Annotated in this window: 40 protein-coding genes, 4 tRNA genes, 1 pseudogene and 2 riboswitches; of the genes and pseudogenes, 21 read left to right on the forward strand and 24 right to left on the reverse strand. The window is 28.5% G+C overall.

Annotation, left to right across the window (positions count from 1 at the left end):
• Positions 1-39: 39 nt before the first annotated feature.
• Positions 40-351 carry an AAA family ATPase gene (locus X275_RS04115; protein ID WP_047267673.1) on the reverse strand — a complete coding sequence of 104 codons (312 nt, stop codon included), beginning with the start codon at positions 349-351 and terminating at the stop codon, positions 40-42.
• A 277-nt stretch (positions 352-628) separates the two neighbouring features.
• A complete protein-coding gene (locus tag X275_RS04120) occupies positions 629-3,097 on the reverse strand; it encodes an ATP-dependent Clp protease ATP-binding subunit (RefSeq protein WP_047267674.1) in 2,469 nt (822 codons plus the stop codon).
• Positions 3,098-3,443: 346 nt separating this feature from the next.
• Here X275_RS04120 and X275_RS04125 point away from each other — a divergent pair, with 346 nt between their 5' ends.
• The gene (locus X275_RS04125; RefSeq protein ID WP_047267675.1) at positions 3,444-4,829 is read left to right on the forward strand and encodes a pyruvate carboxylase subunit B; all 1,386 of its coding nucleotides are present in this window, start codon (positions 3,444-3,446) and stop codon (positions 4,827-4,829) included.
• 47 nt (positions 4,830-4,876) lie between these two features.
• Here the strand turns inward: X275_RS04125 and X275_RS04130 are convergent, their stop codons facing one another.
• A complete protein-coding gene (locus X275_RS04130) occupies positions 4,877-7,261 on the reverse strand; it encodes a hypothetical protein (RefSeq protein WP_047267676.1) in 2,385 nt (794 codons plus the stop codon).
• 69 nt (positions 7,262-7,330) lie between these two features.
• Between X275_RS04130 and X275_RS04135 the strand changes: the two genes are divergently transcribed.
• Together X275_RS04135 and X275_RS04140 are read left to right on the forward strand one after the other, a co-directional pair.
• Complete coding sequence (locus X275_RS04135; protein ID WP_047267677.1) at positions 7,331-8,986, forward strand: radical SAM protein; 1,656 nt, start codon at positions 7,331-7,333, stop codon at positions 8,984-8,986.
• Positions 8,979-9,236 (forward strand): hypothetical protein, encoded by a 258-nt coding sequence (locus X275_RS04140; RefSeq protein WP_047267678.1) that lies wholly within the window; start codon positions 8,979-8,981, stop codon positions 9,234-9,236. The genes X275_RS04135 and X275_RS04140 overlap by 8 nt, the downstream gene beginning before the upstream one ends.
• A 35-nt stretch (positions 9,237-9,271) precedes the next feature.
• Here the strand turns inward: X275_RS04140 and lepA are convergent, their stop codons facing one another.
• The 5 genes from lepA to cobU all read right to left on the reverse strand — a co-directional run bounded on the left by lepA (position 9,272) and on the right by cobU (position 13,826).
• Positions 9,272-11,092: a translation elongation factor 4 gene (gene lepA / locus X275_RS04145; protein WP_047267679.1), complete on the reverse strand. Its 1,821-nt coding sequence runs from the start codon at positions 11,090-11,092 to the stop codon at positions 9,272-9,274.
• A gap of 95 nt (positions 11,093-11,187) precedes the next feature.
• Positions 11,188-11,922 carry an AIR synthase related protein gene (locus tag X275_RS04150; protein ID WP_047267680.1) on the reverse strand — a complete coding sequence of 245 codons (735 nt, stop codon included), beginning with the start codon at positions 11,920-11,922 and terminating at the stop codon, positions 11,188-11,190.
• 22 nt (positions 11,923-11,944) lie between these two features.
• Positions 11,945-12,523, reverse strand: coding sequence for an alpha-ribazole phosphatase (cobC, locus tag X275_RS04155; RefSeq protein ID WP_047266315.1), 579 nt, complete (start codon positions 12,521-12,523; stop codon positions 11,945-11,947).
• Positions 12,520-13,254, reverse strand: coding sequence for an adenosylcobinamide-GDP ribazoletransferase (gene cobS / locus X275_RS04160; protein ID WP_047266314.1), 735 nt, complete (start codon positions 13,252-13,254; stop codon positions 12,520-12,522). Before cobS ends, cobC begins: the two co-directional genes overlap by 4 nt.
• An 11-nt stretch (positions 13,255-13,265) precedes the next feature.
• Complete coding sequence (gene cobU, locus X275_RS04165) at positions 13,266-13,826, reverse strand: bifunctional adenosylcobinamide kinase/adenosylcobinamide-phosphate guanylyltransferase (RefSeq protein ID WP_047267681.1); 561 nt, start codon at positions 13,824-13,826, stop codon at positions 13,266-13,268.
• Between the two features lie 256 nt (positions 13,827-14,082).
• A riboswitch (cobalamin riboswitch) is annotated at positions 14,083-14,257 on the forward strand.
• A 54-nt stretch (positions 14,258-14,311) separates the two neighbouring features.
• On the opposite strand from cobU, the gene X275_RS04170 reads away from it, so the two are divergent.
• Genes X275_RS04170 through X275_RS04180 form a run of 3 tightly spaced genes read left to right on the forward strand, consistent with a single transcriptional unit; the run spans position 14,312 to position 17,306 of the window.
• Positions 14,312-15,337 carry an ATP-grasp domain-containing protein gene (locus X275_RS04170; RefSeq protein ID WP_047267682.1) on the forward strand — a complete coding sequence of 342 codons (1,026 nt, stop codon included), beginning with the start codon at positions 14,312-14,314 and terminating at the stop codon, positions 15,335-15,337.
• Positions 15,330-16,166 carry a succinate--CoA ligase subunit alpha gene (locus tag X275_RS04175; RefSeq protein ID WP_047267683.1) on the forward strand — a complete coding sequence of 279 codons (837 nt, stop codon included), beginning with the start codon at positions 15,330-15,332 and terminating at the stop codon, positions 16,164-16,166. The genes X275_RS04170 and X275_RS04175 overlap by 8 nt, the downstream gene beginning before the upstream one ends.
• A 9-nt stretch (positions 16,167-16,175) precedes the next feature.
• Entirely contained in the window at positions 16,176-17,306 is a 1,131-nt protein-coding gene (locus X275_RS04180) for a membrane protein (protein ID WP_047267684.1), read from the forward strand.
• Positions 17,307-17,371: 65 nt separating this feature from the next.
• Here the strand turns inward: X275_RS04180 and X275_RS04185 are convergent, their stop codons facing one another.
• The 4 genes from X275_RS04185 to X275_RS04200 form a co-directional block, all read right to left on the reverse strand.
• Positions 17,372-19,135, reverse strand: coding sequence for an AAA family ATPase (locus tag X275_RS04185; protein WP_047267685.1), 1,764 nt, complete (start codon positions 19,133-19,135; stop codon positions 17,372-17,374).
• 418 nt (positions 19,136-19,553) lie between these two features.
• The gene (locus X275_RS04190) at positions 19,554-21,506 is read right to left on the reverse strand and encodes a S8 family serine peptidase (protein WP_052913609.1); all 1,953 of its coding nucleotides are present in this window, start codon (positions 21,504-21,506) and stop codon (positions 19,554-19,556) included.
• A 15-nt stretch (positions 21,507-21,521) separates the two neighbouring features.
• Entirely contained in the window at positions 21,522-24,998 is a 3,477-nt protein-coding gene (locus tag X275_RS04195) for a carboxypeptidase regulatory-like domain-containing protein (protein ID WP_047267686.1), read from the reverse strand.
• Between the two features lie 186 nt (positions 24,999-25,184).
• Positions 25,185-28,205 carry a DEAD/DEAH box helicase gene (locus X275_RS04200; RefSeq protein ID WP_047267687.1) on the reverse strand — a complete coding sequence of 1,007 codons (3,021 nt, stop codon included), beginning with the start codon at positions 28,203-28,205 and terminating at the stop codon, positions 25,185-25,187.
• Positions 28,206-28,315: 110 nt separating this feature from the next.
• Between X275_RS04200 and X275_RS04205 the strand changes: the two genes are divergently transcribed.
• The 6 genes from X275_RS04205 (at position 28,316) to X275_RS11040 (ending at position 34,919) form a co-directional block, all read left to right on the forward strand.
• The gene (locus X275_RS04205; RefSeq protein ID WP_255350035.1) at positions 28,316-28,969 is read left to right on the forward strand and encodes a cytochrome c biogenesis CcdA family protein; all 654 of its coding nucleotides are present in this window, start codon (positions 28,316-28,318) and stop codon (positions 28,967-28,969) included.
• A 4-nt stretch (positions 28,970-28,973) separates the two neighbouring features.
• Positions 28,974-29,633, forward strand: a complete 660-nt coding sequence (locus tag X275_RS04210; protein WP_052913611.1) for a thioredoxin family protein — start codon at positions 28,974-28,976, stop codon at positions 29,631-29,633.
• Between the two features lie 383 nt (positions 29,634-30,016).
• On the forward strand, positions 30,017-31,270 hold the full coding sequence (locus X275_RS04215; RefSeq protein WP_047267689.1) for an adenylosuccinate synthase: 1,254 nt from the start codon (positions 30,017-30,019) through the stop codon (positions 31,268-31,270).
• Positions 31,271-31,349: 79 nt separating this feature from the next.
• A complete protein-coding gene (locus tag X275_RS04220) occupies positions 31,350-32,444 on the forward strand; it encodes an iron-containing alcohol dehydrogenase family protein (RefSeq protein ID WP_047267690.1) in 1,095 nt (364 codons plus the stop codon).
• Positions 32,445-32,520: 76 nt separating this feature from the next.
• Positions 32,521-33,231 (forward strand): 2-phosphosulfolactate phosphatase, encoded by a 711-nt coding sequence (locus X275_RS04225; RefSeq protein ID WP_052913614.1) that lies wholly within the window; start codon positions 32,521-32,523, stop codon positions 33,229-33,231.
• 17 nt (positions 33,232-33,248) lie between these two features.
• Positions 33,249-34,919: a peptidylprolyl isomerase gene (locus tag X275_RS11040; protein WP_052913617.1), complete on the forward strand. Its 1,671-nt coding sequence runs from the start codon at positions 33,249-33,251 to the stop codon at positions 34,917-34,919.
• 108 nt (positions 34,920-35,027) lie between these two features.
• On the opposite strand, the gene X275_RS04235 is transcribed toward X275_RS11040, so the two are convergent.
• The 5 genes from X275_RS04235 to X275_RS04255 all read right to left on the reverse strand — a co-directional run bounded on the left by X275_RS04235 (position 35,028) and on the right by X275_RS04255 (position 39,419).
• Positions 35,028-36,134 (reverse strand): DUF362 domain-containing protein, encoded by a 1,107-nt coding sequence (locus X275_RS04235; protein ID WP_047266576.1) that lies wholly within the window; start codon positions 36,132-36,134, stop codon positions 35,028-35,030.
• 13 nt (positions 36,135-36,147) lie between these two features.
• Positions 36,148-37,149, reverse strand: a complete 1,002-nt coding sequence (locus X275_RS04240) for an elongator complex protein 3 (protein WP_052913619.1) — start codon at positions 37,147-37,149, stop codon at positions 36,148-36,150.
• 425 nt (positions 37,150-37,574) lie between these two features.
• Complete coding sequence (speE, locus tag X275_RS04245) at positions 37,575-38,453, reverse strand: polyamine aminopropyltransferase (RefSeq protein ID WP_047267691.1); 879 nt, start codon at positions 38,451-38,453, stop codon at positions 37,575-37,577.
• A 12-nt stretch (positions 38,454-38,465) separates the two neighbouring features.
• A complete protein-coding gene (gene speD / locus X275_RS04250; RefSeq protein ID WP_047266578.1) occupies positions 38,466-38,861 on the reverse strand; it encodes an adenosylmethionine decarboxylase in 396 nt (131 codons plus the stop codon).
• A gap of 24 nt (positions 38,862-38,885) precedes the next feature.
• Entirely contained in the window at positions 38,886-39,419 is a 534-nt protein-coding gene (locus X275_RS04255) for a cupin domain-containing protein (protein ID WP_047267692.1), read from the reverse strand.
• Between the two features lie 312 nt (positions 39,420-39,731).
• Here X275_RS04255 and X275_RS04260 point away from each other — a divergent pair, with 312 nt between their 5' ends.
• The 3 genes from X275_RS04260 to X275_RS04270 all read left to right on the forward strand — a co-directional run bounded on the left by X275_RS04260 (position 39,732) and on the right by X275_RS04270 (position 41,806).
• Complete coding sequence (locus X275_RS04260; protein ID WP_047267693.1) at positions 39,732-40,337, forward strand: hypothetical protein; 606 nt, start codon at positions 39,732-39,734, stop codon at positions 40,335-40,337.
• A 30-nt stretch (positions 40,338-40,367) separates the two neighbouring features.
• Entirely contained in the window at positions 40,368-40,829 is a 462-nt protein-coding gene (gene fliS, locus X275_RS04265; protein WP_047267694.1) for a flagellar export chaperone FliS, read from the forward strand.
• A gap of 131 nt (positions 40,830-40,960) precedes the next feature.
• Positions 40,961-41,806, forward strand: coding sequence for a GNAT family N-acetyltransferase (locus X275_RS04270; RefSeq protein ID WP_047267695.1), 846 nt, complete (start codon positions 40,961-40,963; stop codon positions 41,804-41,806).
• 54 nt (positions 41,807-41,860) lie between these two features.
• Here the strand turns inward: X275_RS04270 and X275_RS04275 are convergent, their stop codons facing one another.
• A complete protein-coding gene (locus tag X275_RS04275) occupies positions 41,861-42,394 on the reverse strand; it encodes a GNAT family N-acetyltransferase (RefSeq protein ID WP_047266583.1) in 534 nt (177 codons plus the stop codon).
• A gap of 527 nt (positions 42,395-42,921) precedes the next feature.
• Between X275_RS04275 and mnmE the strand changes: the two genes are divergently transcribed.
• The 6 genes from mnmE (at position 42,922) to X275_RS04305 (ending at position 45,413) form a co-directional block, all read left to right on the forward strand.
• Positions 42,922-44,262 (forward strand): tRNA uridine-5-carboxymethylaminomethyl(34) synthesis GTPase MnmE, encoded by a 1,341-nt coding sequence (mnmE, locus tag X275_RS04280; RefSeq protein WP_047267696.1) that lies wholly within the window; start codon positions 42,922-42,924, stop codon positions 44,260-44,262.
• An 8-nt stretch (positions 44,263-44,270) separates the two neighbouring features.
• The gene (locus X275_RS04285) at positions 44,271-44,978 is read left to right on the forward strand and encodes a hypothetical protein (RefSeq protein ID WP_047267697.1); all 708 of its coding nucleotides are present in this window, start codon (positions 44,271-44,273) and stop codon (positions 44,976-44,978) included.
• An 89-nt stretch (positions 44,979-45,067) separates the two neighbouring features.
• Positions 45,068-45,143: transfer RNA gene (locus X275_RS04290), tRNA-Pro, on the forward strand.
• A gap of 22 nt (positions 45,144-45,165) precedes the next feature.
• Positions 45,166-45,241, forward strand: a tRNA-Gly gene (locus tag X275_RS04295).
• Positions 45,242-45,318, forward strand: a tRNA-Arg gene (locus tag X275_RS04300).
• Positions 45,319-45,338: 20 nt separating this feature from the next.
• A tRNA-His gene (locus tag X275_RS04305) sits at positions 45,339-45,413 on the forward strand.
• A 59-nt stretch (positions 45,414-45,472) separates the two neighbouring features.
• On the opposite strand, the gene X275_RS04310 is transcribed toward X275_RS04305, so the two are convergent.
• The 6 genes and pseudogenes from X275_RS04310 to X275_RS04335 form a co-directional block, all read right to left on the reverse strand.
• Positions 45,473-46,696: an adenosylhomocysteinase gene (locus tag X275_RS04310; protein ID WP_084825105.1), complete on the reverse strand. Its 1,224-nt coding sequence runs from the start codon at positions 46,694-46,696 to the stop codon at positions 45,473-45,475.
• A gap of 109 nt (positions 46,697-46,805) precedes the next feature.
• On the reverse strand, positions 46,806-47,918 hold the full coding sequence (locus tag X275_RS04315; protein ID WP_047267698.1) for a KamA family radical SAM protein: 1,113 nt from the start codon (positions 47,916-47,918) through the stop codon (positions 46,806-46,808).
• A 127-nt stretch (positions 47,919-48,045) separates the two neighbouring features.
• Positions 48,046-48,813 carry an ABC transporter ATP-binding protein gene (locus tag X275_RS04320; protein ID WP_047267699.1) on the reverse strand — a complete coding sequence of 256 codons (768 nt, stop codon included), beginning with the start codon at positions 48,811-48,813 and terminating at the stop codon, positions 48,046-48,048.
• Entirely contained in the window at positions 48,810-49,826 is a 1,017-nt protein-coding gene (locus tag X275_RS04325) for a FecCD family ABC transporter permease (RefSeq protein ID WP_047267700.1), read from the reverse strand. The genes X275_RS04320 and X275_RS04325 overlap by 4 nt, the downstream gene beginning before the upstream one ends.
• Positions 49,823-50,713, reverse strand: a complete 891-nt coding sequence (locus tag X275_RS04330) for an ABC transporter substrate-binding protein (protein WP_047267701.1) — start codon at positions 50,711-50,713, stop codon at positions 49,823-49,825. Before X275_RS04330 ends, X275_RS04325 begins: the two co-directional genes overlap by 4 nt.
• 52 nt (positions 50,714-50,765) lie before the next feature.
• A riboswitch (cobalamin riboswitch) is annotated at positions 50,766-50,936 on the reverse strand.
• Positions 50,937-51,043: 107 nt separating this feature from the next.
• Positions 51,044-51,727: pseudogene (locus tag X275_RS04335) on the reverse strand (hypothetical protein); the annotation flags it as partial.

Here is a 51,727-nt window from a genome sequence, read left to right on the forward strand (position 1 = left end):
AAAATGAGTTTTTCTTATTTTTTGTCTAATCTTCGGGGGTCAAGCCGCTTTTAAATCCTTAAATGTTAAATAAATTACAGGATATTTATTTAAATGTTTTTCTATTATCTCTTTTTCTTCATATATTTTTAAGTTTTCAAATAGATGTTTATTATCTTCATCATTTTTAAAAAAATACTCCAACATACTTATGTTCAACGTTTTTCCAAACCTTCTTGGTCTGGTTATTAGTATTACCCTGCCTCCTGTTATTATTTCTTTTATTAACATGCTTTTATCTATATAGTATGCATTATCTTCTATTACTGTTTTGAAATCACTGTCTCCTATTGGTAAGCGTTTCAATTTCATCATTTCACCTCCATACTTTGTAATTATTTATCCGATTCTTATATAAAGTATTAGTGTCTTTATTATATTTTTTCTTCAAAAACATTATACCATAAAAAAAGAAACGCTAATACACCCACTCAGGCTATCCCTAAAACACTTCTAAAAAAATAATATAATTAGAATATCTAAATATAATAGGAAGTTTATAAATTTAACATTTAATCTAATGTTACTTTTAAAAATTATCTATGCTTAAAAATGGCTACAAAAAAATTAAGGGATGCTTGCGCATCCCTTAATCTTTTTTGGTTTTTATTTCACCTTTTCCAACTCTTATATTTAATTTATCTTTGTCCAGATCTATTATCACCTTACTCTTTGGAGGAATCTTTCCTGCAATAATCATATTCGCTAATTCCATTTCGATTTCCCTTTCGATTACCCTTCTCAAAGGTCTTGCTCCAAATATTCTATCATAACCTTTTCTGGCAATATACTCTTTTGCATTTTCTGTTATCATTAATTCTAAATCCTTTTCTTTCAGTCTTTCTTCCAATCTTCTCATCATTATACCAACAATTTCTTTAACTTCATCAACAGATAAAGGTTTAAATACAACTATTTCATCTAATCTGTTTAAGAATTCTGGTCTAAAATATTTCTTTAATTCTTCTCTGACAATTTTTTCCATATCCTTTTCTTCGTTTAATCTTTCTTCTTCATTTACGAATCCTAACTTCCCTCTATTTTCTAATTTATTTAATATATTTTCTGAACCAATATTACTTGTCATAATAATAATGGTATTTCTAAAATCTACTGTGTTGCCTTTTCCATCTGTTAGCCTTCCGTCATCAAGTACTTGTAATAGAATATTGAAAACATCAGGATGAGCCTTTTCTATTTCATCAATGAGAATTACAGAATATGGTTTTCTTCTTACTGCTTCTGTTAATTGACCTCCCTGTTCATATCCTACATATCCTGGAGGTGAGCCTATTAATCTTGAAACAGCATGTTTTTCCATATATTCAGACATATCAATTCTAATTAATGCTTCCTCTGTATCAAATAACACTTCTGCTAAAGATTTGGCAAGTTCTGTTTTACCAACACCTGTTGGCCCAAGGAATAAGAAAGAACCTATAGGTCTTGTTGGGTCTTTTAATCCAGCTCTTGCTTTTCTTACATGCTGTGAAACTTTGATAATAGCTTCTTCTTGACCTACAACACGTTTGTGTAATTCTTTTTCAAGATTTAAAAGCTTTTCTCTTTCTTCTTCGAGCATCTTTTTTGCAGGAATACCTGTCCATTTTTCTATAACTTCTGCTATTCTATCCTCATCAACAATAACCTCTTCATCTTCTTTATCTTTTTCAGTTTCATATTGTTTTTTCAACTCATCTATCTGTTTTTCTAATTCGAATAAATCCTTCTTTTTTAATGCAGCCTTTTCGTACTCACCTTTAACAGTTAATTCATTAATTTCTTCTTCTAATTCTTTAACTTCGTATTCTAATTTTTTTATGTTAGATAACTTTGAACTTTTTTCTAATCTTGCTTTAGCAGATGCTTCATCTATCAAATCTATAGCTTTGTCTGGCAAGAACCTATCTGTTATATATCTATGAGATAATTTTACCGCTGCAACTACTGCGCTATCATCTATAACAACATTATGATGTTTTTCAAAAGTTTCTTTTAACCCTCTTAAAATTGCAATAGCATCTTCCTCATTTGGCTCATCTACCTGTACTGGTTGAAACCTTCTGGCTAATGCCTTATCTTTTTCTATATATTGCCTATATTCATCAAGCGTTGTAGCTCCTATAACACGTAATTCACCACGAGCTAAATCTGGTTTTAACATATTTGCTGCATCCATCGAATTACCTTCAGCTTTTCCCGCTCCAATTATTGTATGTAATTCATCTATAAAAAGGATAATTTTATCTCCCTGTTTTTTAACTTCATCTATAACATTTTTTAATCTTTCTTCAAATTCTCCTCTAAATTTTGCACCTGCTAATAATCTTCCCATATCAAGTTGTAATATTCTTTTTTCTATTAACGCATCAGGAACAGCTCCTTTTATAATTCTTTGCGCCAAACCTTCTACAATGGCTGTTTTACCAACACCCGGATCACCAACTAAAACAGGATTGTTTTTTGTTTTTCTGCTTAATATTTCTATAGTTCTTTGAATTTCAAGATCTCTACCAATTACAGGCATTAATTTTTTTTCTTCAGCCATTTTTGTCAAATCAATTGTAAATTGAGCTAAAACATCAGCTACATTCTCTTCCATTCCTTCTTTTGTGACTTTTATATTCTTGAGTTCTTCATATATTTCATTTGTTGTTAATCCATATTTTGAAAATAATTTTGCAGAATAAGATGTTCCTTCAAGCATAATAGCCAGTAATAAATGCAATGTTGTTATTAATTTGTGTTTTGTTTTTCTTGATTCGCTTTTGGCTATTTCAAATATTCTTTCCAATGTTGGAGAAATATATACTCTGTTATCTCTCATTCCCCCATATGAATATTGAACATTTTCCTCTAATTCATTTTCAATATTCTCCCGAATAGCTTCAACGTTTATAGTTTCAAATATTCTTTTTACATATTCATCATCGCTATCGAGTATAGAAAGAGTTATATGTTCTGGAGTTACTATGTTTGTGCCATAACCATTTGCAAGAGTTCTGGCGTTTTCTATTATTTCCAGTGCCTTTTCTGTGAAATTTTTTGGATTCATCATTTCATTCACCTCCATATATTTTTAAATTTTATTTTTAGCAATCTTAACATATATTTGCTAAAGACCTTTTAAAAAAATAATTTTCCGCAACCTCCGCTTTTTTAGACTTGAAATTTTTAAAAAAGTTCAAATACGAGATATTTTTAAGCAATCTTAACATATATTTGCTAAGATAATTTTACATCTTAAATGTTTCGTGTATATTAACAAAAATAAAAAACAGTGATAAATAATAACAATTAGAAATTGTAATGTTTTTTTAATTAGCATAATTAACATATTTTAAAAATCAACTCTTAACTGTTTTTTAAAATAATAATGTTTTAATTATTCTGGAGGTGGAAAAATGACAAAATTTGTAGATACCACTTTAAGGGACGGGCAACAATCTATTATTGCCACAAGAATGAGAACGGATGAATTTGAGCCAGTTTTAAATAAATTCGACGAAATCGGATTTCATTCAATGGAGGTATGGGGTGGAGCTACTTATGATTCCTGTATCAGATATTTAGACGAAGATCCATGGAATAGATTGAAAATCATTAGAGAAAAGTTAAAAAATACACGAATACAAATGCTTTTAAGGGGTCAGAATATTGTTGGGTATAGAAATTATGCCGATGATGTGGTGGAATTATTTATAAATAAAGTTGCAGATTACGGAATGGATATAATAAGGGTATTCGATGCATTAAATGATATAAGGAATTTGGAAAAAAGTATTGAAATTGCAAAAAAAAGAAAAATACATGTTCAGGGAGCTATTTCCTATACAATAAGTCCTGTTCATAATCTGGAATTTTATTTGAGTTTTGCTAAAGAATTGATAGACAAAGGCGTAGATTCAATTGTTATCAAAGACATGGCAGGTCTCTTAACTCCAAAAATGTCCTATCAATTGATTTCAGAATTAAAAAAGAAGTTTAATGTACCTATTGAATTGCATTCTCATAACACAGCCGGAATGGCATCGATTGCATATCAAGCAGCTATTGACGCTGGTGTTGATTTCATTGATACCGCTTTAAGTCCGTTTGCAAATGCGAGTTCTCAACCAGCGGTGGAGCCTTTTAATTTTGCTCTTGGAGAACCTTTGAATTCAGATTTATTATATGATTTAGCTCATCATTTCTGGAATGTTAGAGATAATCATGTTGAAAACGATATGAGAATGGTTTCCATAGATTCGAGAATATTAAAAGCACAAATCCCTGGAGGAATGTTCTCAAATCTCGTTTCGCAATTAAAATCACAAAAAATGATACATTTATTAGACGATGTTTTGAAGGAAGTGCCAAGAGTTAGAAAGGATCTTGGTTATCCACCTCTTGTAACCCCAACAAGTCAGATAGTTGGCGTTCAGGCTGTTTTAAACGTTATGTATAAAGAACGATATAAGTCCATAACAAAAGAAGTAAAAAATTATTTAAAAGGAATGTATGGAAAACCACCTGCCCCAGTTAATGAAGATTTATTAAAAAAAGCTTTAGGTAACGAAACACCTATTACCTGCCGACCTGCAGATTTATTGGAACCTGAAATTAATAAAGCTCGCGAAGAAATATGCGCATTGGCCGAGAATGATGAGGATTTATTAACCTATATTTTATTTGGCGAAGTTGGAAAAAACTATCTAAAGAAAAAATACGAGAAAGAAATTCAGGTTGATTTTGAACTCGTTGAAGAAAATGAAGAATTTTCAGAAGATGAAAGTGTATATCCTGTATAAAAAGAGGCTGCCATTAGCAGCCTCTTTTTATACATAAATTTATGTATTTATTTATTAAATATAGGAACAGGTATATTCAACCAATATAATGCTGTAAAGTCCGTAATTATAGAGAGTTTCCATAGAGATTTTTTACTGCTTAAATTATAACCATAACCACCAGAAATTCTAATTCCATCAAAGCCATATTTCCCATCTAATATTGAAAAATATTGATTCCATAATTTTTTTGATATATTTGTCCCTAAAATCATATTGCCTATTGTATCATAATATACATAAGGTTCAATTTTTAGAGTTTTTATATCAAATGCCGTCGATGTTTGTATATAATAATTATTATCTTTATATCCAAATAATATGTTATTTTCATAGTAATTCTGACTATTTATTGTATATGGGCTTTTTGTCAAACTAATTTGAATATCTTTTGATAAAAATTTAGAGTTTTCAAGTTGGAAAAAAATATTAATATTTAAATAATTTTTCTTTTTCAAATAAAATTCGAAATTTTTTGATATATTTATTTCAGAATATATATTATTATTTAGATATTTGAATTTTGCGAAGTTTTGAGTATAATAGTCAAGATAAACTCCTACAACAGGTATGATCTCATTAAAATCTGTTAATATTCCTCCACCTATTCCATAATTAATTCCTTCGCTAATAGCGGCATAAATAACCCCTACGTCATCATTTTCAATATACGGAAATAAGATTCCATATTTTAACTCCTCCTTGTACTTATTAACATTATTTATTTTAAAATTTTTATTATAATTATCCAGTTCTTTTTTTTGCGGTTTATAAATAAAAATTTTAGATTCTTTTGCTAAATCAGAATTTTTAATTCTGGATAAATGATATCCCTCTTCATTATAATATAAAAAATATAAATTTTCATTCAGAACAACCGGGTAAAAGACTCCATATATGTGGTTTGTTAATTTCGTCAATTTTTTTGTTTTTAAATTCAGCGAATAAATATTAAAAATATTGTCTTCATAATTTGCGGTATAATATAATTTGTTGTTTTTTATGAATATATTCATTTCTGTATATTTGTCGTTTGTAACTTGTATTAAATCATAATTATTTAAATCAATATAATAAATATCATTTTGATTGTTTATATTCCCGGAAAAATATATTTTATTATTTGAGTAATAAAAGTCATTTACTATATATTTTCCCCAGTCTAATACTTTTCGTATTTTTGAATCTCTTAAATCCCATATAAATATTGCGGTTAAACCATTATTTATTTTTGTATATACTATACGATTATTATCAATAAATTTAAATGTTTTAACTCTTTTATCAATTAAAGTATCTGATATAGGGCAGTCGCATTTTAAATATAATAAATTCATGTTTTCGATCTGAGTGATATATGTGATTTTCCCATCATCTGAAATATCAAAATTTCTTATATCAGGTAATATTAATTTATTTCCTTTATATACACCACTTCTTTTTCCTGGAGATTGCTTATAATAATATAAGTAATTGCCATCTGTTTTAAGGTTCGAAGTATAATGGTATGAATCATCTAAAGCTTTATAATCGCTATCATATCCTTTGTTTAATAGCTCTATATATTCGTTTTTATATTTTACTTTTATATATAATAAAAAGTCATTCCATTTTTCATCTGTAACTCTTTCAAACGATGTGCTTATCGTGCTGAAAAATAAATGTGAATTTATATCTTTTATTATTTCTCTTAATTTATCTTCACCATATTTTTCAGAAATTTCTTTTGTGAAAATAGCTCCATACATATAATTAAAACCCGCAGGACTCCAGATATCTTTTGATGCTCCACTTCCAAGACTATATCGCGGGTATTCCTTGGATAATATTTCGGCTTTTAAATACATGTTAAACAAATCATTTTGAAATCTTCCTTTAAAATATTTACTCTCCATATATATGGATAAACCTTCATGTAAATAGCTGGGTTCCCATGAAGATATTAATATTTTTTTTATTATATTATCTGGAATCCATGATATATATTTATTTGTCATATTTCCATAAAATATATGGTTTAATTCATGAGAAAATACAAAAGGAATCCAATTTTCAACATTTGTGCTCAATCCCATTTTTGCTTGAGGAGAATTTATATATAATCTGATAATATTAATTTGAGGAACGGCAAAAGCGTTTACAAAATCAACATCATCAAAAATAAAAACTGTAATACTACCGGGTTTTGTATCATAAAATCCCGAATAATCTTCATATAATTTATCGGAAACATTTTTTAATTCATCATAATATAGATATAAATCTTTTTCAAATACAAATTTAAAATATTTTGTTTCCTTTTCATAAGCTTTCTGAGAGAAGTTGTAAATCATTTCTCCATAAGATATTAAAGCTATTAGAAACATAAAAAATACTACTAAAAATTTTTTCACATTTACACCTCCAATAAAATATGCTATAATAAAAATATGCTAAATATATTTATCTAAAGGAGTCATACTATGAAAGCTGTTATTATTGATGGTTATGTTGATGAACCTGCAATTTTAGGTGTTCCACCCTATGTTTCCCCATATATAAGATATGCTGCTGGTGCATTGTATTATCATGGTATTGACGTTGATTATTATACCATAGATCAAGTTAGAAAAGGCACAATGTGGCAATCATTTAATAATTACGAATATTTAATAATCATTGCTGGTGTTACGGTACCTGGACATTATCTTGGCGGAACCCCAATTTCTTTAAGTGAAATAAATAGATTATTCTCTTTAAACAAAGAGCCATTAAGAGTATTAGGCGGACCAATTGTAAAAGGCTACACATTAACAGGCGGAAGAAGAGCAGTAAAAATAGCATCAGATAATATAGATTATATAGTAGAAGGAGACATTGAAAAATTCCTGTTTAAATATCCCATTTCTGATGACTTCAATTTAAAGGACAAATCTGACTATGATTTAATTTCAAAAATAGCACCTCTTGGTGCTGAAATATTAAAAAAACATCCAAGGTATCCAGATATTATAGTTGAAATGGATGTGTCCCGAGGATGCGAAAGAACCAATGGTTTTTGTTCTTTCTGTACAGAACCGTTAATAAATGGAAAATATAGAGAACGACCTTTAAAAGATCTATTGGATGAGGCAATATCTATTTCAAAGATAGGAGTTAAGAATTTTAGATTTGGAAGAGCTGCGGACTTTCTTGCTTATGGTTCGTTATTAAATAATGGAGAACCAAATATATATCTATTTGACGAATTATATAGTGAAATGTCAAAAATTGCGGATATTATTCATACTGATAATGCAAACCCTGCATATATTATAAAACATAAAAACAAGATTAAAAAAATACTGGAAATTATAGTTAAATATAACACTGCAGGAGATATTCTCTCTTTTGGTATAGAATCGTTTGATAAAGAGGTTATATTAAAAAATAAAATTGATATTATGCCTGATGAAGCTATAGAGGCTATAAGAATTGTAAATGAAATTGGAAAAGCACGAGATGAAAATGGAATCCCGAAATTATTGCCTGGTATAAACCTATTATTTGGATTGATAGGTGAAACGAAAAATACCTTTGAGATAAATAGGAAATATATGGAAAAAATTATGCAAGAAGATTTGTTAGTTAGAAGAATTAATATTCGCCAGGTAATGGCATTTCCAGGAACATTATTATATAATATTAAACCAAAACAACATAAAAAAGATTTTATAAAATTTAAAGAATATATGGAAAAGTATAATAATGAGATGCTTAAAAAAGTTTTTCCGGTTGGCAGTATATTAAAAAATTTAATAATAGAAGATATACAGGGAAAAGTTTCATTTGGAAGGCAACTGGGAACATATCCTATAAAAACAGGAGTAATAGGGAAATATGATATTTTCCAAAAATTGAATGGTGTTGTAATAGATCACGGTTCAAGATCAATTACGGCCTTAAAATTACCTTTTGATATTAATACAGCTACTATTGAAGAATTATCAGCAATTAATGGTATAGGAAAAAAAACAGCAGAAAATATTATTTTGATGAGACCAATAAAGAATTTAAATGATTTAAAAAATATGAGCAATAATATAAAACATATTTTAAACAAACTCAATTCCATTAACAGGGGGGGATTTTATGAGTAAGGTTAGGGTACTTGGTATTTTTATTCACGATCGAAAAAAAGAAGCAGGTGAAGTTCAAAGGCTTCTCACTGGGTTTGGTTGCATTATAAAAACAAGATTAGGCTTACATGATGCATTTGATGATGATTGCAGCGACAGAGGTTTGATACTTTTAGAATTATCAGGGAATGAAAGTTTATGGGGAGATTTAGAAGACAAATTGTCAAAAATTGAAGGTATAAAAGTTCAAAAAATGGATTTTGAATATTAAAAAAAGCAACCCTGACGGGTTGCTTTTTTTAATGCTTATTTGTCTTCTTCATTGATTTTTAATATTGCCAGAAAAGCATTTTGAGGTATTGTTACTCGTCCAATTTGTCTCATTCTCTTTTTTCCTTCTTTTTGTTTTTCGAGCAATTTCATTTTTCTTGTAATATCGCCACCATAACATTTAGCAAGTACATCTTTTCTGTAAGCCTTTATGGTTGATCTTGCGATTATCCTTCCATCGCCTTTTGCTTGAATTGGTATTTCAAATTGATGTTTTGGTATTAAATCTTTTAATTTTTCCACCATTTTTTTAGAAACCTCATACATTTTACTTTTATGCACAATAAAAGATAATGCTTCAACTGGTTCTCTATTTACTAAAATCGTTACTTTTATTAAATCAGATTTTCTATATCCAATTAATTCGTAATCCATAGATGCATAACCACGACTAATAGCTTTCATTCTATCAAAAAAGTCAAATATTATCTCACCAAGCGGAACTTCGAAGTGCATAACAACTCTATCTTTACCAGCATTAGATACAGAGATAAATTCCCCTCTTTTTTCATTCTGAACTACTCCCATTAATCCTCCCATATATTCTGTTGGAGTTATTATATCTAATTTCACATAAGGTTCATAAACTTCTTCTAACAAATCCTGATCCGGAAATTGTGTTGGGTCATGGATTTCCATTTCTTCACCATTTTTAGTTTTAACTTTATACACAACATTAGGAGCTGTTAATATTATAGCCAGCTCAAATTCCCTTTCTATTCTTTCTCTTACAACATCCATGTGTAAAAGTCCTAAAAAACCACATCTGAATCCAAAACCCAGTGCTGGTGAATGTTCTGGCACAAAAGTTAAAGCTGCATCATTTAACTTTAGTTTTTCAAGAGCTTTTCGTAATTCCTCATAGTAATCCGGTACTCCAGGATAAATTCCTGCATATACCATGGGCTTTACTTCTTTATACCCCGGAAGAGGTTCATCTACAGGGTCACTGGCACTTGTAACAGTATCTCCAACACGAGCTAATTCAACATCTTTAATACCAGCTATTATATACCCAACCTCACCAGCAGACAGAGAATCTGTTTTTTGCATTTCAGGGTGAAATATACCAACTTCAACAACTTCATATTTTTCTTTATTTGACATTGTCATTATTTTATCTCCTGGTTTTACGGTTCCGCTGAATATTCTTGTATAAATAATAACCCCTCTATATTTGTCATATTTTGCATCAAATATCAAAGCCTTTAATTTATCATTATGTGTTCCTTTGATTGTTGGTGCAGGAATCCTTTTTATAATTTCTTCTAATAGGTTTTCAACACCTTCTCCTGTTTTTCCTGAAATTTTCATTGCTTCTTCACCAGAAATTCCTATTAAATCCTCAATTTCTGCTAATGTTTCCTCAATATTGGCATTTGGTAAATCTATTTTATTTATTGCAGGAATTATTTCTAAATCATTCTCTATTGCAAGATACGTGTTAGCAACAGTTTGAGCCTCTACGCCTTGTGACGCATCAACAAGCAATACAGCTCCTTCACAAGCCGCAAGACTTCTTGAAACTTCATATGTAAAGTCAACATGACCAGGAGTGTCTATTATATTTATCTCATAAGTATTGCCATCTTTAGCATCATACATAATTTTAACAGGTTGGGATTTTATGGTTATACCTCGTTCCTGTTCAATATCCATCATATCAAGATATTGGTCATGCATCTTTCTTTTTTCAACGCTTTTTGTAAGTTCCAGTATTCTATCAACAAGAGTGGTTTTTCCGTGATCTATATGAGCAATTATGCTTATATTTCTAATCAGCTCCGGATTATACACAAAAACACCTCCAAACACTTTTTACTTATTATATCAAAATTTTCTTTAAAAAATATGACGAATGAATAGCTTTAAGCTTTTAATATATTAAAAATTTATATGTATTCACCAATTAAATTAACAGGTATATCAATAATCTCTTTTATTTTTTCATAATCATTTCTTTTCAAAGTAACAATTGCACATGTTGCAGGTCCTGCACTTTTATATACATCTAAAACAATATTTTTAGATAAAATAAAATTCAAATTTTCTGTTTTTGCTATTTCATTCGCTTCATACAATAATCCTTTTGAGCCAACTGGCAAAATTTCATGTATGAAATTAAGATTCCTCAACTTTAATAATTCAGAAATGGTTAAAATATCTTTACTCCCAACAACTTCTTCACCAACTTTTGGAATTCCAATTACTAAAGCTATATCTCCCGAAACTGTTAAAAAATTTATGTTTCTTTTTTTTATACCAATTACTGTTATTCCCATTCCTGTTTGAATTACAGGAAAGTTTTCTTCTGTACTGCCCGTGATTATTTTATCCATATCAAGTTTTAACGGTTTTACAGCTTTTTTTATACCTTCTAAAATTTTTTTTCCTGTATTATTCATTTCAACTGAAAGAGTGTTTACTATTGCAATAGGATATGCTCCATACGCAATAATTTCAGATAGCGCAACATGAGCTCCAAAATAACCAACTATTTCAGGCGGAACTTTAACTATATCCTTTTCTTTATTTCCAATTGCTCCAGAAGAATCACAGGCAATTACTATTTCTTTTTTCTTATCCAGTTCTATAATGCTCAAATCTCTAAACTTTTTAATTTTCATACACCCACCTTTTTCTTTACCTTTAACATATCTTTTTTAAAATTCCAAAATTGTTTTTATATTCTATTTCTATTAGACTGCCAAAATCACAACTAAAATTCCACATTTTATCGATGTCCAATCTAAGCAAATAAACAATAATAATTCGAATTACTCCACAATGTGAAACTATTAAATATGTTTTATTTTCATTCTTTTTTTTCTCAATAAAATTAACAACTCTATTATAAAATTCTATAAAACTTTCTCCACCTGGAAATATAAAATTCTTGTAATCTCGTATCCATTTAATATACTCATTTTCGTATTCTCTTTGTATAGTTTCTATGTTTTTACCTTCAAAATATCCAAAATTTATTTCTTTTAATTCTTCTCTTTTTTCAACCTTAATATTAAAAATTTTTGCTACTTCCAAAGCTGTATAATATGACCTTTTTAAAGGACTGGAATATATTTTATCAATTTTCTTATCCCTTATTTTCTCTTTTATAATTTCTATTTGTATCTTCCCTTTTTTTGTTAACGGAAAATCACTCCACCCACTATATATTTTCTTTACATTAGCTTCCGTTTCACCATGCCTTATCAATATTAAATTCAAGATAAAACACCTCTAAATATATATAATAAAAATAAAAATATACTTTGTGAAGATTCTATTATTAGTCCTATTGTATCACCAGTCATTCCACCAATTTTGCTTTTTATATATTTTGTTATTAATATAACCATCAAAAAACTCAAAATTATCGGTATTAATATATATTTATTAAATATTACAATTGATATTATTAAAATTAAAATCATCGAAAATAACGCTTCTTTTAATCCACAATTATCTATAAACACATTACCTATCCCCTGTTCTTTTCTCGCATATTCACTAAAAGAAGCTGCTAATATAGCAGAGATCCTACCAATTGCAGGCGTTAATATCAAAAATTTATAATCAAGATAATAACTCAACAAAAGAGCTGGGGCAAATACCATAAAAAGCCCTAACACACCAAATGTTCCTATTCTACTATCTCTCATAATTTCAAGAATTCGTTCTTTACTTCGGTTACTAAAAATCCCATCAAATGAATCTGCAACACCATCAATATGCAAACCACCTGTTATCCATATATAAAATATCCATATCATTAAAATTATTATTGACTTATCTAAATATGGTTCAAATATCGAAAATACATACATAAAAAAACCAATAAAGAGACCTAATAATGGTAAAAATAATATACCTTTTGCAAAATCTTTTTCATTAAATTCAAAATTATATTTTATAGGTATTCTTGTAAAAAAAGTTATTATTAAAATAATACTTTTCATAATCCACCCCACTACTTTAATTTTAAAGGTATTCCAGATATTGTTATATATACTTCATCAGAATTCTTAGCTAAATATTGATTTATTCTTCCTGCAATATCTCTGAATATATTTCCTAATTTATATGAAGGAACTATCCCCATTCCAACTTCATTTGTAACTATAATCATATTTTTTTCTTTTATTTTTATGATTTTAATCAACTTTTCTACTTCAACAAAAATCTCTTTTTCAATTTCATCTATTTTATTATAATCAATTTTATCAAAATCAATATTGTATTTCAAAAGTAAATTTGAAACCATTAACGTCATGCACTCAAAAATAATTGTGTCTGAAATTAAAAATTCTTCATTATTTAATAAATTATCAAAATTTTTAAACTGTTCTAGTGTTTTCCAGTCTTTTGGCCTAGCATTTTTATGTTTTTTTATTCTGTTCCTCATTCCATCATCAAATGGTATTGCTGTTGCTATATATAAAATATTATTTCCAAATTTCTTTGCTATTTTTTGCGCAAATGTGCTTTTTCCACTCCTTGCACCACCTGTAACCATAATAATTTTAGCCATATTACACCTCCTATAATTTCCATTCACCATAGGAAATCTTCCTGTTAAATAATACGTATTCATTTTACCATAAATAGTACATAGTTTATTTATTTTAATTTTTGATTGTCTATAATGTATTAAAATTTTTAGAATTTAAAAGTTTAAGAAAGCCTTTTAATTCTCACATCAGAATTTACGAATTTATAATGAAAAATAATGGATTTTTGACAATTGAAAATATAGTACATATATGATACAATATCATTGAAAAGTAAATACCTCCGGAATTAAAGGTGAGAAATCTTAATAGGGAAGGCGGTGAAAATCCGTCACGGCCCCGCCACCGTAACTGGGGACGAAACCAGCAAAAGCCACTGGTATAAACCGGGAAGGCGCTGGAAGTAGGAAGATCCAGAAGTCGGGAGACCTGCCTTTAATTCCAGAGCAATCCCATTTGCGAGGGCAATTGGGATAGAATTTTTATTTTTATAGGAGGTGGCAGTATGAAAGTTCAGGAGTTTTTAGGAAAAAATTTTCTAAAGGAGTATGGGATTAAAGTACCAGCGTCATATCTGATAAGACCAGAAAACGATATTAGAGTTCAATTCTTACCAGCAGTATTAAAATCGCAAGTATTAGTTGGAGGTCGTATGAAGGCTGGTGGTGTATTATTTGCCAAAGATGAAAATGAATTTTTGTCTAAAACAAAAGTTCTACTAAAGAAAGAAATTAAAGGTGAAAAACCGTATGGTGTTCTCATCGAAGAAATGATACCTTTTGAAAAAGAATATTATATTTCTCTTGTATTAGATAGAGAAAAAAAAGATATTATTATATTATATTCTGAAAATGGCGGTATTGATATTGAAGAAAATAAAGATAGCATAAAAAAATTAAATTTTGAAAATTACGAAGAGTTTTTACCAGAAAAAATACAAAAAATTATACCAAATCTAAGAAAATTATTTAGAGAAAAAGATTTAACTTTATTAGAAATCAATCCATTAGTTGAAGATAGTAAAGGAGAAATATATGCTCTTGATAGTGTAATGCATCTTGATGATAACGCAATATTCAGACAGGAATGGGCAAAGGATTTTATCAAAGAGGAATATCCTTTTCATTTTGTCAAATTAAATGGAGATATAGGCATAATTGGTTGTGGTGCAGGAATAGTTATGGCTACAATGGATGCTGTAAAATTAGCTGGTGGAGAACCAGCAGATTTTCTGGATCTTGGCGGAGGAGCAGAAAAAGAGATTACATTACAGGCTTTAAATTTATTAAGGGATAATGGAATAAAAAGAATTATATTAAATATTTTTGGCGGTATAACAAAGTGCGATGAAATTGCAAATGGTTTAGTAGAATTTAAAAAACAAAATCCAGAAATTAATTTGTTTATACGATTAACTGGAACAAATGAGGAAAATGCAAAAAAAATACTGAAAGAAAATGAATTAAGCTATTATGAAGACATGTATTCTATGATTTTAGATGCAGTAAGGATGGTGAGAATTCATGATTAATGGAAAAGAAAAAATATGTGTCCAGGGAATAACAGGAAAATATGGCAGATTACATACAGAAAAAATGTTAAATTATGGAGCTAATATTGTTTGTGGAGTGTCAAAAAATAATATAATAAAAAAATTGCATGGAGTGGAAGTTTTAAACAATATGTATGATGCAGTGAATAAATATCGTGTAGATACTTCTGTAGTATTTGTTCCTGCACCATATGCGAAAAATGCAATTTTTGAAGCAATAAATGCTGGTATAAAGAAGATTATTATTATAACAGAACATATCCCCCAACAGGATATGCTTGATGTATATCATATTGCTAAAGACAATAATATTAGAATAATAGGGCCTAATTGTCCTGGTGTAATATTACCTGGAATTTCAAAAATCGGAATAATGCCAGAGAAAGCGTTTAAACCCGGAGATATTGCAGTGATATCAAGAAGTGGAACTTTAATGTATGAAATTTCAAATTATCTTTCTAAATATTCAACAGGTATTAAAATTGGTATAGGTTTAGGTGGAGATCCAATAATAGGCACATCAGTAGCTGAAACAATGGAATATATTATAAATAAAAATATCAAAAAAGTTGTAGTAATTGGTGAAATTGGAGGAAATGATGAAGTAAATGGTGTTGAATATGCATTAAAAAAGGGTTATAATGGTGATATAAAAGTATTTTTTGCAGGCAGAACAGCACCAAAAGGAAAAAGAATGGGACACGCTGGTGCTATTTTGGATGATTATGAAGGTAGTATTGAATATAAAGAAAAAAAATTAAAAGAATTAGGGGTAAAAGTAATTAAAAATATACCAGAATTAGTATGAGGAGGGTGTATGAATACATATATATTACTGTTTTTAACTATATTATCTGGAATTTTCATTGGGAAAATAAAAATAAAGAACTTTAAATTGGGTAGTTCTGGAACCTTGTTTAGTGGATTATTAATTGGCTGGTATACTACCAGCCAGTTTTCTAATAATCCAGAAATAATAAACAGCATGAACAAGGATTTTAAACAATTTTTCCTTTTTTCTTTAATTTTATTTATATCATCTGTTGGGCTAATTGCATCTAAAGATTTAAAACATATAATAAAAAAATATGGCTTTAAATTTATTATTATGGCATTTGTTATAACTTTATCTGGATTCTTAACAACACTTATTTTATCTTCAAATAACAAATACACATTTATAGGACTATTTTCTGGTGCATTAACAAGTTCTCCTGGTTTGGCAACAGCGTTAGAAACAGCACCTAATTTTGAAAAAGATATAATATCCGGATATTCTTTTGGATATATTCCCGGAGTGCTGGCTGTAATATTTTCTATGTATTTATTACCTTATATATTAAAAATAAATATCAACGATGAAAAGAAAAAATTACTTGGAGAAATCAATATAAAAAAAGAAGATGCAAAAAATTTTGATTTTTTAAGTTACTCACTGGTAATAATTATTGGGATATTATTTGGAAATATTAATTTTAATTTCGGAGTAATTTCTTTTAAATTAGGTATGACAGGAGGAATTTTGTTGTCATCTCTTATATTAGGAACAATAGGGAAAATATGGATATTTAACTTTAAAATGAATAAAATGATTTTGAAAAATTTACAGGAATTTGGTTTATTAATGTTTCTTTCTTCTGTAGGATTAAGGTCTGGTTATAAAACCTTAAGCAATTTAAATATTGAAACGTTATATTTAATGTTATTTTCCTTTATTATAGCTTCAATTGCTATAATTGTAGGAGTAATAGTTGGAAAATATATATTGAAAATTAATTGGATAATATTATCAGGAGCAATATGCGGTGGAATGACTAGTACTCCAGGGCTTGGTGCAGCAATAGATGCCAATGATTCTGAAGAAGTTGCAGTGGGCTATGGCGCTACATACCCCTTTGCTCTTATTGGTATGGTCATTTTTAATAAAATATTGATAATAATAAAGTGAGGATACTCCTCACTTTATTATTATGTTTTTATAACAAAAGTCTTTTCTCTTTTAATTTTCCTAAATCATTTTACTTCCTCAATATACTTTGCTTCTTTTCCAACAAAAACAATTATATACTTTTTCATCGTTTCATTTTTTGTATTTAATTCATACGATTTCTTGTATTTTTCTATTTGTTCTTTTGCCTGTTTTATTTTCATTTTTAATTTTTCTTCTGTGTATTCTTTTTGTTTTATGTATTTTACTTCTATTATCGCTTCATATGGTACTTCTTCGTATCTTTTGAACATTGCTATGTCTATATATCCATTTTCTACTGGATATTCCATTTTTACCATTGCATATGGCGTTAATACTAAATAACTATACATTATTGCTTTTATGTATTTTTCATCTAATCCTATGAATATTCTGTTGTCCATTTTGCTTAGTAGGTTTTCTATTTCTTTGGCAAATGGCACTATTTTTCCATCTTCTAATATTGTTATTATTGCATTTTCTATTTCATCTGTGTCTATATATTCTGTTAGCCTTTCTTCTATGTATTCTGTGAAGTATTCTGAGAATATTTTTTTCATTGAGTAATTTGGTATTTTTAAATATGTCCTTAATCCTTTTTTTTCAAATGTCATGAATCCAAGATAGAATAATAATGATTTTATATCTTTTATTTCTATCCTTTTTCCTGGGTTGAACATTGTTGTGAGTTCTGGTAATGTTGTTCTTTCTGTTAATAGTATTTCATTTAGTAATTTCCCTATTATTTTTTTTGGACTTTCTTTTGCTTCTTGTTTTTCTTTTTCTGTTAGTTCCTTTTTGTTGTCTTTGTCTATTTTTACTCCAAGCAATTCACCAAGACTAAATAAATTCTGTACTTTTTTGTAATCACTCATTATGTTATCATCTATTATTTTTTCTGGTGGTTTTTTTTCTGAAAAATATTCTGTTATAAAATAAAATACCATGTCTGGATTATATACTTTTTCTTTTGCGTTTATGTTGAATATATATCCATTATAATTTTCCTGCATTTCTTTTAATAATTTTTCTGAATATATACCATAATATTCCAATAATTCTTTTACTTCTTCTTCTTTGAATCCAAGCATCTCGTTGAATTTTATATCTATTGTTTTATTTTTAGTTATATTAAATCCACTGGTTAATGAGTCCAGCATTATTGGACTTACACCTGTCATGAATAGTCTTTCTATTATTGTTTCTGTTCCTTTTTTTATTTCTTCATAGAATTTTCTTACAAATCCATGTTTTGTTACGCTATCTTTGAATAAATCAAGGTTAAAACTCAATAGTTCATTTGCAAAATGATCATATTCGTCTATTAATAAGTATATTGGTTTTCTTATTTCATTCTTTATTCCGTCAAGAAATGAGCCAAGAATATCTGCTGGTTCTGTATATTCTTTTTCTATTTTTATTTTTAATTTATAATCATTTTTAAAATTATAAAGAGAACGTATAACTTTATTTTTAAAACTATTTATTAATTTTTCTTTATTTTCTGTTTGTATCCCAGAAAAATTCATTTTTAATATATAATAACTGTTTTTTAATGGTGTTGGATTTTTTCCTATGTATAATTTTCCAAATAATTTTTCAAATTTCTCTGCATAATTGATATCATAATACTTTGCAAGTGTATCTAAGAACAATGTTTTTCCAAATTTTCTTGGCCTTAAAAACACTATATTTTTTTCATTTAATGATTCTAATTTTTCTATATATTCTGTTCTATCTATGTAATAATAATTTTGCATTATTACTCTTTCAAAATTTTGTTCCCCATATGGTATTTTTTTCTTCATAAACACACCTCTTCTAATAAATAATGACAAAATCAAAAATGCTTTTTTATTTTACCTAATTCTTATATATCAAGCAGAAAGCCGCTATTTTTTATTTCTTGTTTTATATATTTAAAATTTCAGATAACAATTCATTTTTTCTTTCATTTCGCTTTTATTTTAACATTTTTATCATATATTTGTCAATCAGTTTTAGAAAGATATGTGATTTCCCTACGAAAAGAGTGGATAATCAAGATTAATGAATCTGTTTTTACAGTATAAAATATTTATATTTTATCATATATTTCCTCACTTATTTTGGAAGAGAACTTAAAATATTGATAATAATAAAATAATTTGTGGTAGTTGCAATTTATTATTGTATAAATTGTTATATAATAAAAAAGAGAGGCCATTAGACCTCTCTTTTTTATTTTTAGAAAATAGTCCATGGTATAGAACCAGCTGGAACGTTTTTTACAAATCTTGCATCTTCAATAAATCCTTTTGACTCATTTTCTGGAATTATACCAATAACAGGAACTGGGTTTCCATTTATTGTTGCAATTCCTGAGAAAGTTATTTCAGAAGCTGACTTTGTAACATCTCTGTATATTATTAATTTAAATTGTCCACTTAAATTTGATAAATCAGCTGAAAATTCTGTGGCTTCTTCCGAAATAGAAAATTCTGTAGCTTCTTCTGTGGTATCAACATCTGTTACTAACAAAGTTGATCCTCCAGTTATTGTGGAATCTAATGTAATATCTAATTTAAATGTTGAATCTAATACTAAATAAATTATGGTACTTTCATCGCTTAATGTAATGTTTTTTGTTAATACAGTTGCTTCTTCTGCTCTATAATTTAGTGAATCAAATTGCATATAATCAGGTCCACTTAAAACTAAAGTGTAATCTCCAGGATCTACAGAATAGAATGTGCCATATCCATCATCTGTTGTAACATAATAATTTGCTCCTTCTCCTGATTTTCTTATAAGAGAAATAAATACATTTGATAATGGTGCTCCAGCATTAGACATAACATAAAAATCATAACTTGCTCCACTTTGAGGAGGCAAAGGCGCACTTACAGCAGAACCCGCATTAATTCTCCCATAACCTGCAGCATGATCCCAACCTGCTATATCTATATCATCTGCAGTATTTTCTATCATTTTCTTTATTTGATATGGCGTTGCATTTGGATGTAATTGTTTTAACAATGCTGCTAAAGCGGAAACATGTGGTGTTGCCATTGATGTTCCAGCCCAATAATCATATGGTTCTGAATAAACACCATAAATTTGAGCTGAATGCCTTGGGATAGTAGATAAGACCTTTTCCCCAGGCGCAGCTACAGAGATAGTATCACTTCTATTTGAAAAATCAGTAACTTCATCTCTTGCATTTGAAGCAGCTACTGCTATAACTCCAGGGTATGAAGAAGGATAATGCCAGTGTTGGTCAGTATGATCATTTCCTGCTGCTGCAACAAATACTGCTTTATGATATAATGCGTAATCAATAGCAAGTTTTAGAGTTTTTGAATATCCACCACCGCCCCAGCTATTTGACAATACTTGAGCGCCATTGACAACAGCCCATATTATACCTCTTGCAACATACGCATCACCAATATAGTCTGGCTGGAATATTGGTATTGACATTATTTTTGCGCCGTATGCAAGTCCAACTACTCCATTTCCATTTTTTTTAGCAGCAATAGTTCCTGCAACATGTGTTCCATGATCATCTCCATCATCACCAGGGCCACCAATTACTGCATCATAATCTTCATCAGGCATTATTAAATTTCCACTAACTGGATCAAATCCTGCTACAAATTGACCGGCTAAATCTGGATGTTGCGCATCAATTGGTGTATCAATAACTGCAACAATTACATTTGTTCCTGTAGCCACTTTCCATGCATCAATAGCGTTAATTTTATTCATTCCCCACAAGCTATCTTCTGAAACTCCATCTAAGCTTTTGGTTATAGTATCATCGACAATAACAGGTTTAGGGTCTATTAAATCTCTTTTAAAACTTGGCTCAACATATTTAATTCCATCAAGTTTTAATGATTTTAATCTAGCATAAGCATCTTTTACTGTTCCGTTAAATTTTATTCCAACAACCTTAATTTCTGGAATTTCAATATAAACTTCACCATTTAAAGCTTTTTTTATTTCTTCAATTGAATCTTTATTTTCGTATCCTACAAGTATTCTCCCTTCAAATACTTCTGCATTATTGAATTCGCTAAACACAACATTGTTATCTTTATCATTTTCATTCGGATTCAACAAAGTGGTCTGACAACTAGCAAAAATGAACAATATTGATAAAAGACCTATTAAAATATATTTTAAATTTTTCATATTCACCCCTCCTTATTATTGTTTTGACCAGTCATCGTCGCTTCTTAGACTGATTTCCCAATATGTTTTATAATATTTCAAAATACCTTTCACATCAAGTCTATCTCCAATAGTGGCATCTGAAGTTAATATATTAGATCCACCTTTAAATATGTATATTGAAGCTGTACTGTCCGTTGTGTCATATTCAAGACTTAACCCATATTTATCAATACTTGTTATTGTTCCTGATGAGCTAACTAAAGCACTTGCATAAGGATTTAATCCTATATCATTTTCCTCTAATATAGAAGGATCTAAAGGTATAGCATTTAATTCATTTCCAGATAGCTGATCTAATATCATAACATTTTTCACAGCAAATGTTTTTCCAGAAGTATCAGAATACATATCGCCTTTTACAATAAGAATATCACCGATATTTACATTATAAACATTAGAATCAAATTTCAATTTTAATGCCTTATTTGTTATAGGATCTTCTAAATATACATAATTTTTATATACATCTACTACAGAACCAACAACATTAGCTCCAAATAAATATGTTGAAAGATATTTATCTTGAGATTCCTCTATGGAATATGTATCATAGATATCTGTTCCAGTAGTAAATGTGTTAAATGCATCAGCATCCACTCTACCAAATGGATCTACACCATATCCCTGATCTATAGAAATTGATATTGCACTTGATACATCATTTTGAGTATAAGCATATGCAAGATCTATTGCCCATGAATATGTTTTATTAGGAGCAAGTGGCTCATTATACATATATAATCCGTTAGCATTTAGTAAGAACCATTGTTGAGATGCATAATTTACTGCTAAAGGATAAGGGCCCATAACATCATACATTTGTTGATATACCTTACCATCTTCACCTATATATCCAGGCAATAGATGTTGTTCAGACTGAACTAAATCATAAATCCATAATGTATACTCAAAAATAGCATTATCCAATGAATTATCATAAACTTTCGGTCTGAATTCAAAAATAGGTTCTCTTGCAACGTTTGTTGATAACATAGATGGTGAGGTTAACTCTACATCAAACATACCAAGTGGAATTACAGAACCTAAATAATGTAATTTTGTTTCACCATCATCATAAACAGCCGTAACACCATAATGAACTTCTTTACCAGGTTCCAACTTAGGACTGTAGTCTCTGAAGATAAAGTTATTTTTTGAATATTGTGACACATATCCAGCCTTTTCCCAATTTAAGCCATCAAATGATCTGTATATATTATATCCATTTGGATATTGATACAATACCCCATTAGGATCAAACGCATTAACAGGAATCCACCATACTTCAACCCACAAATTGGAATTTAGTTGTGCTGCTTCAATATTATAATCTAACTTTTTATTAAATTTTGATTTAAACAATTTAATCTTATTTTCAACATTTCTTTTAATTAAATTATTTATTTTTACATTAGCTTTTTCAATATTGCTTCCTTGACTATAAAATCCTATTTCCATTCTTCTTGTGTAAGAATCCAAATTAGTTCCCATGTCATAAGATGCCCAATCTGCAGGTGTATATTTCGGAAGAACTATGTCATTATTATTTAAAATATTTAAATACTTTACAATTTCAATTTGATTATCATTGTAATCATAAACTGTTATATGTAAATCCGTTAACCCCTTGTAGTCAAAGGTATTAAAGACAAACGCCACTTCTGAAGCTCCTGATGTATAACCCCTATCTCCAGTCATAAAACCAGATCCCGGTGTTTTCCCTAAAGCTGCATAAATAATATTTATATGATCGTTTGACACAGGAGTTGCAGTAACTTCAACAAAAATAGGGTAATTAATTACAACATTATCAATATCTAAAGCTTCTGGTTTGTTTTCAGGCGTTGCTCCATTTGAAGCCCAAAGATAGTAATCATTGTACTTATAAACACGAAAATCTACTTCTGGTAATTCTTGCGTATCTGGGTCTGGATTTAATTCTGCTTTTCTTAATGTAATATAAACATCTTTTACTTCTCCTGCTTTAAGCATTAACCCATCAACCTTTGTTAAAGCATGATTTAACTTGGTAGCTTCTATAGTTAAAATGGTTTTATCTGTTATATTTGATATAGTAAATGTTGCAACACCACTATCATCTGTTGTATTTGTTATACCATTTAATGTAATATTAGCACCAGACACGGCAGGTCCTGATTTTGCATCAGTTACATAAACTACAACTGTGGCATTACCTGTTATTTCAGATGTTGGTGCAGTATATATAAATTCTTTTTCTGATATTCCGCCAAATGGATCTTTTGCTACAACAATATAATTTCCATCTTTATTCTCTGTATTAAAGAAATTTGCATATTTTTCGCCTATTAAAGTTGAAGCTTCCTGAGTTCCTGAATATATTTCATATTTTAATTCATCATTATCATTATCAATAGCATCCCATGAAAACTTAACAACAGAATCATTTACAATTTCAGATGCAACTTCTGTTTCAAATACTGGTGCTGTATTTGATTTAAGTGTAAATGACCACACAGGACTTTTCGTTTCAAATCCTTTTTCATCCCTTGCTACCACGTACCAAGAAATATTTTCTTCTGGCAAAAAACCTCCAAATTGAATTTCGGTACTTTCTGTTGTAGTTATAAAAGAATCATCTATATATACATCAAATTCCAAAGTATCGTTATCAACGTCTGTTGCCAACCAAGATAATTTAACAATAGCGTTAGTATCGAATGTAGAATTTTCCCAAGCTACATTAATAGCATTATTTTCTGGAGAAGAATTTCCAATTTCTGGGAAATGATTTTCACCATCATATAATGAATTTGCTACTTGAAAAAGAAATTCAGGGCTTTCTACTTCTATATTATTCAATTCAACAGCAACAATTTTCATAGAATAAGTACCTATAGTTGCTAAATCTGTTATTTCATATGTTTTATTTGTGGTAGTTCCTACAAGTGTGAACTCTGTTTTTCCCGGAGATTTTAACATTATTTTATATTCATATTCCCTTCCGTCAATATAAGATAAAATATCCCAGGAAACATTTTTTGAAGTATTTTTTAATACAGATGTGTTATTTTGAGAAAGGATTTTTACCTCTTTAACACTTGGTACAACCTTAAAAGTTAAATCCTTTGTTTTAACTGTCTGATCCCCAGCTGTTACTTCAACGTAATACGTATAATCACCTAAATTTACAAACTTATTTTCAGGTATAGTAACTTCTGTTAAATTAGAACCACTTTTTTCAAAAACTATAGAATTGCCGAGCTTTACAACAACTTTTGCTGTAAAAGAATCGCCCCCTGCAACAGACCATTTAATATCAACTGGTGATTTTACAGGCACAACACCATTAATACCGGTTACAGCTTTTGTAATAGAAATAGTCAAAGGTGTTTGTTGCCTAATACATGATGCAAAAAGCAACAAAAATAATAAGCCAAAAATTAGTAAATATGAAACTTTTTTCTTCATCCAACTACCCCCTTTTATGAAATTTGATTTGTTTAACTAACAGTTAAACTTTTTATTATTATAATATTTAACATTGTATTATACAATAATTTTTTTTGATTTTCAAGTTATCTAAAGGTAAAATTAAATAATTAGGAAACCTAATATTAATTAAATCAAATAAAAATGAAGCAACATTCCGTTGCTTCATTCGAATAATTTTAACATATCTTCTTTTGATAAATTTTTGATTATAGAATTTTCCGAAGTAATGGCCATGTTATAAAGTTCTGATTTTGCGTTTTTTAATTTTAATATTTTTTCTTCTATAGAATTTTTTGTTATAAATTTATATACAAAAACAGCTTTTGTTTGACCAATTCTATAAACTCTATCAGTTGCTTGATTTTCAACAGCTGGATTCCACCATGGATCATAATGTATTACATAATCAGCACCTGTAATATTTAACCCAGTTCCACCAGCTTTTAAACTAACCAATAATAGTTTAATCTCATTATTTCTATTAAAATCTTCAATAATCTCTACTCTTTTTTTTGTTTGGCCAGTTATTTTACTATATTTTATATTCTCTTCATTTAACCATTCTTCCATAATATTAATCATTTTAACAAATTGCGAAAACACAACTATTTTATGATTTTCACTTAATACTTCTAATACAAATTTTTTAAATTCATTAAATTTAGATGATTCTATATTTAAACCAAGTAGTCTCGGATGGTTTACAATTTGTCTTAATCTTAACAATCCTTCTAATATACTAAAGTTTAAATTTCCCTGTGACATTGCTATTTTTTGTCTGTATTCCTGTAGAACTTGATGATATATTTTCAGTTGATGCTGTGTCATTTCATTGAATATATATTCTTCTGTTTTTGGTGGTAATTCTTTTAAAACATTTTCTTTTTTTCTTCGTAGAATAAAAGGTTTTATCTTGCTTTTTAACAGTTCAATGCTTTCTTTATTTGAATAATTATATTTTCTTAAAAAATCTTTTCTTTTTCCAAAAAAGCCTGGCATTAAAAAATCAAAGATATTGTATAAATCATTTAGTGAATTTTCTAAAGGTGTTCCTGTTAAAGCTAACTTATGTTCGGCTTTTAATTTTCTAATTGTCTTATATAATTTGGTTTCATTATTTTTTATGTATTGTGCCTCATCTAAAATGATATAAAATAATTTTATTTTTTTAAATTCTTCAAATGAATTTCTTATGGTTCCATATGTTGTTAATATAACATCTGTATTCTCTGGTATGTTTTTTTGGTTATTATGATAAATATAATAATTAAGATTAGAAGAAAACTTTTCTATTTCATTTGCCCAGTTGTATACAACAGAACGCGGAGTTATTATTAAAAACTTTCTATTTTTTTTCTTTAAAGATAAAATTAAAGCTATAGTTTGTACAGTTTTTCCAAGCCCCATATCGTCTGCCAAAATTCCGTTAAATTTTAATTCTTGAAGATATCTTAAAAAATAATATCCTTGAATTTGGTAATCTCTCATAGGAATTTTTAATTCGGGAATGTCGTATTCTTTTATTCTTTCAAACTTTTTAATGTTTTCTATAAATGCTTTTGTATTTTTATCTAGTGTTTCTATTTTAAAATCTTTTTCATTGAGTAAAGAATATATATTATAACTTTCCATCTCAATTTTATTTTCTTTAAACTTTAAATCATTTAATTTTTCTAGTATTTTATCGGGGATTTTTATAAATGTTTCATCTTTCAAAACAATAAAATTATTTTTCCTATTTTTTACAGCGTTTAAATCTATTTTTTTCTTATCTTTTAACTCGATTTCTCCTTCGACATTAAACCAATTGTTTCTTAGATTTAATTTTATATGAATATTTTCTATTTCCTGCTTTTTTATATTTTTATTCATTTTGATGATTATATTTTTATCTAATAACTTTATTTTGTTTTCTATAAAATCAAAAAATTGGTCAATTTCCAATATTGCATGACCTTTCCCATCCAATTCAATTCCAGAATTTTTTAAAGATTCTAATAATTTTTTTTCTTCTTCAATATTTTTATTATTATAATCTTCATTTAATTCAATTTCTTCGCTGTACAAAAATTTCCCTTTTATATGAAATTCTGTTTTTACAAAATTTATATATATATTTAATTTTGGAATAAACAGATTTTTGTTAATATTTAGATTTTCATCTATTTCAATTTCAAAGCCATATTTTTCATATTTAACTAAGTAATCTTTTATAAACTTTTCAAGACTCTCTTTGTTTTTGACTAAAACATAGGTTTGAATATCTCCACTAGATGGGAATTTTATTGATGTTTTTGATTTTATTAATGAAAAATTATTTTTTTCATAATAAACAGAATCTGTTACAGAATACATGATATTCTCTGGAGTTATTTTTGGAAGTAATTTTATAGATATATTATTTTCATTTCCTGTTTTGCTAATATAAAGTTTGAATTTTAAATCATCATTCCAATGTATATTTTTTTTATTTTTGAATAGAATTTTTTTATTATTTATTTTCTTTAAATCTTCAAAATTATTTAGAACTAATTTGAATTTTCTATCTTTTAATGTAATTCCAGAACTATGTAATGGTATAGGAGTTATTAATTTTTTTATTTCAATTTCATCTTCTGGTATTTTTGTCTTTAAAAACTTTTCAACATCATCAAAAGTGTTAATATCCTTTCTTAAAACTATTCTATTTTTATTTTTTTGGGCTAATTTTATAATTGCACCATTTGAATTAGGATAGATTAAATAATAAGTATCTCCGTAATCGTAAAAATTAAAAAAAACATCAGGGTTTAAAGCCGTTTTATATTCGTCTTTAAAAATACCATTACTTTTTAAACGATTTTCTATTTCTAATATTAGCATAAAAATATGTTCACATATATCTTGATTATCATTTTTGTGTTGACATGAACATTCATAATTAATTCTTAATGTTTCAGTATTAATAGTAACAATTGGTTTATAAAATGCTTGTCTATAATAATATGAGTTTTGTAATACAATCATAGAATAAGTAATTAAATTATTTTTTTCATAAGAATAGAAATAATCTATAAATACATTATCATAATTTTCATCAACTGCTTCTTCGTACATTTTTGAACCTTTTTCAAGTATATGCGTCGGAATTCTTTTTTTTAATAATTCTAATTTTCTTAGTATTGCAAATAAATTATTTTCCATATAAATCACCTCTTTGGTAAATACGATGAAATTTGTTATAATTACATATACAAATAATATATATAGGGGGTGGAAAAATAGATACCTTAACGTTAAATATCCAACCTGCGATAGGTTATTTAGGTGCGTTTTTAGGTGGTATAATTTCTTTTTTTAGTCCGTGTGTATTACCTCTTATTCCATTATTTTTTGGTATATTAATGACTGATTTAAATGATACAATGTTAACTATTAAAAGAGGTATTGCATTTTTTCTAGGGTTAAGTATATTTTTTTCTATTTTAGGTGTTTTTGCTGGAACTGCGGGAAGTTTTCTTTCGACATATCAAAGTATATTTAATATTATAGCAGGTTTTTTTATTATTTCATTAGGAATATTTTATTTATTCGGAAAAGATGGTTTTAAAGGTTTCAAAATTGATTTAAATAAACACAAAAACTCATCATTTTTCAGCGCTTTTATTATTGGTATTTTAATTTCATTTGTATGGATTCCATGTTCTGGGCCTGTACTTGCTGCTGTTCTAACTTTTGCTTCAACTACTTCTAATGTTTTCTCTGGAGGATTAATGTTGTTTGTTTATTCTTTGGGTATTTCAATTCCATTTTTATTTTTTAGCGGAGCAATAAGTAAAATACTTTCAAAAATAACATTTGGGACACCTAAATGGGAAAAATATATTAGAATTTTTGGTGGTATATTGCTAATAATCATGGGAATATTAGTTATTTTTGGGTTATTTAATTCATTACAGGGAGTGTGATAAAATGAAAAATTTATTTGTTTTTGCGATGTTTATATTTGCAATATCTATATACAGTTATGCAGCAAACCTTGATGATTTTATTATTCATGATTTTAATACAGCTCTTAAAATAGGTGAGATAACAGGAAAAAATGTTGTCATTATGTTTTCCTCTAAAAGCTGTTATTATTGTAAAAAATTTAAAGAGGATGTATTAACAGATAAGAAAATTCAGAAATGGTTAAGAACAGAATTTATATTCGCTGAAATATATGCAGATAAGAATAAAAGTGCAAATTTTAAGAATAAAAGTATGAATTATGTTGAATTATTCGGTGCTTTTGGAATACGTGGAACACCAACATTTTTCTTTTTTGATAAAGAACCACTTGCTCAATTACCAGGATTTGTTGAGAAGGATACTTTTTTGTCCATCTTAAAATATTTTAAATATTTGAAAACAAGAAATATTAAGTATCAGGATTTTGTGAAAAGTAATATAAAAGTTAATATTGAACGCAAAATTTTAAAACTAAAAAAAGAAGATATAGAGTATTTACTTTTAAATGATCCAAATACAAAAAAATACAATGAAAAAATGGATAAATATACAAATGTGATTTTGGATAAGGTTGATAAAAAATTAGAAGAAAACTTTTATGTTATAATTTATGAAAAGTAAATATAAAAAATATTGTTTTTAGTGATTTTCTATGATATTACAATATCCAAAAAGTAAAGTCGCTCAAACCTTGATTGTTAATCTTCAAAAATAGCTCATTATCGCCGGTCGTATTAGACTCACATCCATGTTCGGCTTCACTCAATTTTGCATCCATGCAAAATTGACCGGCTCCACTCGCTATTTTTTCAGACAATCTACGAGTTTTCGCTTACTTGACTTTTTAGACATTGTAATGATATAATATCCATGTAAAATAATAGTAGATATATAATAAAATCAAAGGACGGTTTTATTATGAAAATAACAAAAATAAAAAAATTATATATAAAAAACAAAAAGCCCTTTAATGGGGCTTTTTTACTTTTTTGGAGGTGAAAAGGATGAAAAGGGTTGCTATTGTTGGAGCACAATGGGGTGATGAAGGCAAAGGAAAAGTTGTTAATTATTTTTCAAATAATTATGAATGGATTGTAAGATTTTCTGGTGGAGCCAATGCAGGACATACTATATATTACAAAGGGAAAAAATATGTAAACCATTTATTACCTTCAATTATACCTGAAGGTAATTCAAAAGCTTTTTTAGGAGCAGGAATGGTTATAGATATAGAGCAATTAATAAAAGAACTGGAAATTCTGGAAAATGATTTTCCGGGTGTTTCTTCAAAAATATATATAGATTTAGAAGCTTTTATAGTTTTACCATATCATAAAGAAGAAGATGCAATTTTAGAAAGTTTAAGAAAAAATCCAATAGGAACAACAAAAAAAGGAATTGGTCCTGCATATACTGATAAGGTATCAAGAGAAGGATTCAAAGTTTACCACCTTTTTGATGAAGATTTATTAAAACAAAGACTTGAAGAGATTATTTATTTAAAAAGGAATATATTTGGTGAAAAATATAATTTTATGCCAGAAGATATTTTTAATTACCTGATAAAGCAGAAAAAAAGATTGGAAAAATTGAATGTGAATTTCACTTCTGCAATAGATATGGCTGATGTTTTCAGAAACACTTCTGTATTATTTGAGGGTGCTCAAGGTGTGTTACTTGATCTTGATTTTGGCACATATCCTTTTGTGACTTCCAGTGCAACAATGGCTCATGGTGTTTCTTCTGTTGGTTTTTCAACATTTGAGCTCAATGAAGTATTGGGTGTATTAAAAGCATATACAACACGCGTTGGTGAAGGTCCTTTCCCAACAGAAGAATTTGAAGAAATTGGTGAAGTAATAAGAAAAAAGGGAAATGAATTTGGCGCAACTACAGGAAGACCAAGACGTGTTGGTTGGCTTGATTTACCTGCATTGAGATATGCAAAATTAAGATCTGGCTTAACAAAATTTGTCATTACAAAAGCAGATGTTTTAAATGGACTTGATGAGATAAAGGTTTGTGTTGGTTATGAAATAAATGGAAAAATTAAAGAAATTCCAACATCATCCTATGATTTTTTTGTAGCAAAACCTATATATGAAAGTTTAAAAGGATGGCCTGATACAAAGCATATTAATTTCTTGAAATATATGGCATTTATTGAAGAAAAAACAGGTATTGAAATTTCTCATATATCCTACGGACCCAAAACTGAAGAAATGTGCAGTAAAAATGAGATGATATTTAATATTTAATTACAGATTATGTTATAATAAATAATATAGCATGTCTAAAATAATAAAATAATGATAATCGTGTATAAGGAGGGGTTTCATGTTATATAATATGCCAACAAAATTATATTATGGAAAAAATATTATTTCACAACATAAAGATGAAATGATCTGTGGTGAAAAAGCTTTAATTGTAACTGGTAAAAATTCTGCAAAAATAACAGGCGCTCTGGATGATGTTATTTCTGTTCTTAACGAATTCAAGATCCCCTATGTTCATTATGATGAAATTGGCGAAAATCCAACATATGATATGATCTTAAAAGGAAGAGACATTTGTTTAAAAAACGAATGTGATTTTGTTATAGCTATTGGTGGTGGAAGCCCTATGGATGCTGGAAAAGCTATAGCTGTATTAACAGCCAACCCAGATTTGATTCCTGATGATTTGTTTGATAATAATAATTATGACGTTTCACTACCAATTGTTGCTGTGCCAACAACTGCTGGAACAGGAAGCGAAGTAACTGAATATGCTGTTTTGACAAAACCAAATGGAAGAAAATCCGGTTTTAAAAGTAATTTAATCTTTCCTGATGTCTCTTTTTTAGACCCTATATATATGTTAAAGATGAATAAAAACCTCACATTAACTACTGCGGTTGATGCGCTGTCCCATGCTGTAGAAGGGCTTCTCTCTAAAAAGTCAACTCCAATATCAAATATACTTGCCAGAGAATCCATTGAATTAATATATAGATATTTACCAAAAACTTTGGAAGATTTGGAAAATGTAGAATATAGAGAAAAGCTGGCTATTGCATCAACTTTAGCTGGTATGGTTATAGCACAAACAGGAACAATCTTACCTCATTCATTGGGATATAGAATTACAATACATAAGGGAATAAGACACGGACAGGCTACAGCTATATTTTTACCATTAATTGCAAAAGAGGTGAAGAAAGAAAATCCAAAAAAAGTAGAAACTCTTGAAAAAATTTTTGGAACTTTAGATAATTTTGAGATCTTTTTAAAAAAAATAGGAACATATAATTTTAATATAGTTTTTACTGAAGAAGAATTAGAATTATTTTCTGAAGAAGTTATGAATTCATCGCATATAAAAAATACACCTGGTAATTATGATAAAAATAAAATTAAAGAAATGTATAAAAAAATTGCAAAAATATGATAAAATATTGAATAAGGGAGTATTGCATTGAAAATATATTTTGTAAGACACGGAATGACGAATTGGAGGGAGAAGCATGAGGCTTTATACATATTTTTTACCTGATGAAAATATTGAACCCCATAAATATTATATAGTCATAGACACATTAAGAGCAACATCTACAATTGCTACAGCATTATCTGTAGGAGCATCTCATATTGTTGTTGCTAAAAATCCAGAAGAAGCTTTTAATCTTAAAGATAATAATACACTTCTATTAGGTGAAAAGAATGCTTTAAAAATTTCAGGGTTTGATTATTCTAATTCTCCCTCAGAAATACTAAAAAATGCGGCTGTATTTAAAAATAAAAAGGTGGTTTTATGTACTACAAATGGCTCTAAAGCATTAATAACAGCAAATTTTAGAGGAATAACTATAGCAACATCATTATTGAATTTAAAAGCTGTTTTACAATATTTATTAGCAAAAAAAGTAGATGATATTGGATTTATCTGTAGCGGCAATGAAGGTAATATATCGCTGGAAGATGTATTTACCGCAGGAAGAATGTTAAGCGTATTATCAAAACAAGATATTACATATTTCAATGATGAATCCTATATTGCTTTAAACATGGCTAACATCCCACATACAAGAATATTACAGTATTCAACACATGCTCAAAAATTAAAGAAAATAGGGTTAGATAAGGATTTAGCCATATGTTTTAATGAAGGACTTTTGAATGTCGTTCCAATTTCCAAGATGAATAAAAATGAATTTAAATCTAAAATAGATATATAAAAATCTGGAGGTGTAGTATGAAAAAATTTGTTTTAGTTTTACTATTGATTACATTTAGTATTTTAAGTTTTTCTGAGATTATAGGTTATTTAACAAAAAATGGAAAAGTATTGGAAAATTATTATCTGGATGATAAAAGGTTTGAAATTGAATATTTGAATAGAATAAATTCAATGCAAAAAAATGGTCAGCAGTATGATAAAATGAAAGAACCATATTATATGTTATCTACAATAAAAGATATTTTGAATTATAAAATTCTTGAATATTATGCAAAAGAAAGCGGCTATAAAATAGATATGGATAAAATTAATCAGCAAATTGAAACTTTAACTTCACAATATTTGAGTAATCCTCAAACTAAAGAACAAATAATAAAATATTTTGGTTCAGAAGATAAACTAAAAGAATATTTAAAAGATGCATTAGTTTCAAATGAATATTATAAATTTATAGATGAAAATATTGGAAAAGTTACAGAAAAAGATTTAGATGAATATGTCAACAAAAATTTCGAAAATATAAAACTAAGAAATGAAAAAGTTCTTACAAGACATATATTGGTTACTGATGAGGCTACAGCTAATAAAATATTAAAAGATATTAAAAACGGAAATATTTCATTTGAAGATGCTGTAAAAAAATATTCAATAGATACACAATCTGCAAAAAATGGAGGAAAAATTGAATGGGTTGCAAAAAATCAGGTTGTTCCAGAATACTTTGATGCTGCAATTAATGCCAAAATTGGCGAAATTGTTGGGCCCATTAAAACAAACTATGGTTACCATATAATTAGGGTCGATGATAAGAAAGTATATAAATCAATTCAGGATATGAAAGCAGATAATGAACTTATAAATAATCTTAAATTAGAAATCAAAAATGAAAAATTATATAAATGGTACACAGATTATTCCAAAGATTTTAGTTATGCATTAAGATATGAACCACTTCTTTATGAAGATAGAATTGAAAAAGCTAAAACCATAGAAGAAAAAATTTCTATAGAAAAAAAATTATATGATGCTATTAGAACAAATGAAAATGCTCCAGAATTATGGAAAATAAGTTACTTAAATTTAGTAAAAGAATTAAATACATCTTTACCCGAAATGCTTAAGTTAAAAGAAACAATAAATACATATAGAAATAGCACATATATTAAAATGTCAGAAGAAGATATAAGTAAAAATATTGATGAACTTGAAAAAAACATAAAAAATATAAAAGATGAAAAAGAAAAGGCTTCAAAAGAAAAATTAAAAAAAGATATGGAAAATCTTTACTATGCAAAAATTATGTATCCGGAACTTTTTTCAGAAAATATGAATATAAATAAAACTAAAGATTATATTAATGAATTGAAGAATAAAGAATTTGAAATATTAAAAGGAATATATATGAAAAATAAAGATATGAACACACTTATAAGATTATATCAATTAAACCCGGATGACCCTGAAATTTCATTTGAATATAATTATTCATATTATCAATACATTAAACAATATATTCATACACAACCTAAAGATGTTATACAACCAGAATTGGAAAAAACACTTCAGGCATTTGAAAAAATATATTCTTCTACAGACAATTCGGATATAAAAGAAAAATCTAAGAAAGTTATAGATGAAATAAAATCTACATTAAAGAATATGATGGATATAAACGGGAAAAAATAATTTAACAGGGGTCGGCATATTATTTAAAAAGCAAAAAGATCTGGCAAAATTATTTGGAAGAAAAAACGTATGTGTAAATATAAAAACAAGCCGTTTTACGGCTTGTTTTTATATTTCTATTAATTCATATTCTTTATTTCCAAGGCCAATTTGTTGTGCATGATTTAATCCAGCTTCCCAATCAGCATTTGGATGAACAAATTTGAATTTATCCTCCCCTACAAAATCATGAGAATTGTAAATTTTGCTTCCGGGAAGAGCAGGAGCATTTTTAACCAAGTCAACACTCGCCATATCCAGAGCTACAGGATCAAAAGAAGCAGCGATTCCAATATCCGGGACAATTGGATAATCATTATTTGACCAACAATCGCAATCCGGGGAAACATTCATTATGAAATTTATATAAAATGCGGGTTTATCTTTTACTATAGCGTATGTGTATTCTGCGATTTTCTTATTCATTATTTCAGATGATTCATTCCAGACCACCTGCGCAGCATTATATTGACAAACAGCTATACATTGACCACAGCCAACACATTTATCGTAATCAATATATGCAATCTTTTTTTCATTGAGATGAATAGCATCATAAGCACAATTCTTTACACATATACCACAGCCAACACAATTCTTATCTACAATTTTAGGCTGAGATGTTGAGTGTAATTCTAATTTTCCTCCTCTGGATGCACATCCCATTCCCATATTTTTTAAAGTACCACCAAATCCAGCCTGCTCATGCCCTTTAAAATGCGCCATGGAAATAATCACATCACTATCCATTATTACAGTACCAATTTTTGCAGTTTTGCAATAATGTAGATTTATAGGAACCTCTACATAATCAGTACCTTTTAAACCATCAGCTATTATAACATGACAACCTGTTGAATGTGGGTTAAATCCATTTTCATAAGCACTTTGAATATGATCCAACGCATTTGATCTTTTTCCAGAATACAAAGTATTGGCATCTGTTAAAAAAGGTTTTCCTCCAAGTTTTTTAATTAATGCCACAATTCTTGCAGCGTAATTTGGTCTTATATAAGCTAAATTCCCAGGTTCTCCAAAATGAATTTTTATTGCAACAAATTTATCTTTAAAATCAATTTTTTCAATACCAGCTTTTTTTACCAATCTTTCCAGTTTGTCGAGTAAGTTCATACCAGGTCTTGTTCTTAAATTTGTAAAATAAACCTTTGAAGCCATAAAAATCCCCCTTTTATAATATTTCAATTTTTTTCAATAAATCTTCATATGTTATTTTAGTATTATTTAGTAGAAAATATTCTTCATTATGAAATTCAATTTTTGAATTCTCAAGTAAATGCGAATTTTTCCTTTTAAAACCTATGAAATTTGATTTTAATTTTAATGGTACTGTAAGCCTTTCTTTTTTAAATGTAATCATAATATTTTCAGCTATTTTTGTTCTGACAAGATCACCAAAAGAATCATGATACGGGCCAGCTACTACATTGTCTCGTTCTTTTCCATATAAACATATACCAAGTCTTATAACCTTTTTTCCTGTAGATTCTATAATTTCTGTCATTTTTGCAGCTTTTTCGACAGCTGTGTCTAATGTTTCGGGAACATACTCTCCTTTTTTAAACATAATTTCCAGTTTTGAATTTTTTAATATAACTGTTGGATGGATTCTTATACTTTTTACTTTTAAAAAAGATGTAATTATTGCTGAGTTTATATCTTTATTATAAGAACTTTTAGGTAATCCAGTCATTAGATGAATACCGTAATTTATATTATTTTTTTCAAGCAGGTCAATAGCGGTCCATACGTCATTTAAAGTATGAGGTCTGTTTGCAGCTTTTAAAACATTGTCGTAAAACGATTGAACACCAATTTCAATAAAATTTATCGAATAATTTTTCAAAATATTGATTTTTTCGCTGGTTATTTCTTCTGGTGATGTGGAGAATCTTATTCCAAATGCCTTATAATTATTAATTTTATCTTGAGCCCATTTTAAGTAAAATAGCATTTCATCCTCTTTCATTCCTGTAAATGTTGCACCATAAAATGCAATATAGGGTTGGGAATTTTCAGGAAAATAATTTATATATCTTTCAAATGTTTCGTCTAATTTTTTTATATCAGGCTTTGTTTTTATTCCTGTTGCAGAATATTCGTTACAAAAAACGCATATTTTTTTGCATCCTGCGTGTGGAATGAAAATAGGAATTATATATTCTCTTGACAAAATTCTCACCTCAAAAATCATAATAAGACTGTCTAAAAAATCTAAAATGAAATGAAGGCTCGAAGATTACCCTTACACGCTACCGCGGGTATTGGTTAAAATAATTTTGATTTTATAAAAAACTTTTGAGCTATCGCTCTCCTTTTCCCTTAGATTTTTTATACCTAAAAAATCTAAGCGTGAATGGAAACCGTCAAAAAAACAGGACGTTTTTTTGAGTGAAGCTTTTTCATGGATGAAAAATCTGAGCGACGGCTGAGAATGAATAATTTTAAGGATAAGCAATCAAGCTGCCTGAGTGAATTTGAATTTTTGGACATCGTAATCATAATTTTAAACAGGCTATTATAATTTAAATATATTAAAATTATAACATAAAATTCATCTATAATCCAAAATAAATCGACGGTAAAACCGCCGATTTATTATTTTATGCCTATTAATTTTTTTACGAAATTTGGTAATGCGAAACTCGCAACGTGAATTTCTTCGTTATAATATTTTAAAGTTTCTTTCTTTTCAAAGTTTTTAATTTTTTCGGGATTAAAATCTTTTAACGGGTCTAATCCTTTTGATGCAAAGGTATAACTCCACATACCAGATGGATATGTTGTCATGAATCCCATATAAACTTTTGTAACAGGAAATGCACTTTTTATTCTGTTGTAAGCAATTCCAACCCAGGCTCTATCATAAAAAGGATCTTCTGTTTCTGCAGAAAACACGCCATTTTCTGTTAATGCATTATTACATGCTTTATAGAAATCTTCAGTAAATAAATGACCGCCTTCTCCAGCTGTAGGATCTGTAGAATCTACGATTATCACATCAAAATAATTTTCAAATTGTCTTACATATTCTGCGCCATTTTCATTCACTATTTTTAATTTTGGATTGTCAAATTCAACGCTTGTTGTTGGTAAATAATTTCTTGCCGCTTCAATAACCATTGGATCAATTTCACACAAAATAACTTCTTCAACGGACGGATGTTTTAAAACTTCTCTTGTAGATCCTCCATCACCACCACCAATTACTAAAACTCTTTTAGGTTCTGGATGAATGAACATTGGAACATGAACCAACATTTCATGGTACATAAATTCATCAACTTCTGTTGTCATTGTAATACCATCCAATGAAAACACTCTACCTAATTCTGGATTTTCGAATACATCAACACGTTGATATTCACTTTGACCTGAAAATAATATTTTATTCATTTTCATAAATAATCCAACGTCTCCACCTGTATACCATTCCATATATAATAAATGTCTCCCTGGTTCTAATTTTTTTTCCATTTCTATCCCTCCTTAAACTTCCACTTTATGTGGTGAGTTTTCAGCTATACCTATTTCTTCATAAACTCCTCTTAAATGTTCTATTGTTTGTGCTCTTTGAGAGTTAAATGCTTTTTTTAAGAATTCAAAGCTTTTCCACGGATCAACATGATCACCGCATGTATAGATATCAACAGAAGCATAACCATATTCCGGCCATGTATGAATAGCAAAATGAGATTCAGAAACTATTACAGCTCCACTCACCCCATGGGGTAAAAACCTGTGGAAAGTTGAGGTTACTATAGTTGCTCCAGATTCAATAGAAGCTTTTTTCATTAATTCTTCTATTTTGTCTACGTCGTCTAATATATCTTTGTCACATTCATAAAATTCTGCTATAATATGTCTTCCTAATGATTTTGCCATTTGCAACCCTCCCCATGGAATTTTTTATTGTATTTCAATCCATAAAACCCTAGCTTTTTTCTTTTTGCTAGCATTTTTTATATAATGTATTTTATCAGATTTAAAATAAAAAGCATCTCCAGTTTTAGCTTTATACTTTGCATCATCTAACCATAATTCGATATTACCTTCTAAAACATAACCAAATTCTGAGCCTTCATGATAATTTTCTTCTTCTGTTTGCGCCAATGGTTCTAATTCTACAATCATAGGTTCTATTTTTTTTACTTCTGTATCTGTCATAAGTAATTCTTCTTTTACACCATCTGGCGTATCATAAATAGGAACCCTTTCACTTTTTTTATAAATAACTTTTTGATCTTCAAAATCAGAAAAGAATTCTTTCAAATTTGTACCTAATGCTCTTAAAATCATTTCCAAACTTTCAAGGGTAGGCGAAGTTAAATCTCTTTCTAATTGAGAAATAAATCCTCTTGTTAAATCAGCTCTTACGGCTAATTCTTCCTGAGTCAAACCTCTCGAAAGTCTTAATTTTTTTAACTTTTCGCCTATTTTCATAATATCACCTGTATTTTATATATGTCTTTTGTGTATTTTATAATAAACAGCTAAAAGCCTTTTTAAAAAGTCATTTCATTATAAAACAGCAAAATTTTACAATAAAAAAATCTTGTTTTTTGCAATTTTATGAGTAGTATAATAAACAGTACGTTTATTATTATAATCTTTTTTTCTTTTTATGTCAACAATATTCTTGTCAAAAAAGTATTTTTAATATTAATTTTTTTTTACATATATTCTTTGTTTTATGAGAAATTAATGTTATAATCAAATTAGACGATATGTATTTAGGATATAGGAGGTATTTTTATGGATAAAATTAAGGTAAAAGTTATTTATGAATCTGATGACCAAACTTATGAAAGAGAATTTTCAAAGGAAAAATTTAATAATTTTAATGAATTGGTGCATTTTTTCCAAACAGAAAAAGCAAATTCTGTATTGACAGGAATGAAAATAAACGAAAAAGAAATTCCAATGAAATATTATGATGAAATAAAAAATGCTTTTTTTGAAGGCGGAGAAAATATAGAATTGTTATTTGACGATCTTTATGGTCTTGTCAAAAAACTTTTATTAGAAGGAAAACAATACATATTCAAAATAGAAAATTCACTTAGTTCAATATCAAAGGAAATTATGCTGAATACCCAAGAAGGTCATAAAATGATAAAAGCCCTTGCTGAAGGATTACAGGCAATGAATACTATTCTTTCACAGGCATCAAAAGTATTAAATAAAACTTTTATTACAGAAGAAGAAATGGAAAAACAAAAAGAAATTCTGGAAAAAATAATAGAATCACAAAGTACTTCAGATAATGTTGAAATTTCAGATATTATTGATTATGAGTTTTCTGAAATTCTGGAAATTTTCAAAAAAGCTTTTAAAAGAGCCATCGATGAAATTGAATAAGAATAAAGTATATACACCGGAGGTGTGAAAATGTATCAACCAAATAATTTTCAAGCAAATAATTTTCAAAACGCTAACAATAGATATGTTGAAAATATGGTTAAAACCGCAAGTCCAGCAAAATTAGTGGAGTTATTATATTTAAATTCTATAGAACGTTTAAATAGAGCTGTTAATATGATAAAAAATAAAAAGATTGCAGAAGCTCATAATCAAATTGTTAGAGTTGAAGATATTATTATGGAATTAAATTTATCATTAGACATGGAAAAAGGAGGAGAAATTTCTAAAAATTTAAGAGCTTTATATAATTATATGTATAGACGTCTTTTAGATGCTAATTTAAATAAAGATATAGAAATATTAGAAGAAGTAAAAACACTTTTAAATACACTATTAGAAGCATGGAGAGAAGCTATGAAGCAGGCAAGTGATGTTGTAAAACAGCAGGTTAACCAGGGACAAAGGAAAGGTTTGGATATTTCAACATAAATAAATTTCAAAATATAATGCAAAATATATATATGAAAATATAAAAACAGATGTTTAACATCTGTTTTTATATTTTTTGTGATATAATTTTAATAGGAAGGTAAAACTTTTTTAAGTTAGGGGGGAGTTTTATGGAATTTAAAAAAGCGAGTGAAGTCCCTAAGATTGCGATAGTTGATCTTGTAAATAAAACATTTAAAGACTATTCTGTTCCTATAAACTGGACTATGACATCATTTGAATATGATTTAAAAGAAAATTCGATTTCTCTTGATGATTCCTATATAGTATATGAAGATAATAAACCAATAGGTTTTTCCCTTGTCTCAATTAGAGGAACAAGAGGAAGAATAGATGCTTTTGGATTTTTGAAAGAATTCAGACTTAAGGGTTATGGTTCGGAATTATTATATTATACTCTGGAAAAGATGAAGTGGAAAGGCATAACAAAAGTTGTCTTAGAAGTTGTGGATGAAGAAGCAAGTGCAAAAAAATTTTATAAGAAACACGGATTTAAAGAACGTCGAATACTTGAAAGTTTTATAAAATATCTTGATAAAATTGATGATACAAAATTTAAATATGTAGAAACTGATAATAAATATATACACGATAGAGCGGTAGAAGCATTACATTATATAGGTAGAAATCCAAACTGGCAGAGAGAGCCTAAAACGCTCGAATTATCCAGAGAACGTTATAAAATGGAAAGAATCATTCAAAAAGGTTTTACAATTGGCTATGTTGTATGGGGCAAAACAAAAGAAGGAGTTTTTATTGTAGATGTTTCACCAATTGTGGATGCTACAAAATATGAAGAAATATTAAAGGATTTAATCAATAGATTTTCAAATATGAATTTTAAAAATATAACTATAGTATCTTTACCAGAAAATGATCCATTATATGAATTAATAAAAAAATATGAATTTACACCATTCTTAAAGCAAGTAGAGATGGAAAAAAGAATCCATTAAAAAAGCAGCGTGATTTACGCTGCTTTTTTAAAAAACATAAATTATTAAAAAAATCTAAAATGATGTCCATTCATTTCTTAACAACCCCATTATTATTTCATCATGATATTTACCTTCTCTGAATATTTCTTCTCTAAGTATGCCTTCAATTTTAAATCCAACTTTTTCATAAGATTTTATAGCTCTTTTATTAAAACTAAAAACATGTAACTTTACTTTATTAACATTCATTTCATTGAATATAAAATTTATCAGCACTTTCATGGCATCTGTGCCATATCCTTTATTCCAGAATGGTTTACCCAGAAAAATTCCAACAGTTGTTACAGAATTTTTCCAGTCTACACTAACAATTCCACATCCACCTATATATTTATTGTCTTCTTTTCTTTCTATAGCAAAACTGTAATTATCTGCTTTCATAGGATTTAGTTTTTCATACCATTTTAGTTCATCTTCATAGCGGAATGGAAGAGGTATTCCTGGCATTAAATATTTTTTTACATCAAAATCATTTATGTATTCTAATATATTAGCTATATCATCTTTTGAGTATGCTCTTAATCGAATTAATTTTCCTTCATACATTTGAAATCCCCCCTCTGTTATTTGCGGATATTATAACAAAATTTATTTTGTTTGTCAATAATAAAAATTTACCAAAGTTGTAAATATAAAATTTGCAAATGCTGATCTCGTTCAGACGCTCATTTGCTTATATGATAAAATTATAATAAAAAACTTTGGAGTCATTATTAGGTACAAAATATTTCTCAAAATAATATCTCGTTCAAGCGGTGAAATTTCTAATCTTCAAAATTTTTCATTCTCGCCGGTCGCTCAGACTCGCATCCATGCTCGGCTTTGCTCAAAATCACATCCATGTGATTTTGAGCGAAACCATTGCATGGATGCAATGGTTGAGCGACAGCGGTAAGCAAATATTTAATGAGGATTAAGAATTTTCACCGCCTGGCCGAAGATTGTGATTCGTTATTATTATTTCCTCATATTTCTATAAATTTTTATTATTTACAATAAAAGATAATAATAGTAAAAAAGTATATGATTTAATATGATATAATATATCAGAAAACTTTTTTGGGAGTGATTTTATGATTTTTGATACAATTGCTGCAATTTCAAGCCCTATTGGAACAGGAGCTATAGCTGTTATAAGATTAACAGGAGAAAACACTATTAACGTTATAAAATCTCTTTTTAATATACATGCTCCTGAACCAAAAAAAATGTATTATGGCTGGATTAAAGAAAAAGATTATGTAATAGATGAAGTTACATGGGTTTATCATAAAGGGCCAAAAAGTTATACTGGAGAAGATATGCTTGAGATATTCTGCCATGGCGGTATATTAGTAACAAAAAAAATTTTAGAAAAAATAATGACGTTAAATGTAAGAGAAGCTTTACCAGGAGAATTTTCTAAAAGAGCTGTTATGAATAGAAAAATGAATTTGTTAAAAGCAGAAGCTATTAATGAATTGATTCATGCCAATTCGGATTTTGCATTGAAAGCTGCAACGAATCAAATGGATGGTAAATTGTCAAAAAGAATAGAGATAATAAAAAAAGAATTATTTAATATTGCTGCCAGAATTGAGGTTGAAATGGATTATCCAGATGATTTTGAAGTTGATAATTTTCAATTTTTAGAATCATTAAATACAATAAAAGCAAAGTTAGAGGAATTATATGAAAACGCTGATAACGGAATATCTGCAATAGAGGGAATTAAAATGGCTATCGTTGGAAAACCCAATGCTGGTAAATCCACATTATTAAATGCTTTATTAAGAAAAGATAGAGCAATTGTAACTGATATTCCCGGAACAACAAGAGATACTATTGAAGAGAATTTAAATATTAGAGGAATTTTTATAAAAGCTATTGATACTGCAGGAATTAGAAAAACCGAAGATGTTGTAGAGAAAATAGGTGTGATACGTTCATTAAAGGCTATTGAAGAGTCAAAACTTATATTATTTGTATTGGATAATTCTGTTGGCATAGATGAATACGATAAAGAAATATATAATAAAATAAAGAAATTAAATAAAGAAGTTGTTATCGTTATTAATAAATCAGATATTGTTAATGAGGATAATTTTGAAATTTCGTGGAAAGAACATGAAGTTGTTAGAATTTCAGCATCCAATGGTGAAATAAAAAATCTCGAGGATTTAATATATAAAAAATTAAAGGATACTGTAATTACAGATGAATTAACGCTTACAAACAGAAGACAAAAAAACGCTGTAAAAAAAGCCATTGATTCTATAATTAAAGCTATAGAGGGAATTGAATTAGGATTAACAAATGATGCAATAATGTTTGATGTTAGAAAAACAATAGAAGCTTTAAATGAATTAACAGGGGATGATTATACAGAAACATTATTGGACAATATTTTTGGTAATTTTTGTGTTGGAAAGTAGGTGATGATATGAACTATTTGATTTTATCTATTATTTTAGGACTAATTCCTTTTATACAACTCTTTGTTAAAGGTTGGCTCTTTTTTGGAGTTTCTTTAATAGCTTTTATTATTTATTATCAGATTTTAAAGCTAAAAGGGAAAGAGGTATTTTCATTTTTAGCGGGAACTATAATTGGCAGCGAAGCCATAGCCTTACTTTTTGGATTTACAAATTATTTTATATTATTTTATTTGTTAGTTGTTTCTGGAATTTTTCTTGTTGCCGCAAATGAAGAAAGAAAATTTGATATATTGAAAAATTATATTAGAAATAATAATTTTAAACCTGAAAACTGGAGATATTATCATTTGTTTTTTGGCCGGGGTGAAATTTCCTCAATTGAAGAAATCGGAAAATTGTTTTCTTCAACTTTTGCTATAGGTAATAATTATATTGCTTATTCTTTTAAAATGCCAAACGGCGACTATTTTAATCAGATAATATATAAAAATGAAATCGAGTCTTATAATTTGTATGATATAAAAGGAAATCAGGAATTTTATTATCCAAAAATTAGAGATTTATTTTTACCAAATAAACGAATAAGAACTTTACATAAACCATTTTTAGAAAGTTTTTGTTTAACCATAGCATTAAAAAACGGAGAAGTGATTTCATTTTATGAAGAACCCGATGTTTTACAAAAAATAATAGATGATTTAGATAATTTATAATTTGTAAAAATCTTGAAATATTTTTTTACTTGACAGATAGCGATTTTTGTGGTATTATAATTCACGGACATCTGATGAAGATGATGTGTCGGAGCGTAGCGCAGATGGTAGCGCGCCGGTCTTGGGAACCGGAGGTCGCTGGTTCGATCCCAGTCGCTCCGACCAGAAGGTGGCGTATTTTTCATGTGCGGCTGTAGTTCAATTGGTAGAACACTGGCCTTCCAAGCCAGGGGTTGCGAGTTCGAGTCTCGTCGGCCGCTCCAGCGCCCATAGCTCAATAGGATAGAGCATTGGATTTCTAATCCAAGGGTTGGGGGTTCGAGTCCCTCTGGGCGCGCCACCTTTTTTTATTTAGAGATGGTGGCATTAGTTCAGTGGTAGAACGCCTGACTGTGGATCAGGATGTCGTGGGTTCAAATCCCACATGCCACCCCAAAAAGGGAGCTTACGCTCCCTTTTTATTTTTTTAGTATGTTCTTATTCGGTGTTTTAATTTATTTCCAGCTATTTAAATATGCGATTTGTTCCGGAGTTAATTCGTCAATTTCAATACCCATAGTCTTTAATTTTATTTTTGCGATTTTTATGTCAACTTCATACGGCACCGGTTTTACATCAACCGCTATATTCCCTTTATTTTCTTTTAGATATTTAGCTCCTTCAAGTTGTAATGAAAAGGACAAATCCATTATTTCTACAGGATGTCCATCTCCATTTACTAAATTTACAAGTCTCCCCATTCCAAGCAAATATAACTTATTGCCATTTGGCATTGTATATTGAGTTACACCATTTCTAACCTCTGTTTTTTCAACTTTAATCCTTTCTAAATCTGCAACTTTAACTTCTATATCAAAATGTCCTGCGTTAGCTAAAACCACACCATCTTTCATATTTAAAAAGTGTTTTTCAACAATAACATCCGTATCACCTGTAACGGTTATAAAGAAATCCCCAATTTTAGCAGCTTCATCCATAGGCATAACTTCAAAGCCATCCATAACTGCCTCTATTGCTTTTATAGGATCAACTTCTGTAATAATGACCTTTGCACCCAATCCTTTTGCTCGCATGGCAACACCCTTACCACACCATCCATAACCCGCAATTACAACATTTTTACCAGCAACTGTTAGATTTGTAGATCTTATAATTCCATCCCATGTTGATTGCCCAGTTCCATATCGATTATCAAATAAATATTTCATATACGAATCATTTACATCTATTACAGGAACTTTTAATTCCCCATCCTTTAATAATGCTTTATATCTTTTAATGCCTGTTGTAGTTTCTTCGTTTATTCCCCAAATATTTTCTAATAATTCCGGATATTTTTTTACAATTCTAACTCCTAAATCAGCACCATCATCGATAACAATATTGGGCTTAATGGAAAGCACTTTGTCTATGTTTTTCCAGTATAGTTCTTCATCGGTAGAGCGCTTAGCATAAACATTAACGCCATATGTTTTTAGCGCCTCAGCTACATCATCCTGCGTAGACAACGGATTGCTACTTGTTATTGCTACATTTGCTCCTAATTCGTGTAATACAACAGCAGTATATGCGGTTTTTGCTTCAAGATGAATACTCATTGAAATATTAATTCCTTTAAACGGTTGTTCTTCCATATACATATCTTTTAAAGTGTTTAACACTTTCATATGCTGTTTGACCCATTCAATCTTTTTTCTTCCTGATTCTATTAATTCCATTTTTATCCCTCCTCATTATTACTAATTTTAGTATATCACTTTTAACATAAAAACAAAAGACAAATATGAATATCTGCAATAACAATAAGAGCGCCGTGTGGCGCTCTTGTTAAATAAGTGGATTATCTATAATATATTCTTCAACTAATTCTTTATAATCATCTAACCAATATGCATTTGGATTTCTTTTGTAGATCATAAATTTACCTGCATTTTCAGGATTATGAGCTCTCTGATATCTAAAGATTATATGTTCTTTTGTTAATCCAGCCACTTCAATTTTTCCTGTTTCATGAGACATAGCAAATCTTGCTCTTTTTGCAAGTCCTGAAACATTAGCAATTGCTTTTAAAAATATTTGATAGCCTTCTTCTATAGTTAAAGCAAAAGGTTTATTTCCTGCAACAGGTCTTCCCTGAAATACATAATATGGTGGGACACCTATAAATGATAATTTTTTAAACAATTCCATTAGAGTTTTCCAATCTGCATTTACACCTTTTATCATTGGTGTTTGATTGGCCAAAATAGCTCCAGCTTTGAGTAACATATTTACAGCTTTTATTGCAACATTTGTAATTTCATTAGGGTGATTGAATTGTGTCATTATATATATTTTCTTTTCATCGGTAGAATATTTTTTTATCATGTCAATTAATTTATTATCTTCAATTATTCTATATGGATTAAATGCTACCATTTTTGATCCTATTCTTATAATTTGAACGTGTTCAATTTCGCGTATTTGCTTTATGATATTTTCTAATTTTTCTGTAGATAATAATAACGGATCTCCTCCTGTTAATAATACATTTGTTATCTCTTTGTGTTGCTTTATATATTCGAGATCTTCACTTACATCTCTGACAACTTCTTCACCAACGTTTATAAATAACCTTTTTCTAAAACAAAATCTACAATATCCTCCACATACATCATTTACAAGCAACAAAGCTGTATCCTTGTATTTGTGTTGCAATCCTTTACTTATGGTATATGACTTTTCATTTGACGCATCTAACTTCCCCCATTCGTCTAACTCTCCAATTTGTGGGATTATGAGATTTCTAATTGGATCATTTGGATCATCCCAGTTTATAAGTCCTAAATAATAATCATTTGCTCTGAATTTATATTTTTTTGTAACTTTTTTTAGTTCTTCTTTTTCTGCTTTGGTTAATTGATTTACTTTATCAATATTTACAATATACTTCACACCCAATCTCAATACCCCCTTTTAAAGTATTATAATCAAAACATTATCATAACCGAAATATTAGCATTTGAAAAGAAAGAATAATTTAGAACATTTATATAAATTATACTAATTAAATTATAACATAATTGTATCAATATTCAAAAATAACCTGAGGTTTTCCTTTTTTAGGATGTTTTGTTATTATACAATCTATATTGAAAATCTCCTTCATTATTTTCTCAGTTATAACACTTTCTGGAGAACCAAAATATTTAATTTCCCCATCTTTAAAGATATATATTCTATCAGAATATAATGATGCTAGATTAACATCATGAAATATTGACAATATACTTTTTTCATATTTAATCGATTCGTTTTTCACCATTCGTATTAATTGTTGAGTATAACCTGGATCTATTTGAGATACAAATTCATCCAGTAATAATATATCAGTATTTTGAACCAACGCTCGTGTTAACATAACCCTTTGTTTTTCACCACCACTAAGATAATTATAAATTCTATCTTTAAATTTTAAAGTATTTGTTTTTATCATGACTTTTTCTACGATTTTTTCATCACTGCTTGAAAATAATGTTTCATAAGGAATTCTTCCCGATGAAATTATATTTTCTACTGTAAATTCAAATGATGTGAAAAATTCCTGTGGAACCACGGCTATCTTTTTATACAATTCTCTTTTAGTATAATCTTCTATTTTTTTTCCAGCTATTATAATTTTTCCTTTATTTTTCTTTTCTAATAATGTTAATAATTTTAATACAGTAGTTTTGCCTGAACCATTTGGTCCAATTATTGAAACGAATTCTCCTTTTTTTATATACATATGATCTATTTTTAACCTAAAATAATTATTATATGAAAACTCAAGATTTTCAATTTCTAATATTTTCATATTTTTTTTCCTCTTTTCATAATAATAATAAAAATAGGGGCTCCTACTATAGATGTCGTAACTCCTATGGGCAATTCTGTAGGTCTGAATAAATATCGTGAAAATAGGTCTGCAAACCCCAGGAATATTCCTCCATATATTAAAGCTCCTATTGTAGAGTAATGTATATTTGGACCTGTAATTTTTCTTACAAGATGTGGTATTATAAGACCTACAAATCCAATTATTCCAGCTTTTGATACAACTATAGATACTGCCAGAACATTAATACCAAGTACTATTAATTTTATTTTTTCAGGATTTATTCCGGAAAAAACTGAAATGTCATCTCCCATCGCTACAACTTCAATATGTTTTTTAAAAATAAAATTCACCAAAATTTGAAGTACAAGAAATATACTTAATATAATTAAATCTGACCAGACAATATTACCTGTACTACCCATTAACCAAAAATTGACATGTAATAAATTTTGCCAGAATAAAACAGTAAACAGAGTAGAAAGAGAATTAAACACAAATCCAACGATAACTCCACTTAATATTAAAGATATAACAGGAAATTTTTTACCTTCTCTTGCTAATGAAAAAGTTATTATTGTTGCAGTTAATGCAGAAATAAATGAAAAAAATTCTATCCCAAAAGGCAAATCAATCCCATATACACTTTTAAGTGCAGTGTATATAATAGCGCCAAAACTTGCTCCAGAGGATATACCAATAATAAAAGGATCTGCAAGAGGATTTTTTATTATCATTTGAAAATCATTTCCCGCAATTGCTAAGATTGCACCAATAATAATCGTTCCCAATATTCTTGGTAATCTTAAATTGAAAATTATTTTATTATACAAAGAATTTGAAGATGCATTAAAAAAGGATAAAACAACATCTTTAAATGAAATCTTAACTGTTCCTAATGATGTAAATAATACTATAGAAAATAGTATAAAAATTAGCCCAAATATCAGGGAAAAAAACGGGGAAACTTTCCCCGTTTTTAATATTTTCATCTGTTTTCACTGAAGAGTTTGTTGAGCTCTCCTAACAAATCTATTAATCCAGTATTTGGCAAAGAAGCTTTATTTCCGTCTATTATAAATACCTTAGAATTTTTCACGGCATTAACATCTTTAAATTGTTCTGCATTCATTATTAGATTATAAGCGCCTTTATCCCCAGGATAATAAGAAGGAACCAAAATTATATCCGGATTTTCCTTTACTACAAATTCAGGCCCTATTGCAAACCAACCATTGTTTCCTGTATATGGAGCAGTTACATTTATTCCACCAGCATATGTAATTAATTCATTTAAATACGAACCGGTACCACATGTCCACATTTGTGATACACTACCGTATGCGGATAAATATATTACCTTTGGCTTATTTTTCCACGAAAATGAATTTTTTGCAATGTTTAACATTCTAACTCTTAACTTTCGCGAATAGTCCTGAGCAGTTTTGCCTTTTCCAAGTATTGCACCTACAAGGGATAAATCTCTAAACATTTCATTTAATGTGGTGGGATTTATTACAAAAGATTTAATTCCAAATTTTTCTAATTTTGATACTTCGCCTTCCTGAAAACCACCGGTTAATAATACAACATCTGGATTTAGAGAAATTATTTTTTCAACATTTAAAGGAAACATATTACCTATTTTTTCTACATCTGTTATATAAGAATCAAAATCTGTAACACCTACAACTTTATCTTTTGCACCTAATTTGATTATAAAATCAGAAATAGCAGGAGCTGCAACAATAATTCTTTCAACTTCTTTATCAAATTTCACTACTCTTCCTAAATCATCCACAAGAGTTACTGGTTGAAAAGCAAATATAAACGATGTTAAAAACGCCAATATTAAAACAACTGCTAAACTTTTTTTCATACATATCCCTCCTATAAAAAATCTATTTTCCATCTTCTTTTCGCGAGAAGATGGAACAAATCCCTTTAAAATAGGTCTCCCGGCTTGTGGTTCTCTCTACTCTCAGCGCCTTCCCAGAGAAATGTTTCCAGTGGCATAAGTGCTGATTTCGTCCCCACTCACGGTGGCGCGCCCGCAACGGATTTTCACCGTTTTCCCTTACATTTTAAAGGAATTTTATTTAATTGTCAGTGATATTATAACATGAAAAATAAGCAATGTAAATATTAAAATATTCTTTTTCTAAAACATAAAAAATCCCCGGGAAATCCCGGGGATTTGAATAAATTTTTAATTTGTTACAAGATTACCAAAATTAATCCAATTATAATCCGCAATTTTTGTAAAATCATAACTGCTATCACTAAGCACTACTACTCCATTATCTCCATCTGATACTATTGAATAATTAGTACCTCCAACAGATTTAAATAGAACTGAAAATCCTGCTCCTTGTGTATTATATTCGCTTTCTACATAATTACCATCACTATCGCTATCTCCACTAGAACTATCTAAAGCATCTCCATTTGCTAGTTCCGTTGGATCTCCAACAGCCATAATTAAAACACCTCTATTACCTGCTGCTAATTCATAATATCCTGTTGCTCTTTGTTCAATTCCCATTATTATAGCATCATCAAATCTCACAGAACCTTGTAATGACCATGTAATTTCTATTGGTGGTCCCGCAGAATAATTATACTCAACAACTGCTAAACCTTGTGTCCCATCTGCCACATATACTCTATCATTTGCTGCATCTACATATAAATCAAACGCTGTACCTGAAGTGTTGTATCTATCTTGAGCATGATCAGCATCTGGTAATACTGGAGAATTTGGTGTTGAAATATCAAACAATACTATACCCGCGTCTCCATCTGCGATTAACAAACCTGCATTTCCTGAACCAGCATAATCATCATCATAACCGATAGCCATCATAACCCCAACATTACTTGTTCCATTTCC

It is taken from the genome of Marinitoga sp. 1197 (genome assembly GCF_001021165.1).
GTDB lineage: Bacteria > Thermotogota > Thermotogae > Petrotogales > Petrotogaceae > Marinitoga.

Coding starts and splice junctions, on each gene's coding strand:
- X275_RS04330 (WP_047267701.1), bottom strand. CDS start 50,713: ATGAAAAAAAGTTTAGCAGTTGTTTTAATATTGGCGTTTTTAACATCG.
- X275_RS04210 (WP_052913611.1), top strand. CDS start 28,974: ATGAAAAATTTATTTGTTTTTGCGATGTTTATATTTGCAATATCTATA.
- X275_RS04260 (WP_047267693.1), top strand. CDS start 39,732: ATGGATAAAATTAAGGTAAAAGTTATTTATGAATCTGATGACCAAACT.
- X275_RS04235 (WP_047266576.1), bottom strand. CDS start 36,134: ATGGCTTCAAAGGTTTATTTTACAAATTTAAGAACAAGACCTGGTATG.
- X275_RS04125 (WP_047267675.1), top strand. CDS start 3,444: ATGACAAAATTTGTAGATACCACTTTAAGGGACGGGCAACAATCTATT.
- X275_RS04190 (WP_052913609.1), bottom strand. CDS start 21,506: ATGAAAAATTTAAAATATATTTTAATAGGTCTTTTATCAATATTGTTC.
- X275_RS04285 (WP_047267697.1), top strand. CDS start 44,271: ATGAACTATTTGATTTTATCTATTATTTTAGGACTAATTCCTTTTATA.
- X275_RS04175 (WP_047267683.1), top strand. CDS start 15,330: ATGATTAATGGAAAAGAAAAAATATGTGTCCAGGGAATAACAGGAAAA.
- X275_RS04185 (WP_047267685.1), bottom strand. CDS start 19,135: ATGAAGAAAAAAATACCATATGGGGAACAAAATTTTGAAAGAGTAATA.
- X275_RS04140 (WP_047267678.1), top strand. CDS start 8,979: ATGAGTAAGGTTAGGGTACTTGGTATTTTTATTCACGATCGAAAAAAA.
- X275_RS11040 (WP_052913617.1), top strand. CDS start 33,249: ATGAAAAAATTTGTTTTAGTTTTACTATTGATTACATTTAGTATTTTA.
- X275_RS04220 (WP_047267690.1), top strand. CDS start 31,350: ATGTTATATAATATGCCAACAAAATTATATTATGGAAAAAATATTATT.
- fliS (WP_047267694.1), top strand. CDS start 40,368: ATGTATCAACCAAATAATTTTCAAGCAAATAATTTTCAAAACGCTAAC.
- X275_RS04325 (WP_047267700.1), bottom strand. CDS start 49,826: ATGAAAATATTAAAAACGGGGAAAGTTTCCCCGTTTTTTTCCCTGATA.
- X275_RS04200 (WP_047267687.1), bottom strand. CDS start 28,205: ATGGAAAATAATTTATTTGCAATACTAAGAAAATTAGAATTATTAAAA.
- X275_RS04150 (WP_047267680.1), bottom strand. CDS start 11,922: ATGAAAATTAAAAAGTTTAGAGATTTGAGCATTATAGAACTGGATAAG.
- X275_RS04320 (WP_047267699.1), bottom strand. CDS start 48,813: ATGAAAATATTAGAAATTGAAAATCTTGAGTTTTCATATAATAATTAT.
- X275_RS04195 (WP_047267686.1), bottom strand. CDS start 24,998: ATGAAGAAAAAAGTTTCATATTTACTAATTTTTGGCTTATTATTTTTG.
- X275_RS04115 (WP_047267673.1), bottom strand. CDS start 351: ATGAAATTGAAACGCTTACCAATAGGAGACAGTGATTTCAAAACAGTA.
- X275_RS04225 (WP_052913614.1), top strand. CDS start 32,521: ATGAGGCTTTATACATATTTTTTACCTGATGAAAATATTGAACCCCAT.
- X275_RS04255 (WP_047267692.1), bottom strand. CDS start 39,419: ATGAAAATAGGCGAAAAGTTAAAAAAATTAAGACTTTCGAGAGGTTTG.
- X275_RS04180 (WP_047267684.1), top strand. CDS start 16,176: ATGAATACATATATATTACTGTTTTTAACTATATTATCTGGAATTTTC.
- X275_RS04120 (WP_047267674.1), bottom strand. CDS start 3,097: ATGATGAATCCAAAAAATTTCACAGAAAAGGCACTGGAAATAATAGAA.
- X275_RS04310 (WP_084825105.1), bottom strand. CDS start 46,696: ATGGAATTAATAGAATCAGGAAGAAAAAAGATTGAATGGGTCAAACAG.
- speD (WP_047266578.1), bottom strand. CDS start 38,861: ATGGCAAAATCATTAGGAAGACATATTATAGCAGAATTTTATGAATGT.
- cobU (WP_047267681.1), bottom strand. CDS start 13,826: ATGGCTAAAATTATTATGGTTACAGGTGGTGCAAGGAGTGGAAAAAGC.
- cobS (WP_047266314.1), bottom strand. CDS start 13,254: ATGAAAAGTATTATTTTAATAATAACTTTTTTTACAAGAATACCTATA.
- X275_RS04135 (WP_047267677.1), top strand. CDS start 7,331: ATGAAAGCTGTTATTATTGATGGTTATGTTGATGAACCTGCAATTTTA.
- X275_RS04275 (WP_047266583.1), bottom strand. CDS start 42,394: ATGTATGAAGGAAAATTAATTCGATTAAGAGCATACTCAAAAGATGAT.
- X275_RS04170 (WP_047267682.1), top strand. CDS start 14,312: ATGAAAGTTCAGGAGTTTTTAGGAAAAAATTTTCTAAAGGAGTATGGG.
- X275_RS04270 (WP_047267695.1), top strand. CDS start 40,961: ATGGAATTTAAAAAAGCGAGTGAAGTCCCTAAGATTGCGATAGTTGAT.
- mnmE (WP_047267696.1), top strand. CDS start 42,922: ATGATTTTTGATACAATTGCTGCAATTTCAAGCCCTATTGGAACAGGA.
- X275_RS04215 (WP_047267689.1), top strand. CDS start 30,017: ATGAAAAGGGTTGCTATTGTTGGAGCACAATGGGGTGATGAAGGCAAA.
- speE (WP_047267691.1), bottom strand. CDS start 38,453: ATGGAAAAAAAATTAGAACCAGGGAGACATTTATTATATATGGAATGG.